General features: G+C 31.8%; 49 protein-coding genes and 2 pseudogenes (1 of these 51 running past the window's edge). 11 read left to right on the forward strand and 40 right to left on the reverse strand.

Annotated features, from left to right (window positions below; genetic code table 11):
- Positions 1 to 72: 72 nt before the first annotated feature.
- The 7 genes from KPL51_RS15845 to KPL51_RS15875 all read right to left on the reverse strand — a co-directional run bounded on the left by KPL51_RS15845 (position 73) and on the right by KPL51_RS15875 (position 7,748).
- A complete protein-coding gene (locus KPL51_RS15845) occupies positions 73 to 240 on the reverse strand; it encodes a hypothetical protein (RefSeq protein ID WP_216163502.1) in 168 nt (55 codons plus the stop codon).
- A 28-nt stretch (positions 241 to 268) separates the two neighbouring features.
- The gene (locus KPL51_RS15850; RefSeq protein ID WP_216163504.1) at positions 269 to 460 is read right to left on the reverse strand and encodes a hypothetical protein; all 192 of its coding nucleotides are present in this window, start codon (positions 458 to 460) and stop codon (positions 269 to 271) included.
- Positions 461 to 568: 108 nt separating this feature from the next.
- Positions 569 to 1,828: an MFS transporter gene (locus KPL51_RS15855; RefSeq protein WP_216163506.1), complete on the reverse strand. Its 1,260-nt coding sequence runs from the start codon at positions 1,826 to 1,828 to the stop codon at positions 569 to 571.
- A gap of 214 nt (positions 1,829 to 2,042) precedes the next feature.
- Positions 2,043 to 3,788 carry an FAD-dependent oxidoreductase gene (locus tag KPL51_RS15860; RefSeq protein ID WP_224854335.1) on the reverse strand — a complete coding sequence of 582 codons (1,746 nt, stop codon included), beginning with the start codon at positions 3,786 to 3,788 and terminating at the stop codon, positions 2,043 to 2,045.
- Positions 3,755 to 4,510, reverse strand: a complete 756-nt coding sequence (locus KPL51_RS15865; protein WP_216163509.1) for a hypothetical protein — start codon at positions 4,508 to 4,510, stop codon at positions 3,755 to 3,757. Before KPL51_RS15865 ends, KPL51_RS15860 begins: the two co-directional genes overlap by 34 nt.
- Positions 4,511 to 4,672: 162 nt before the next feature.
- Positions 4,673 to 6,535, reverse strand: a complete 1,863-nt coding sequence (locus KPL51_RS15870) for a DUF2264 domain-containing protein (protein WP_216163510.1) — start codon at positions 6,533 to 6,535, stop codon at positions 4,673 to 4,675.
- A 25-nt stretch (positions 6,536 to 6,560) separates the two neighbouring features.
- Positions 6,561 to 7,748, reverse strand: coding sequence for a glycoside hydrolase family 88 protein (locus KPL51_RS15875; RefSeq protein WP_216163511.1), 1,188 nt, complete (start codon positions 7,746 to 7,748; stop codon positions 6,561 to 6,563).
- Between the two features lie 142 nt (positions 7,749 to 7,890).
- Between KPL51_RS15875 and KPL51_RS15880 the strand changes: the two genes are divergently transcribed.
- Positions 7,891 to 8,772 carry a helix-turn-helix transcriptional regulator gene (locus tag KPL51_RS15880; protein ID WP_216163512.1) on the forward strand — a complete coding sequence of 294 codons (882 nt, stop codon included), beginning with the start codon at positions 7,891 to 7,893 and terminating at the stop codon, positions 8,770 to 8,772.
- A 15-nt stretch (positions 8,773 to 8,787) separates the two neighbouring features.
- Here the strand turns inward: KPL51_RS15880 and KPL51_RS15885 are convergent, their stop codons facing one another.
- Entirely contained in the window at positions 8,788 to 9,498 is a 711-nt protein-coding gene (locus KPL51_RS15885) for a sialate O-acetylesterase (protein ID WP_216163515.1), read from the reverse strand.
- 247 nt (positions 9,499 to 9,745) lie between these two features.
- Between KPL51_RS15885 and KPL51_RS15890 the strand changes: the two genes are divergently transcribed.
- A complete protein-coding gene (locus KPL51_RS15890; RefSeq protein WP_216163518.1) occupies positions 9,746 to 10,054 on the forward strand; it encodes a hypothetical protein in 309 nt (102 codons plus the stop codon).
- Positions 10,055 to 10,366: 312 nt separating this feature from the next.
- On the opposite strand, the gene KPL51_RS15895 is transcribed toward KPL51_RS15890, so the two are convergent.
- Positions 10,367 to 10,738 carry a hypothetical protein gene (locus KPL51_RS15895; protein WP_216163519.1) on the reverse strand — a complete coding sequence of 124 codons (372 nt, stop codon included), beginning with the start codon at positions 10,736 to 10,738 and terminating at the stop codon, positions 10,367 to 10,369.
- Positions 10,739 to 10,992: 254 nt separating this feature from the next.
- On the reverse strand, positions 10,993 to 11,280 hold the full coding sequence (locus KPL51_RS15900) for a hypothetical protein (RefSeq protein WP_216163520.1): 288 nt from the start codon (positions 11,278 to 11,280) through the stop codon (positions 10,993 to 10,995).
- A 616-nt stretch (positions 11,281 to 11,896) separates the two neighbouring features.
- Between KPL51_RS15900 and KPL51_RS15905 the strand changes: the two genes are divergently transcribed.
- Positions 11,897 to 12,406, forward strand: coding sequence for a helix-turn-helix domain-containing protein (locus KPL51_RS15905; RefSeq protein ID WP_216163521.1), 510 nt, complete (start codon positions 11,897 to 11,899; stop codon positions 12,404 to 12,406).
- Positions 12,407 to 12,559: 153 nt separating this feature from the next.
- Here the strand turns inward: KPL51_RS15905 and KPL51_RS15910 are convergent, their stop codons facing one another.
- The 5 genes from KPL51_RS15910 to KPL51_RS15930 form a co-directional block, all read right to left on the reverse strand.
- Positions 12,560 to 14,530: a right-handed parallel beta-helix repeat-containing protein gene (locus KPL51_RS15910; RefSeq protein ID WP_216163522.1), complete on the reverse strand. Its 1,971-nt coding sequence runs from the start codon at positions 14,528 to 14,530 to the stop codon at positions 12,560 to 12,562.
- Between the two features lie 59 nt (positions 14,531 to 14,589).
- Positions 14,590 to 16,692, reverse strand: coding sequence for a glycoside hydrolase family 52 protein (locus tag KPL51_RS15915; protein ID WP_216163523.1), 2,103 nt, complete (start codon positions 16,690 to 16,692; stop codon positions 14,590 to 14,592).
- 196 nt (positions 16,693 to 16,888) lie between these two features.
- Positions 16,889 to 18,436, reverse strand: a complete 1,548-nt coding sequence (locus KPL51_RS15920; RefSeq protein ID WP_216163525.1) for an extracellular solute-binding protein — start codon at positions 18,434 to 18,436, stop codon at positions 16,889 to 16,891.
- Positions 18,437 to 18,508: 72 nt separating this feature from the next.
- Complete coding sequence (locus KPL51_RS24350) at positions 18,509 to 19,390, reverse strand: carbohydrate ABC transporter permease (protein ID WP_216163528.1); 882 nt, start codon at positions 19,388 to 19,390, stop codon at positions 18,509 to 18,511.
- Between the two features lie 3 nt (positions 19,391 to 19,393).
- The gene (locus tag KPL51_RS15930) at positions 19,394 to 20,371 is read right to left on the reverse strand and encodes an ABC transporter permease (RefSeq protein WP_216163530.1); all 978 of its coding nucleotides are present in this window, start codon (positions 20,369 to 20,371) and stop codon (positions 19,394 to 19,396) included.
- 329 nt (positions 20,372 to 20,700) lie between these two features.
- Here KPL51_RS15930 and KPL51_RS15935 point away from each other — a divergent pair, with 329 nt between their 5' ends.
- Positions 20,701 to 23,031, forward strand: a complete 2,331-nt coding sequence (locus KPL51_RS15935) for an AraC family transcriptional regulator (protein ID WP_216163532.1) — start codon at positions 20,701 to 20,703, stop codon at positions 23,029 to 23,031.
- A 78-nt stretch (positions 23,032 to 23,109) separates the two neighbouring features.
- Here the strand turns inward: KPL51_RS15935 and KPL51_RS24355 are convergent, their stop codons facing one another.
- The 6 genes from KPL51_RS24355 to KPL51_RS15965 form a co-directional block, all read right to left on the reverse strand.
- Positions 23,110 to 25,164, reverse strand: coding sequence for a heparinase II/III domain-containing protein (locus KPL51_RS24355; protein ID WP_216163534.1), 2,055 nt, complete (start codon positions 25,162 to 25,164; stop codon positions 23,110 to 23,112).
- Positions 25,165 to 25,210: 46 nt separating this feature from the next.
- The gene (locus KPL51_RS15945; protein ID WP_216163535.1) at positions 25,211 to 26,065 is read right to left on the reverse strand and encodes a carbohydrate-binding protein; all 855 of its coding nucleotides are present in this window, start codon (positions 26,063 to 26,065) and stop codon (positions 25,211 to 25,213) included.
- Between the two features lie 268 nt (positions 26,066 to 26,333).
- Positions 26,334 to 27,041 (reverse strand): RraA family protein, encoded by a 708-nt coding sequence (locus KPL51_RS15950; RefSeq protein ID WP_216163537.1) that lies wholly within the window; start codon positions 27,039 to 27,041, stop codon positions 26,334 to 26,336.
- A 133-nt stretch (positions 27,042 to 27,174) separates the two neighbouring features.
- A complete protein-coding gene (locus KPL51_RS15955; RefSeq protein WP_216163539.1) occupies positions 27,175 to 28,158 on the reverse strand; it encodes an NAD(P)-dependent oxidoreductase in 984 nt (327 codons plus the stop codon).
- A 58-nt stretch (positions 28,159 to 28,216) separates the two neighbouring features.
- A complete protein-coding gene (locus tag KPL51_RS15960; RefSeq protein WP_216163541.1) occupies positions 28,217 to 29,269 on the reverse strand; it encodes a glycoside hydrolase family 88 protein in 1,053 nt (350 codons plus the stop codon).
- 269 nt (positions 29,270 to 29,538) lie between these two features.
- Positions 29,539 to 31,638, reverse strand: coding sequence for a glycoside hydrolase family 3 N-terminal domain-containing protein (locus tag KPL51_RS15965; protein WP_216163543.1), 2,100 nt, complete (start codon positions 31,636 to 31,638; stop codon positions 29,539 to 29,541).
- Between the two features lie 99 nt (positions 31,639 to 31,737).
- Here KPL51_RS15965 and KPL51_RS15970 point away from each other — a divergent pair, with 99 nt between their 5' ends.
- Positions 31,738 to 32,511: an AraC family transcriptional regulator gene (locus KPL51_RS15970; protein ID WP_216163545.1), complete on the forward strand. Its 774-nt coding sequence runs from the start codon at positions 31,738 to 31,740 to the stop codon at positions 32,509 to 32,511.
- A gap of 131 nt (positions 32,512 to 32,642) precedes the next feature.
- On the opposite strand, the gene KPL51_RS15975 is transcribed toward KPL51_RS15970, so the two are convergent.
- Together KPL51_RS15975 and KPL51_RS15980 are read right to left on the reverse strand one after the other, a co-directional pair.
- Positions 32,643 to 33,014 carry a dihydrodipicolinate synthase family protein gene (locus KPL51_RS15975; RefSeq protein WP_216163546.1) on the reverse strand — a complete coding sequence of 124 codons (372 nt, stop codon included), beginning with the start codon at positions 33,012 to 33,014 and terminating at the stop codon, positions 32,643 to 32,645.
- A gap of 184 nt (positions 33,015 to 33,198) precedes the next feature.
- Positions 33,199 to 33,648: a NanQ anomerase/TabA/YiaL family protein gene (locus KPL51_RS15980; RefSeq protein ID WP_216163548.1), complete on the reverse strand. Its 450-nt coding sequence runs from the start codon at positions 33,646 to 33,648 to the stop codon at positions 33,199 to 33,201.
- Between the two features lie 425 nt (positions 33,649 to 34,073).
- Here KPL51_RS15980 and KPL51_RS15985 point away from each other — a divergent pair, with 425 nt between their 5' ends.
- Positions 34,074 to 34,874 carry an AraC family transcriptional regulator gene (locus KPL51_RS15985; protein WP_216163550.1) on the forward strand — a complete coding sequence of 267 codons (801 nt, stop codon included), beginning with the start codon at positions 34,074 to 34,076 and terminating at the stop codon, positions 34,872 to 34,874.
- Positions 34,875 to 34,959: 85 nt separating this feature from the next.
- Positions 34,960 to 35,142: pseudogene (locus KPL51_RS24515) on the forward strand (helix-turn-helix domain-containing protein); the annotation flags it as partial.
- A 7-nt stretch (positions 35,143 to 35,149) separates the two neighbouring features.
- Here KPL51_RS24515 and KPL51_RS15995 read toward each other — a convergent pair.
- On the reverse strand, positions 35,150 to 36,586 hold the full coding sequence (locus KPL51_RS15995; RefSeq protein WP_216163552.1) for a glycoside hydrolase family 88 protein: 1,437 nt from the start codon (positions 36,584 to 36,586) through the stop codon (positions 35,150 to 35,152).
- A 316-nt stretch (positions 36,587 to 36,902) separates the two neighbouring features.
- Here KPL51_RS15995 and KPL51_RS16000 point away from each other — a divergent pair, with 316 nt between their 5' ends.
- The gene (locus KPL51_RS16000) at positions 36,903 to 37,943 is read left to right on the forward strand and encodes an SIS domain-containing protein (RefSeq protein ID WP_216163553.1); all 1,041 of its coding nucleotides are present in this window, start codon (positions 36,903 to 36,905) and stop codon (positions 37,941 to 37,943) included.
- A 56-nt stretch (positions 37,944 to 37,999) separates the two neighbouring features.
- Here KPL51_RS16000 and KPL51_RS16005 read toward each other — a convergent pair whose 3' ends face one another.
- From KPL51_RS16005 to KPL51_RS16030, 6 genes are all read right to left on the reverse strand, one after another.
- A complete protein-coding gene (locus tag KPL51_RS16005) occupies positions 38,000 to 40,420 on the reverse strand; it encodes a glycoside hydrolase family 38 N-terminal domain-containing protein (RefSeq protein ID WP_216163555.1) in 2,421 nt (806 codons plus the stop codon).
- Between the two features lie 23 nt (positions 40,421 to 40,443).
- Positions 40,444 to 41,553, reverse strand: coding sequence for a PfkB family carbohydrate kinase (locus KPL51_RS16010; RefSeq protein WP_216163557.1), 1,110 nt, complete (start codon positions 41,551 to 41,553; stop codon positions 40,444 to 40,446).
- A 245-nt stretch (positions 41,554 to 41,798) separates the two neighbouring features.
- The gene (locus KPL51_RS16015; RefSeq protein WP_216163559.1) at positions 41,799 to 42,770 is read right to left on the reverse strand and encodes a Gfo/Idh/MocA family protein; all 972 of its coding nucleotides are present in this window, start codon (positions 42,768 to 42,770) and stop codon (positions 41,799 to 41,801) included.
- A gap of 20 nt (positions 42,771 to 42,790) precedes the next feature.
- Positions 42,791 to 43,846: a Gfo/Idh/MocA family protein gene (locus KPL51_RS16020; RefSeq protein ID WP_216163561.1), complete on the reverse strand. Its 1,056-nt coding sequence runs from the start codon at positions 43,844 to 43,846 to the stop codon at positions 42,791 to 42,793.
- An 11-nt stretch (positions 43,847 to 43,857) separates the two neighbouring features.
- Positions 43,858 to 44,586 (reverse strand): sugar phosphate isomerase/epimerase family protein, encoded by a 729-nt coding sequence (locus KPL51_RS16025; RefSeq protein WP_216163563.1) that lies wholly within the window; start codon positions 44,584 to 44,586, stop codon positions 43,858 to 43,860.
- A gap of 12 nt (positions 44,587 to 44,598) precedes the next feature.
- Positions 44,599 to 45,690: a Gfo/Idh/MocA family protein gene (locus KPL51_RS16030; protein ID WP_216163566.1), complete on the reverse strand. Its 1,092-nt coding sequence runs from the start codon at positions 45,688 to 45,690 to the stop codon at positions 44,599 to 44,601.
- Between the two features lie 124 nt (positions 45,691 to 45,814).
- On the opposite strand from KPL51_RS16030, the gene KPL51_RS24360 reads away from it, so the two are divergent.
- Entirely contained in the window at positions 45,815 to 46,720 is a 906-nt protein-coding gene (locus KPL51_RS24360; RefSeq protein WP_216163567.1) for an AraC family transcriptional regulator, read from the forward strand.
- A 170-nt stretch (positions 46,721 to 46,890) separates the two neighbouring features.
- On the opposite strand, the gene KPL51_RS23610 is transcribed toward KPL51_RS24360, so the two are convergent.
- From KPL51_RS23610 to KPL51_RS16080, 9 genes are all read right to left on the reverse strand, one after another.
- Positions 46,891 to 47,094: a cell wall-binding repeat-containing protein gene (locus tag KPL51_RS23610; RefSeq protein WP_216163570.1), complete on the reverse strand. Its 204-nt coding sequence runs from the start codon at positions 47,092 to 47,094 to the stop codon at positions 46,891 to 46,893.
- A gap of 40 nt (positions 47,095 to 47,134) precedes the next feature.
- Positions 47,135 to 47,365, reverse strand: a complete 231-nt coding sequence (locus KPL51_RS23615; RefSeq protein ID WP_224854320.1) for a polysaccharide deacetylase family protein — start codon at positions 47,363 to 47,365, stop codon at positions 47,135 to 47,137.
- A 159-nt stretch (positions 47,366 to 47,524) separates the two neighbouring features.
- Positions 47,525 to 47,761, reverse strand: a complete 237-nt coding sequence (locus tag KPL51_RS16050; protein ID WP_216163571.1) for a hypothetical protein — start codon at positions 47,759 to 47,761, stop codon at positions 47,525 to 47,527.
- A 373-nt stretch (positions 47,762 to 48,134) separates the two neighbouring features.
- Entirely contained in the window at positions 48,135 to 49,313 is a 1,179-nt protein-coding gene (locus KPL51_RS16055) for an ROK family transcriptional regulator (protein WP_216163572.1), read from the reverse strand.
- Positions 49,314 to 49,419: 106 nt separating this feature from the next.
- The gene (locus tag KPL51_RS16060; protein ID WP_216163573.1) at positions 49,420 to 50,214 is read right to left on the reverse strand and encodes a tetratricopeptide repeat protein; all 795 of its coding nucleotides are present in this window, start codon (positions 50,212 to 50,214) and stop codon (positions 49,420 to 49,422) included.
- 120 nt (positions 50,215 to 50,334) lie between these two features.
- Positions 50,335 to 51,729 carry a DUF4340 domain-containing protein gene (locus KPL51_RS16065; protein ID WP_216163574.1) on the reverse strand — a complete coding sequence of 465 codons (1,395 nt, stop codon included), beginning with the start codon at positions 51,727 to 51,729 and terminating at the stop codon, positions 50,335 to 50,337.
- A complete protein-coding gene (locus KPL51_RS16070) occupies positions 51,726 to 53,138 on the reverse strand; it encodes a Gldg family protein (RefSeq protein ID WP_216163575.1) in 1,413 nt (470 codons plus the stop codon). Before KPL51_RS16070 ends, KPL51_RS16065 begins: the two co-directional genes overlap by 4 nt.
- A gap of 13 nt (positions 53,139 to 53,151) precedes the next feature.
- Positions 53,152 to 54,015 (reverse strand): ABC transporter permease, encoded by an 864-nt coding sequence (locus KPL51_RS16075; protein WP_216163577.1) that lies wholly within the window; start codon positions 54,013 to 54,015, stop codon positions 53,152 to 53,154.
- Positions 54,015 to 54,965: an ABC transporter ATP-binding protein gene (locus KPL51_RS16080; protein WP_216163579.1), complete on the reverse strand. Its 951-nt coding sequence runs from the start codon at positions 54,963 to 54,965 to the stop codon at positions 54,015 to 54,017. The genes KPL51_RS16075 and KPL51_RS16080 overlap by 1 nt, the downstream gene beginning before the upstream one ends.
- A 318-nt stretch (positions 54,966 to 55,283) precedes the next feature.
- On the opposite strand from KPL51_RS16080, the gene KPL51_RS16085 reads away from it, so the two are divergent.
- Positions 55,284 to 55,985, forward strand: coding sequence for a DUF624 domain-containing protein (locus KPL51_RS16085; protein WP_216163581.1), 702 nt, complete (start codon positions 55,284 to 55,286; stop codon positions 55,983 to 55,985).
- A gap of 270 nt (positions 55,986 to 56,255) precedes the next feature.
- A pseudogene (locus KPL51_RS24520) lies at positions 56,256 to 56,627 on the forward strand (AraC family ligand binding domain-containing protein); the annotation flags it as partial.
- A 32-nt stretch (positions 56,628 to 56,659) separates the two neighbouring features.
- Here the strand turns inward: KPL51_RS24520 and KPL51_RS16090 are convergent.
- Positions 56,660 to 57,671: the 3' portion of an ADP-ribosylglycohydrolase family protein gene (locus tag KPL51_RS16090; RefSeq protein ID WP_216163599.1), read on the reverse strand. Its footprint extends 311 nt past the window's final position; 1,012 of the gene's 1,323 nt are visible here — the last part of the coding sequence; its start codon lies off the right edge, out of view — the gene reads right to left on this strand; it ends in the stop codon at positions 56,660 to 56,662.

Here is a 57,671-nt window from a genome sequence, read left to right on the forward strand (position 1 = left end):
ATAAAACTAAAAATTCCTTTTTGTAAATAATTGTAAATAAATATCTTTTAAGTAAATAATTAGTTTCTAAATTCATTCAGCGGAATATAAGATATATAGTAATTTTGCAAGATACCGAACCCCTTCAGGCTCTACAACAGGAACATTTTCAACATATTTTTGTAATGTTTCCCTACTATCCATATTAAAATCATATATTTTAACTCTATCTTCTACCATGAAATCATCAGAGGTGTTCATCCTTATAGGACCACCTATTAGCGCTCACTTAAACTTCCCGCCAATAACAATGGCAGTTGCAAAATGAACTAATCCACTTGGACACACAAGTTTGTCTCTCAGAATAAATTGTTTCACTAAATTCATCAATCTTAAAACATAATACACCGGTAACCTTATTATAAGTTTTAAGATTATCTTTTAAATTTTCTTCATCTAAACTGCACTTTTGTAGATACATTAAATTATCCCCCTGTTTAAGATATAATAAAATCCATAAACTTGAATTTCTGTTAACGCCGCAAATTCAGTACTGTTGTGTTTTATCTTAGAATTAGTGTATTGTTTTTTATTCATAAGTCACAAAGTTTCTTCCTATATATAACGCACAACATAATAATATAACACCAGAAAAAATCATTTGAACCTGTTGTCCTTTTACTATCATTCCTAAAAAATTAACATTAAGTATATTAGTAACTTCTATAATCCAAGCACCTAAAAATGCACTACAAAATCCAACTAAACCTCCGCATAAGGCATTTACACCAAGATATATTGTTTTTGATTTTTCAGGTGCACAATTATACTGAAAATTCATTAATGACATACCAATTGCAGCCCATCCTATATTTCCAATCAATGTTGCAATTGGTGTATACCATAGTGCATTTTTCTCCACTGTAAAAACCAACATTATTTGACCAACTGCAATAAATACAATAGCTAGCTGCGTAACTTTTTCCCAGGTAACTTTCATAGCTTTTTTACTCCACCATTTTATTACAATTATTTTTAGAATTGCAACTACGACGGCAAGGGTCATTACATACATATAGCTTAACTTTAATGTTGTTAACTGATATATCCCCAAAAATGGAATTGATATTTGTATAGCGATATTCCAAGTACACCATACAACCATAAATTTTTTAAATGTTTTGTCTTTAAATGGTAAAAGTAAATCTTTTAAATCAAATGATGAACTTATATATTCTTTCTTTGTTTCTTTTACATTAATTAATGAGATAAAATCTATTATAGTTGCAACAAACATTGTTATTGATAAAATAATATATCCTGTTATCATTTTATCCTTACCAGCAAAATAGCTTATAATATATCCCATTATTAAAGCTGCACTTGAACTAGTTAAAATTAACCACTTTTCACGTATTGCAAAATATCTTCCTCTTATTTTTAAAGGAGCTATTGCCATTAACCACACAGTAGTAGCTGGTGACATAAATGCTCCAATAACATGTGCACTAATTAAAATAATTATTACGGCTATTGGTCTCAGATTATTAGGTAGTATTAATGGTATTAAATACATTAGACTAAACAATAACCTATGTATTAATGCAAAAGTACATACAAACCACTTTTCACTCTTTAATCGTTCAACAGCCAAAGCCCCAAATGGTTGCGCCATTGCTGCCATAACTGGAATAGAACTTATTATCCCATTAACAGATTCCTTTATACCTAAATATTCAAGATAGCCTGATAGCAATATACCACTAGCAAGTACTGCAATTATAGTTGTACAACTAGAATCAACAGTAAAAAACTGTCTACTTGCTTTAAATTCATTAGTTCTTCTCATTGATGTAATTTCCTTCGAAGCCTCATCCCCCTTTGTAATAGTCCATCTTACCTCAATACTGCTTATTTAAAATCCATATTTAATTATATAAATTTCCTGTTAATTATACCCATCTTGAATTTGAAGGTATATCTCCTTTTATACATGCTAAATATTAACCCTTCTGCTTTATCAAAGTTTTTTAAAAAGTATAATGGTAACAGTAATATTCAAATCATTTTATTTTCCATTCCATTAATTTACTATTTACAATCTTTCTTATTTTATTCGCATGAGAATATGGCTCACCCTTTCCACCTTTAAATGTAATGATTACATTAAAATCTCCTGCAAATACTCTCTGTTTAAGTATCCTTGATATTTCTTCTCTTAAGTCCACATGTTCATCACCTATTTTTATAAGTGCCATCATTGATTGCGAAAAATATTGAAAGTAGTATTCTTCATCATTATATATAAATTCATTGTATATTTTATTTTTATTGGGCCAGCTTTCGGGGTGCATAAATATATCAGTCAGTAAGGTTACACTATCTCTATCTTTTAATTTACCTATAAGATAAATTGCAGAATGTGCTCGTAATTGGTTGAATTTCCTACTTGTCTCTGGAAGAAAGTCATCCCTCTCCTGAGCAATGTGCCTAAGCATAGGAAGAGCATCCACATCACCAATAAGCCCAAGTGCAAGTGCACTATTTCTTGATATATGCTCATCATTATCTGAAATCCATAACTTTAAATCTGCTTTAATCTTTTCACCAAGACGTTTAGCTGACCAAATAGCTATTCCAGGCTTACTTGTACTTAGTCCATTCTTTATTTCTTCTTCGCTTGTCATCCATTTGAATATGCGTATCTTATGAGGGTGCGATATTACTTCCTCGGTACCAACATTATTTTCCTCATTAAGGCATTTTGTTTCTTTAAGCAATGTGGCAAGTTCTACGTAGGGTACCTCTTTAAGTGAAATCCCTTTCTCAATTGCAAGTAGCGCTACTAATGCTGCTGCTTCACCACATTTTTGCATACTTCTTCTCATTCTTATACATGGTGCAATGTCATGGTTCATTGCAATGCAGCGACCTGCAGTTATAATACCCTCGAATCCTTTTGGCAAAAGTGCTCCCATTGGAATCGGCAATGAAAAATTTATACCCCAAAGACTTGCTGCCACCGTCCAGTCTTGTTGCATCTCACTTTCAAAAGCAACATCTTTTCCATGATTATCAATATTTGAGTAAGCATAAAACAATGGTTTATCAGAAATCTTATCATTTTGATAATCCTCAAGTGTAATATTTTCTTCCCCTTCAATGAATCTCCCTTCTCTAAGTCCTAAAAGAGGAGCAAAACCTAACATTCTTCTGTTTTCTTCATATTTGTCCCACAAATAATTAGGTAATGAGGCCGAATGAACATGAGCATCTGAATATTGTTTTCCATCTAGATGATTAATATATCCACAATCAGTAAAATGATAAAATTCTATCTGATTATTGAGGAGTTCAATTTGCACATTAGAATAGGGCTGTCCTTGTCCGTCAATCTCTCTACCACTATGTAGCTTACAATTTGCTAGGCTACATACCTGTGCATCTGCTGTGCAATCAATGATAACTTTTCCTGCTGCTCGTTTCATCCCATCTATTCCAAACCATTGAATTCCAGTTACTTTGTTTTCTTCATAATAAACACCTGTCAGTATAGATTCATAACAAATTTCCACTCCATTTTTTACAGCTTCCTGCTCACATAAATACTTTTTTAATTCTGGATTAATGCCTACAGCATTAAGATATCCACTGCCTTGCATTTCATTAGCCATTTTATCTATTCTTTCATAATCGCCACCACTAGAGCCATAATAATAACCATGTACACCACCAGCAGTTCCTGTACCTCCAAAACAATTTTGTCTTTCAATGCCTAGTACCTTAAGACCTTTTTTTGCCGCTGTAATAGCGGCGAAGGTTCCCGTTCAATATCAAAAGTTGAAGCAATAGTTGCTAGGCTCCATTTTTTAAGAAAAGCCGGTCTGTTTTGCCAGTAGGAATGCAGTTTATGTCTTGCCTCTATCCAGTCCTCATCATTACTTACGCTATATTTTAATATGATTTCCTTATCAAATCTTCCTTGCTCAAAACAAACATTTTCATTTTCAATAATTTCGCTATTACTAAAAGGAAATAAATTTTCCTCTATAGAGTGGAGCATGGCATTTATACTCTTTGAATAAGTGTATTGTTTAAACTTTGGATGTATTGTTGATGTAGTATCTATAATCTTATCTGCTGTTATTTTTTGAAATCCAGAGTTGTTATGTAGAGTAATTTCATAAACTTCTTCTATTTTTTTCACCTCAATTACTTCTGTTATAAACAATGTATTTATACCTAAATTTTTAATGGCCTTGAAAAGTACTGGTGCCACTGCTGGGATATGCACCATCCCAGCTTCACTTAAGATATTCCTTTGTATCAACTCTTTTTTAAGGTTTTTCCCAAGATGTGAAACTGAATTCCAATTCTTACTACCTATATGATAGCAATCTATAAATTCGTTAGCAACCAGTCCCGTTCTCTCCACTATCAATGTATCATTAATATTTTCACTTGCAATTCCTATTGCCGTGGCCGTAGCTCCACATATAAAAGTAGAATAATGCGATATATTACTTTGCATTTAAGTCATCCCCTTATTAATATTTATAACTATCTTCTTAAGATAATTCCTCCACTTTTCAAACCAATTTATCAACTTTTGTGACTCTTTTTCCTCTGCTACTATAACTTATAGAAAAAGGGCAATACATATAATATGTACTGCTCCTTTTGATAAAGAATCTTACTCCATTTTAAGTTCTATAAGTTTCTTTCCATTCTCACCGTCTATTATAATAATTATGTTATCATGTATTTCCAAGATAGGTGGTTTTTCATAAGCTTTTATGCTATCTAGTGCTTCTGTCTTAACGAAAACTGCACTCGCAATCCAATTTATACCCTTTCCAATTGCTCCTGTAAGTGTAGGAATAATAGTTAATGGATGAACTAAATTAGTGTTAGGTTCAGTATGAATAATTTCTCCTTTTAAATCACCAAGTAAACATTTTATCCCAGCACAGCCCCAATTTAGCAGTGCAGCAGCCGCACCTTGTGAATATATAACTTGATTATCCTTATACGGAACTCTATTTAGTTCATTTGGGATGGCAAACCCACCTTCTGCAATATCAAGTTCCCTATTCGTAGTAATTTTATGAATTCTTACATGCCAAGGAAGGCCAGGTATTATCCAAGAACATATCTCTACGTCATTCCATGGTTTCCATAAGGAGTAGATTACATTCTCCTCTATGGTAAATTCCTCACATCTTCGTCTTGTTCGGTATAAATTATCCTTCTCCGCAAGTGCTAAATTATTATCATAGGCACCCTGTTCAAGGCCATAGTTACCCTTAGAAACACTAAAACCAAATGTATTGGAATATACAAACTTACCGTATTTTGCAGCGCAATGTGCTGGTTCAAATGCTGCGTGCTGCCCAGAAGTAAATGCAAAAACATTTTTACCTGTGAATTCTCTACATAAGATCATTCTTGCCTCTTTTTGAACTGATTTTCTCTTAAGTAAAGGCATTGGAAGTTCTTCTGCTTTCCAGAAAGGATGATCTTCCGAAAGTGCTAAAGGCAAAAATGATTTCATAGCCCAATAAGGAGACCCCGGTGCATTATAACCTTCTGCCATAATTAAATTAGGATAGGCATAACCGATAGTAAGTAATCCATCTGGAGTAAAAATATATTGATTAAACCACCAACGTAAATTTCTAAGAAGTAGTCCTTTGATTACTCCAAAGGGTAACGCCTCAACGCCTGCAAAAGCAAGTCCACCCCAAAAACAACTCTGCGCAAACCTGTAAGTTAAGCTCCTTCCAAAAGCCAAAGCTGATCCATTCTCTGCAAACCAATAAATAAAGTCCTTAGCAAATAATGTTGCTCTTTCCTTGAAAATTTTGCTACGCTCGAGGTCATCATTCTCCATGACCTTTGCATAAATAAGACTATAAAAATGAAAAGCAAAGGGTATATAATAATCCATCTGCTCCGTATCCCCATCTTTATACCAACCACTAGAAAGATAGAATTCATCCAGACGATTCAAATCATGCTCCAACATATCTACGTCCCATTCTACACCAACTTTAAGCAATGCTATATTAACAAGAACACGGAAAAATAGCCAATTGGTATCTACTGTTTCACGTTTATTTGTTTGTCCAATCCAACTAGCTAAGTTTTCTTTTTCCTTTTGGCTTAACCGTTCCCAAGACTTATCTGGTGCAATAAGAAGTGTTAATGCAATAGTTGCGAGTTCCACCATTTTTTGATCACAATCACCAATATCTCCCCAATATTCATCATTCTCTGGGTCAGTACCACTTCTAATGCCTTTTAAATAGACGTCCCAGTTATCCCAATCTCCTCCGCCTGCCAGTAATGGTGCTAGCCCCCATAATGGTCTAGCAAAAGCCTCCATCATAGCCGTTTTTTCATTACATCTTGAAAAAGTATTCCCTAAATCTAAAAACGCTCCATTTTCACTGAAAAATGGTTTCAATGGATCACAAAGCTGTTTTACTGCAAGTGCCAAGTCACTTTTACTTTTCAAAGGGTTATTTGTAATTATAGGATAAACATTTCGCATAATTTCTCTCCTGCCTTTATATATTTTACCAGAATGATTTCCAATCTTTTACGAGTCTAACTAATGCTTCAAAGTAGTAATAATCGCCCCAAATATTGCATTCATCTATACCCTTATTGTGTGGTTTTGCATATACCGCATGTAGCAACACACCGTTTGATTCTGGGCAGTTTTTACTAGTGTAATTTTCCGCAAGAGATTTTACAATATGCATAGCAGCATTCTCATAACTTCTTTTACCAATATCTGTTAAAGGAAGGTTTTTTGATAATTCAAGTAACCCACAAGCAGCGATTGCTGCTGCTGAACTGTCCCTCTCTTCTTCTCCATTTGTAAATATAATGTCCCAATAAGCTACATAATCCTCAGGAAGACGATTAATGAAATAGTTCGTAACTTTTTTTGCAAGAAGGATTAAATCGTAGTCTCCAGTATATTTATAGCTTAGAGGAAATCCATATATTCCCCAAGCTTGACCTCTTGCCCAACAGGAATTATCAGAGTAACCCTGCACGGTTTGTCCGTATTTGGGCTTACCAGTATTGATATCCATAAAGTAAGTATGGTAGCTAGAAGCATCCTCTCGAATTATATATTTCTCCGCTTGTTTTATATGACTTGCCGCTGCATCATGATATTTTTTATCTCCCGTGATCTCACTAGCCCAGTACAAAAGTGGCAAATTCATGCAACAATCTATAATCATTCTTCCTCCATTTTCAGGATCATCTGGGTTTCCCCAAGCTTGAATTATACCGGCTTTTTCAAAATACCTTTCCATCAGCAAATCTGCCGCTTTTATGGCTATGTTCTTTGCTTTTTCACTTCCAGTTAATTTAAAAGCCGCAACACTAGACAATGTATATAAAAACCCTAAATCATGTGTACCAGTTCCAATCCTTTCATCTACTCGCTTTTCATAGCTTTCTAATTGAATTTCTGCTACTTTGCGATATTTCTCATCTTTAGTAACTTCATATGCAAGCCATAGCATACCTGTCCAGAAAGATGAGGTCCATTCTATGTTATCAATAGCTGGATATACATTATGTTCGCTAGCTGGAGCAGGATATTTATAAGTAAAGGTTTCCATATTTTGATCAATTTTATCAATTATAAAACGGATTGCTTCATTGCAGTATTCCTTTGTTAAAGCTGGTGGCTCTGAAAACTTTTCTTTATTTTTTATTCCTTCATTAAATATATTTTTCATGTAGGTATACCTCCTTAAATTAAAAAGCACAAAATATTTAACGCTATTATGCTCTTATTTAAGTATACATTAAATATAAGCTTCTTTTTTATTCTTAGTTGTGATAAAATACCGTTAGCTTGTCATTTTGGGAGGGTTATTAATGAAAGAAATTTTAAATATTGGTTTTAATTATAATTCTCTAAATACTTCTTATGACTTTGCATATCTAATAACAACAAAGCAACAAAATTGGAATATATTTCATATACATGAAGGTATGGAATTTCTATACGTACATGAAGGCAGTGGTTTTGCAATTATTGATCAAAAAATATACGAAATGAGTCCTAGAACCTTAGTTTATTTTAAGCCTTTTCAACTTCATGGTACAAAAGTATATATGGAGGATTCCTCTGTATACACTAGATCCATTTTATCCTTCGAACCTTCTCAATTAGATGTATATTTACAAAGTTTCCCAGACTTAAAGCGCTTTTTTCATATGATTTGGAAGGAACAATTATGTACTCAAATTATATCCTCATTACCTAAAAATAATCCTATTGAGAGTATGTTCAAGTATTTTAATATTAATTTGAAAACATACTCTAAAACTAAAAACTCAGAAGAATTCACGTTATTTATTATATCTTTTCTACAATTTGTAAAAACTATGTGGCCTAAACAAGAGCAAGCAATAGAAGCCATTTCCTCAAGTAATCCCACTTATATTGAAAAAATCATGGAATGGATTGAAGAAAATTACACAAAAGAATTTCATTTAAATCTCCTAAGCACAGAACTTCATTTATCTCAGTATTACATTGCTCATTTATTTCACAATGCAACAGGAGCCAATATTACAGAATACTTAATTGCTCGGAGAATGAGGCAATCTTGCTTGCTCCTTAAAAACAGTAGTTTATCAGTGCAGCAAATCTGCCATGAAGTCGGACTTACTAATGTATCTTATTTCTGCAAGAAATTTAAAGAACATACTGGAAAGACTCCTTTAAAATATAGGACTAGTAGATCAGTATAATATCCATTAGTAATTTTATTTTTCATGTGTCATTTCAATATACTTAATTGCATACCTTTTTCCTAATTCTTTTGCAGCATAAGCATTAAAATGAAGAAAATCTCCAATATGATTAAAACCAGCAGTTTCAACATAGTCATAGTTGTTAATTTTGTCTTTTAAATCTATTATGGCTGAGTTAATAGTATTTACATAAGGATATTGATTTGTATTAAGAAAATCACCAATTTTCCCAGCAATAAAAGGTATATTTTCATCTTTTAAATCTATCCTTAGATCTATAATTGTTTGCAAAAGTCGATCCTTATAATTTAATGCATCTTCTTCAAGTGCAGAATCACTTTCACCCAATAACCATAATATAGCTTTAATTTCTCCATTTTCCATAGCATCTAAGGCTCTTTTTATAGCATTTTCGTACAAATCTCCACCCTTAATCCACCTTTCAAGTTTAGTACCTCCAACAGCACATGGAATTAATCCTATGATGCTGGAACTATCATCTTTTAAAATTTCATTGGCAAAAGTTAAACTAGGACCAACTCCAACTATATCAGGTTTATCAAAATGAACTGGTTCAACAGCTTCTACCCATGAATTGTTTTCATCTAATTTTAATATACGAGAATTAGGTGTTTTATCTTCATTGTTAAGTTCACCTCTGCCCGCCATATTTGATTGTCCAATTAATAAATATAAGTCCAAAAGGACTTTTTCTTTACCCATTTTATGTATTCTCCTTTACATATCCAGTGTACCTGCTTGTACACTGACTGATTTTACTCTTTTAAAAATAATTATAACATATGTGGTCAAAATCATAGGATATTTTGACATGAATATCTAAAGAAAGTTGAAGAATTTAGAGTTATAATTACTTATAATTAATTTGATATATAAAATTAACCCCATAACAAGAGGAGGACGAAAATGAATTCTATGAATGATTCTGATATACATAACATAGCAAATAATGAAAACCTTGAAACAACTAATAATTCAACTTCAAAATCCGTTTCACCTATACCTTTTGCCAGTTGGACAAAGTTTTACCTCAATATTTTTGGATGCACCCGAAATAATCACAGGTCTTACCCATAAAAATGCAACTTTTCCTTTTCGCACGTGGATTAAGGCTAATGAATCCTTTGAAACACCACAAGTTTTCACTATTGTTTATAATAAGCATCCAGAATGGTTTGTAGAAGATATAAATGGAAACCCTATTTCACTTATAATTGATGAGTCTGACAAATATACGTCATGTTTCTGCACTGGCTGATATGGTCATATCAAAGATGTACTTAAAAGACTAATTGTGGACTACAGCCTAGAATATTTAAAACTCGATTTCTCGGTTGTGAGCAGTCCATACCGTTTCGACAATAGTGAATCGGGTTGTTATTCAACAAATCATAAGGGTCATAAGGATCATGCCGAATCTCTATACTCTAACTATGAACCTATGTGGACATTATTTGACGAACTTCACGTTTTAACTTCTGAGCTTTTTATAGATTGCACCTTCGAGACCATGGGTGGCTTACAATTAATTGATTATGCTATGTTAAAGCACGCTGAAGGTAATTGGCTTTCAAATTTCGATGATTTCTGGTCGAACTGCCTCTGGGCACACATACGTTCCAAATTGATTAATGTAGGTGGAACCATCTTTTTTTCGTGACGTAATTTCATCAAATAAACCAGGGTAAACATTTCGTTTAAGAGGGATATCCTCAAGTGTATTACTTGATGTATGCGCATCTGGGTAGATATCTGTGAATAGCTCATACCATCCAGTTGCATAACCTAGTTGTTTCAACTTGCTATCATAATCTTTTTCTGGATAAGGTTTGTGGTTTGCATTCCATATAATTAAAGCTTTATCTATTCCCGCTTTTTTCAGATCCTTAGCAAAATTAACTTCACGAGCCTTGTCCCATACATAGATGTGAACTGCTCCCAAAATCTTCTCTATTGCAGGAAATTTTATATTTTATATTTTTAAATACTATATCATTTTCGACTTATGGAATATGTAAATACAACTCAGCCTGTTTATCCATCTAATAAAATATTTATAAAAATAATTGGTATTACTATTTAATTCTACAAATTTTCATATAAACATACTATAATAAAACTATCAATAAATATAACAAATCTATTATATAAACGCAGTAAAAAATGGATACAATTATTGAATGAAATAAAGTTAAGTTAATTAATTGCTTTTGTTAAATCAGCTATATATACCCTTCTAGTATCATCTGCATAACCATTAAATGCTATATATCTAAAGCTCGAGTCCCATGCTGGATGGGCATCTACTCTTAAACTAAACCCGTATGTTTGCTCCGTTTTAATTCTTATTAAGCACTCATCCTTTCCACTTTTTATGTCTATTAACCGAATAAGAATTGTACCATCTCCAAACGCAACTTCATCTTCAACATTATCTGAACAATGCCAAATATCTTCCTGAAGGGCTAAACGGTGATGTATCAAAAAAAACGGTGTATAATTCTACCCTCATTTGGCGTTACACACCATACGGTTACTTTAGGATTAAATAAGTTATATTCAGGAAATCCTTCTGAAATATTCATATATAAAAGCCTCCTTAATATGCTTAATTCACATACTTATCTTATTATTTTATCAATTTTACTAACTTATTTAAATGAATAATATATATATTTTTTTTACTATTTCATTATTAGTATCACTTAATTACTTGCCACTCTGCAGCTCATCATTGTATAATACAAGGAATATTAAAAAATGCTTTATATGCTATTATTATTTGATGAATGAGGGTGTTATTATGGATTTAGATTATATATCTCCCACAATTTTTTATGTAGTTGAAAAGAAGTGTTCTCCTTCTTAGTCGTTAAAAGAAGAAATAACAGCCTCCCACAATTTGATGTTAGTATTTTCTGGTGAAGTATCAATTTGCATTGGAAGTAATAACCTATGGCAAACAGTTTACGAAGGCAATCTGATATACTTTCCAAAAGGTTGTGTTCGTAAAGCATATACTAATCCAAATAACCTTCTGCATTGTTATTCAATTAAATCCGGCTTTGTTTTGTGCAATCGGGATGAAAAAGGATTTTTTATGGATGAATCAAGTAATACACTATCTCTAAATAATATAACTAGTATTAAACATTTGCATGGATTAACAAACAAATTCATTGAAATTAGCAATGAATGGACAAACAAAAAGAGTGGCTATATTTTAAAATGTAGATCCATTTTTATGGACATTATTTATCTTCTTCATAAGCAATCAAGTTATGGTAATCTTGGCCAATCAGCTATAATTAAAGTGGAAAAAGCTATTGATTATATAAGTGCTCATCATGCTGAAGATATAAGACTCAAGAATATTTCGGATTATGTTGGTCTCAGCGAGGTTTACCTTTGTCAAATCTTAAAGAAAGCAATTAACTTTACTCCTATAGAATATTTACATTTTATTCGTACTAATAAAGCTAAAGATTTACTTTTAAGTGGAGGTTATACTGTAGGTGAAGTATCTGAAATTGTAGGCTATAAAGATGTTTACTATTTTAGTCGCGTGTTTAAAAAAATTATTGGGTGTTCACCCTCAAAATATAAATAGATGTATTTATATATGTTTGAATATTATGTAATGAATTAGGAAGGTGAATCAGATGATCATTAAATATAAATAGAGAAAGAAGCTAAACTAAATAATTATTTTATTTAGCTCCTTTCTCTATTTCTTTACTATATTAATTATTTTACGTGTTACTTAATACCTGTATAACCATACTTCATCAATATGAACAAAATCCTCTGGCCCCCCCTCTGCATTAAAACCGATTGAACACTGCCCATTTGTAATCACGATATCAGACACATTTAATTGAAACCATTTTTTATCACAATCTACATGATTGGTGTTTAAGGATGCAACCACAGGTATATTACATTTAATTGCTTCTCCACCAAAATCCTTTGCTTCCATGTAAAATGTTCCTTTATTTCCTATGCGTTTTACTCTAGCATGAAAACCATACCTACCATTAGTCAAATTACTTGCTACCTGATAAGTATAAACATGAAATGGTGCATCCAATGACTGCTTCATACAAAACTTTCCGTCACCTATAGGGTTCATTGGATCGCGAAGAGGTCCATTTCCCACAATAAACCTAAAGTGTAAATCATCATATATCCCCTTAAAGCTATCTTCTGCTACAAATGACGCATTAAGTTCTCCTAAGCTCTTCCATCCTTTAGGCGCTACTTTTGTCTCCTTATCATCTTCTTCAAAGCTACCATTGGTCAGTACATTTATACCTATTGGGAAATTTGGCAATGCTTGTGGTATTACGTCCTCCACGTATGATTTTACGTCTTTCTTAGTTCCAGAATAATTTGCACCAGCTTCGTATGCCCCTAAGCAAGGGGGATTATGCCTTTTATTTTTCTCTATATCCTGAGATATTCCTGCAATATCCTCACCTTTTCCAATACAAAAAGATGTCTCATTCAACTTATAACCCTCTACCGCTCCTCCCATTTCAGCATTAATAAAACCAGCATCACCTTCAAAACTATTTTTATGAATTCCTTCCTTAGGTATTCCATTTACCCATAAGTTATTTTCAAAAGATATACTAACGTTATCCATACCAATTGAAGTAATCCCTTTAAAAATGTTATTTTTACATTCATTCTCTTTAGGTGTAATTGGAAGATTAATTGCAACTTCAAAGATTTCTCCACGTATACCAAAAGTATCCACAGTGTTATTAAATATTTTAACTTTTTCATAGGTGTTTTGGTAATCTGTATTAACAAAATCATACCATTGCATAAATCCTGACCCTACTCCGGAAATTACATTATTATAAATTTGAATATTTTCATTATGTGCTATAGGCGCATTGTTACTCCAGCATCCAAAATACTCACATCCCATACCAATTCCTGACATTCTCCTTCCACGCTCTTTTCTGTTACGAGTGTCATCAGTACAAGCAATATAATTATTTCTTATGATAATATTCATTGTGCTATCAAGGTATACTCCTACTGAAAGAACATCCTTTATAACGTTGTCTTCTATAAGTATCCCATCACCAAAAATAGGATCTATCCCCTCGCCCCAGCACTCATGTATGTAATTACCTCTAAACACGTTATTATAAGCATATGAACCTACTACAGCAGGCTTTATTGGTGGCTTAAAATAAGTATTAAAAATTTGTGGATGACTTCCTATATCAAAGCAATCTTTCCAAGCTTTAGCAATTAAATATACTTCATTGTTCTCAATTAAACAATTATCTGAGCGTACACTAATACCAAATTGTGCAATATCATGGATAATACAATTTTTTATAGTAATTCCAAAACAATTAAGCATAATGATGCCTGATGCAGGAGAATTACAAAACTCTAATCCATCAAATATGACATACCGCGTCCCGGGTGTAATATTTATAACAAATTCTTTTGGGTGTATATCCGTTACTTTTGAAAAATCAAATATAGGAGTTTTTTCACTATAAGCCTTAAACGTAATTGGATTTTCCTCTGTTCCACTACAGCTAATGTTCATGGGCGAATTAACCTCATATGTTCCGCTCAATACATTTACATTATCACCAGGTTTTACCATCATAGAAGCTTTCAAAATAGTAGCAAAAGCACTAGACTTTGAAATACCGGAATTATCATCACTACCAGAAGTTGAAACGTAATAATTTATCAATTTTATTCCTCCTTGTTGTTAATATATTTGTTCAATATAAATTAAAGTTTAAACAAAAACTACTCTTCAAGCCACAAGATACTTGTAACTCCCCTTGGATAATACTTACTACCAGTAGGAAATCCTGAAACAATTTGATCACTCCAGCACCAATAGCTTTGCTCATTATGAAGCAACCATTTTACATGTGCAGTATCTGCTACATCTGAATTGTCTTTTAAGTTCAATCCAAGTATTTTTCTAGATATAAACTGGCACAAATAGACTTTACTAAGCCATGTGTTATTACTTGTTGAAGATAATTTCCATCCCCCATCTTCAGTTAAACATACTCCAGGAACTAAAATATTGATAAGATGCTGCTTTAACGCCTTTATATAGTTACTATATCTTCCATCCTCATCAAGCGCATCTTTGCATCCTGAAAAATAAGGAAATATTAACCCCTCTATTGCAGGTATTATCTTAGAATTGTTATCACCTTCTAGTACTGCTGGTATATATCCTTCTGGTGTCATATTACTCGCGAGTGTATCTGCACATTTTATAGCTTGCGTTAAAGCTTGCTGCGACAACTCAACCATATTATGCTCCCTAAATATCTTTTCAAGTGCAACGTATGCAGCCCAGCATTTTCCTGCAAGATATATATTGTTTCGCGCTTGTCCTAGAGATGCATCTAAGCTATCGTAAGTAGTGATTTCTGACCCTCCCATTACCCTACTACTATCCAGCTTCATAATTCCGGTTCTCTTCTCATATTCTGGATGATCTCTATTTATCATACTTTGAAAACAATCAACAAAAACACGTAATTTATCTTTTAGCCATTTTTCATCTTTTGTAGCCTCTGAGTAAACAGAGGCACAACATACCCAGTTAACTAACTGTTCTTGCGTCATGTGTGAAAAACATCCCTCTATTCCACATTTCTCATAAGCAGAGTGTCCTTTTCTTGCAAATGCATTAGCTCGTCCCATATCATGTGTAAAGCTTATTCCCCCTGGATATTCACTTTCCTTACCTGGAAATCTTACAGTATCGTAATAGCTGTAAGATTTAACAAACATATCAAGCTCATTTTTTACTGTCCATGGATTCATCTTTATCTCATAAAAGAGTTGATCTACTGTTAAATCAAAGGTATTCATCATTCTGTACTCGCCTTCGTTAACTATCCAAAAAGGTTTTCCCTCATGCTCTAATAATTCTGTACTTCCATAATAGCTTCTAATAGAATGAATCATCATAAACTTTTGATTCTTTGATAAATCTGAGGTATCTACCATATCATTAGACATCATGCATTTTTCAGTAATTTCATCAAAATTAGCAAGTGAATAATCTGCCACATCAATTATATCTTTAAAATACTTCGTGTAATAGTATTTAGTATTCATTCCAGTTGTTACTTTTCCCTGGCGGTAGAAACATACTGCGAACTTATATGTATGCTTAATGCCTGCTGGTACATCCATAATTAAAGCACCTGTTGGTCCTAAAGCAAAATTCCAATTTTCTTCTACTTTTTCAGTTAAAATTGACTCCATACTAAAACCCAATGCTGATTTTATGCCACAATCCTTAGATGCTATTGCAGTCATTGTTCCGCGCCCTACCCCTGCTATTTTACCTTCTGTAACATGATCTAACTGATACATTGATGTATAAATATCATTAGGTTCAAAGCCAAAAAAAGCTCTTCTACTTCTTTTACATTTTGTATTATCAACTGTTATTTGGACAAATACAGCTGGCACTATAGCTTTTTTAATTGAATCACTACTTGCATTTTCAGGATTTGGCACAGAGCAAGCAAGTGAGTAAATTGTGAAGGTTAAATCCCCTGCTTTCCAAGTATCATCACCCAAATTGAATTTTCTAGTTATCTCTTTATCCTCATATGGAACTATGGCTGGTCTGCTTTCTAAGTTCTCATCTTTTTCTAAATCGTAAAGTTTTGACTCATCATCGCCGCCTTTAAAAAATGGTAATGCTTTATAATAACCTTTCTCTTTATCTTCAAGCCCAATAAATATATTTTGATCTGCTGATTGTCTTAGTTCTAACCCAACTCCGCCTTTAGCACCTTTAAATCCCAATGTAAAGCTAGAAAATGCGCCAATTGGTGAATGGTGTGCATTAAAAAAAATATTATCCATTTAATACCTGCCTCCTTGTTTGTTATGTAATTCTTTAATGGACTCTTTAGACTTTACCTTCAATTAGTTATCCATAAATTAATTAGACTAAATTGCCATAATAAAGTACACAAACGTCGAACATGCCAATTCAACGTTTTTGTACTTTATTATATAAAATTTCATTTAACTTACACTAAAATAATTATTATAAGTATTATTTAGATACTGACATCTTCTTATCATAAGAATCTGATATCTCTTTGATCCATTTCAAATAATCTGCATCCGTCTTTAAATTAGCAACATACTTATCCCAACTTTCAATAGGTTCCGCCCCAAGCATTACTTTCATGAATGTCTCAACATATTTTTTGTTGTAATCCGCTCCAATTTTTGACTCAGTGTCTGAATATAAACCAACATTAGGACTTGGTATACTAATCTTAGCTTTTTCGTCTATAATTTTCTTGTTTCTATCTAGCTCTAGCTGAGTTGTTCCTGCCATTGATGCAGTCTGATATTTATCATATTTTTGAGCTATATTTACCATAGTTCCAACAAGATCTGTCTTCGCCTGAGGCAAAACAGTATATTTATCACCTGTCTTATTAAAATGTACACCTTCTATACCGTATTTACCTAATTCCCATCCCTCGTTACTTACACAGAAGTCATAAAATGCCATTATTTTCTTCATTTTATCCTCTTTAACAGTTTTAGGAATAACAAATCCTCCAAAAGAACCTCCATTTTTACCTATATATTTACCATTATTAGCAGATAAAGCAACTAATGGAAGAGTTTCAGCATTAGGAACGGTTTTCTTTATTGTTGCATCATATACCGCGGTTTTTTGCATTGGACTAAAGTTTATACCAACTTTGCTTGCCATTATAAGTTCGCCTTCTTGCTCTGGTTTTAAAACAGCAATATCTTTATGAATTAATCCTTCTGAATATGCTTTTTTTAACCAAACAAGAGCATCTCTAGTGCTAGTATCTGTCCACATCTGAACCATCTTTCCATCTTTGTCAAGTTTAAATCCATCATTACCTGCACCATTAAATATAGATACAATTTCTTTTATTGGACCTAGATCGCCATCAGTTACATAACCAGCGAATCCAACAGTATCTTTTTTACCATTTTTGTCTGGGTCATCATTAGTAAATGCCTTCATTACTGCATACAGGTCATCCACTGTTTGAGGAACTTTTAACCCAAGATTGTCTAACCAATCTTTACGTATACTTACTTGCCCTGCGGATTGACCATCAAGTGGTCTAGGTCTTGGCATCATGTAATTTTTGCCATCAGGCAATTTTGTATTTTCCCATATCTCTGCTGGAAGTGCCGCCAAGTTTTTATAATCCTTATAGTACTTACCTACTTCCCAGAATGCACCTTGAGATGTCATACTTCTCCATTGAGCATTATATGTTTCTATATCCAAAGCCATATCTGGAATATCCCCAGATGCAAGCGTAACACTAAGTTTTTCATTATAACTATTACCTGCAACCCAAGTTATATCTAACTTAGTATTAGTCTTCTTTTCAAATTCCTTTACAACGGCATTATCATTAGCAATAGGCCCTACACTATAAAATACACTCATAATGGAAATTGGGGTTGGTTCTTCTTTTCCGCCATCAGCCACTGCTGCTTTCTTGGTTCCACATCCTGCTAAAAGTGATAATGTAATGGTTGTCATAACCATCATTGCAATTGTTTTTTTAAAAAATTTAGTATTTCTATTCATTTTAGTAATCCCCCTTATTATTTTATTAATATCTATTTTAACGGTTAAACCGATAAAAACTATTTTCATCTTTTATCCCTTTACAGATCCAAGCATTACTCCTTTTGTGAAGTGCTTTTGCAAGAACGGATAAACACACATTATTGGTACAGTAGCGATTATAATTGCTGCCATTTTTAGTGATTGTGGGTTTACAATCTGTGCTGCCGCATCAGGATTTCCAGACCCTTGTGATGAAGTATCAAGTAAAAGCACATTTAATACAATTTGCAATGGCCATTTTTTAAAGTCATTAATATATAAAATAGCATTAAAAAATGTGTTCCAGTAAGTTACCGCGAAGAATAGTCCAAAAGTAGCCATTGCAGGCAATGATAATGGTAATATTATTCTAGAAAAAACTTGAACATCATTACACCCATCAATAATAGCTGCCTCTTCTAAACTTTCTGGAATACTGTCAAAGAAACTTTTAAGTAAAAGCAAGTTCCATCCACTGCTTAATGCTGGAATAATCAAAGACCAAACAGAATTCATTAAGCCAAATTGCCTAACCACCATATAATTAGGAATCATTCCTGCATTAAAAATAGTAGTAAAGACTACAGCAATTAATAATACTTTTCTTCCCATTAAACGTTTTCTAGATAACGCGTAAGCCAAGGCAGAAGTCACTAATAGACTAAGTGCTGTTCCAACGGTAGCAAGAAAAGTTGATACTCCTATAGCTCTTGAAAATAGTGGAGTTGCTAATAGATATTTATAATTTTCAAAGGTAATCCCTTTAGGGTACAGTAACAAATTGGTTTTTAAGTACTGCACAGGATCGGTAATTGATACTATAAATACATAATATATTGGGAAAAAGGTAAGTAATGCCAATATAAGCAAAAACAAATGATTTGAAAAGTCAAATGCTTTAGACATAGTACTTCTTTTAATTTTATTTTTCACCTGTTAATACACCCCTTCCTCACCTAATATTTTAGCAACTTTGTTGGCGATAACCACCAATAAAAAACCTATTGCAGATTTAAATAGTCCTACTGCCGTGGCATAACTGAACTGTGCGTTTCTTACACCATTCCTGTAAACATAGGTGTCAAAAACATCCGCAACCCCTGCTACAGTTGCATTTGTCATAAGATATACCTGTTCAAAACCGGTATCCATAGCATGCCCAATCCTTAAAATAAGCAGAATAACAATTACAGTTTTTATTGCAGGTAATGTGATATGCCAAATTTGTTGTAAGCGATTTGCGCCGTCCATCATAGCCGCTTCATAAAGACTAGGGTCAATGGCGGTTATTGAAGCAAGAAATAGAATAGTTCCCCACCCACATTCCTTCCATATGTTTTGCCCTGTTAGCATTAGCCAAAATAATTTTGGATTTGATAAGAATGATATCTTTTCTCCGCCAAACATAGTTATAATTTGATTTACGACTCCATCGGTTTGTCCAAGCATAATATAACTAATACCTGCTATTATAACCCATGATAAAAAGTGAGGAAAATAAATTGCAGTCTGTATTATAGACTTATACTTTTTACCCTTAATTTCATTTAATAATATAGCTATTACAATAGGAACTGGAAAAAATAGCGCTATATTTAGAAAACTAATAGCCAAAGTATTGCGTAGTAACAAACCGAACTCTGCATGAGTAAACAGCCTTATAAAATGCTCAAATCCTACCCATGGGCTGTTTAGAATTCCCAAAAATGGTGAGTAATCTTGAAAAGCAATTACTAATCCATACATAGGATAATATTTAAATACTATAAAGAATAGAATTCCTGGTAAAGCTAAAAGGTATAAAAATCTATCTCTTCTAATAGCAGATAATACTTTTTCCATTTTCACTTTGCTCTTTTTGTGCTGTATACTATTATTAATGTTATTTGATTTAGTGAGTTGTTCAGTCTTCATACTTATCCCCCTCTTACTTGAATTCTTTTAACACCCTTATTATACTTTTTAAATAGAGCTCTTGTATATAACACTCTTTTGCTCAAGAAACCCACTAGTAGTAATGGTTTACATCTACTTTTAATATTGATGCAAAATAGTTTTATCTTATAACAAGATAAAAATTACATATCTAGTATCACAAAATCGTCTTAATATTAAGGACTTTTAATTTTTCCCTATATATATGTAATCGAATAACAGATATGTATTGAAGCAATTTCTAAACTGATGTATACTAAAAATATAAAACACACAATTAAATCCATTTATTTTGGGGGGATCTCCTGGTGAAACATAATATTTCTAAATTTAAAAATACAATTATGAGCAAATTTTTTCGTAATAATCTAATATTATTTATAGTGGTTTCAATATTGCCTCTATTTATAGTATCTACTAGCACATATTATATAGGAATTAGTCAAATTGAAAAAGAGGTAAACAAAACCCACAAACTTCAGCTCGATCATGTTTTTCAAAACATGGATAAGCAGCTCAATCTGTTACAAAGTACTTTCAACCGTTGGTCCTTTTATCCTGCTTTTAATGATGAATTTAAAAAAACAAACTTAAGTTTGAATTTTTCTGTTACACAATCACTCTACAATGTGTTTGATCTTTTAAAAAGTTTTTCACCTCTAATAGAGAATGTGACACTATATTTAGATAATCAACAAGTATTATTAAGTAACAAAGGAATCTATTATCTTAATGAAAATTCAAACCAAAGTTATTATAATGATCTTCTTAAGAATACCCCTACTATTTTCTGGACTAATAACCTCTCAGCCGTTAAAAATAATAATGAGATTGCTATGTCACTTGTTCAAAAGATACCAGGTGGTACATCACAGCCATATGGTTTTTTTTATGTGACATTAAACCAAGCGCATATAAAAACCATGGTTGAAGAATTAAATCCTGATAATCAAGGTGCAGCTTTTATTTTAAATTCAACTGGTAAATGGCTAACTTATGAAAACGATATTAATAATAGTACCAATAGTTTGGATGGAGCCCTCAGATCAGAAGTTATAAAAATCGATGGTGCCTCTGGTTCTTTTGCATTTAGCTTTAAAAATAAGAGATATGCCGTAACTTATGGAACTTTTGATAGAACTGGGTGGAAATATGTTGTTGCCACTCCTCTGTCTAAACTTACAGAGCCTGCTACACTATTGTCTCGAACTATTATTTATATAAGTTTATTTGTATTAACATTGGCTCTTTTATTATCCTGGTTTGCTTCTAACCGCTTGTACAAACCTATTAAAAGACTTGTATCAATGTTCGCTGGAAAAAATGAAATAGATACTTTTAATGCAAATCAGAATGAAATGAACTTTTTAGAAAACAGTTGGATAAATTTAAGTGATGAAAGGCTAGCCTTGGTAGATAAAGTAGAGAAAAATAGCGATTCCTTAAGGGAAGGTTTTATGTTACAACTTGTGCAAGGACACCTTTGTTTTATCTCAGAAAAAGAATTGAAAGACCAAATGTCACAGTACTTCTGGAATCCAGAGGGTAAATATTTTTCTCTTCTTCTCGTTAGTGTGGAAATTAATAAGCAACCTAAAAGTAAATTTGCGTTAGGCGATGAAAACCTACTAACCTTTTCAGTAGCTAATATCTTGAAAGATTTGTGCCATGACAAGTGGGGACAATCAGTGATTATTAATTTTCACAATCTTACAGTTGCTGTAATTTTGACCTCTACTTCAACTGATGATGTCTCTGTTGTAAAAAGTAAATCTATAAATTTATCTAACATTATAGTGACTACACTCACTAAAGTACTACAAGTTAATGTATTTGTAGTACTTGGTAAAACAGTAGCTAACCTAAAACAGATTAGCACATCATTAGATGAAGCATTGCAAGGACTACGTTATCCTAATTTTGATAAACAAGACCAAGTAATAATTATGGATAATTTGATACCACAGGGTAATTATAAGTCCAACTATCCATTCTCTATTGAAAATAGCATAATAAACTCCATTGGAATTGGTATGAAGAATGAAACTCTTGAATTTATTAAGGATTTCATGAAAAAACTAAAATCCAATATGGATGAGGAATTTTTGTTTCGTCAAGGAATGTTACAACTTCTAGGAAGGATACTAGAGACCTTTTTAAAATCAGGGTTAAATATGAAATCTATATACAAAGGCTCCAACCTATATGAGCAACTATCTAATTTAAATAATTCAGATGAAATACTAAACTGGTTTGATAAAACACTTATATCCCCCTATGCTCAGGAAATTGACAAAACTAAAGAAAAACATATTGAACATTTAATTGAAAATGTGTTAGAGATAATAAATTGTGAATATAGCCAGCCTATTTCTTTGGATTTCTGTGCAAATTCACAAGGCATAACATCATACACTTTAAGCAAGATGTTTAAGAAATTGATAGGTGTTAATTTCATTGATTATCTTACACAAGTACGAATAAAACATGCAAAGGACCTTCTTTCAAGAAACAATCTTAAAGTTAGCGATATAGCTGAGAAGGTTGGCTATCAACCTGGATATTTTGTAAGAACATTTAAGAAACTTGAAGGAATGACACCTGGACAATATCAAGAGTTACATAATAAGGAAAAGTAAGATGCAAAAAACAAGATAATCATTACAAATTAATGCTTATCTTGTTTTTTTATGAGTTACAAAATATTTATTCTTGTTTTAATCAGTTATTCTAGAGAAATTATTATTTTCCAACTTATAATTAATATTATTAATTATGTCCTTAACTATAATATTATCGCCTTGAGTAATCTGTATTGAATATCCACATTTTTTTTCTGGTGATTCTAAAGCGATGGTACTATTATCTGAATTTTTCATGATAAAGCCTTCAATATTATTAATATCATCCATAGCTATAGCATAGACCAATAGATGATTAGTCTTATACTCAGAACTTGTATAATTATAAATCAGCGCACTTCCCTCTGCTCCTTGTCCAAGTTGATGAGGTTGTGGATGATAACAATCGTGTACATATCCCCAATCAAAGGATAATCCACATTCATTTGTTGCTCCATCACTTTGAGCCATAACCTGAAATAATTTCATTGCTACATCGTTTCTTGTAAATTCATATTTATCATTAGAAATTCTAGTTGACTTTAACTTACCGTCTCTATTATTTAAAACAAAGTGTGTTTTAACTTTTACTGGCTGCCTTGCTTCAATTCTATCAATTATAAACAGTATATTAGGAAAAGCAGTAATCCATGTTCTTTCTGCTCTATTAATTGATTCACCATAGACCTCTGCTGCATCTGATATTATAACTGAGATTCCATCTAATTCTTTAACCAGCAATTTTTTATTTAGGGGCTCTGCTAGTTTGAAAATATTACTTTTTACAGGCTTTTGATTTAAGGTTATATTTTTGTCATTATTAGTCGTCTCAAAGCTCCAAGTATTGTGACACTGCGTTGAAGCAGCAAAGCTTTGACTCTTAAGTCTATAGCAACAGTGGCCAGGATCTACAAAAAAGCGTTCCTTTAAATGTGATAACATAAAGCTGTTTTGATCATTGTGCCTATGGCCAGCTACATTATTTGTGATATATCCTCCTTGTACTCCTAGTACAGTTTTAGGATTTTCCCATCTATCCTTTGAAACAATAGTTCCTGTCTCAAATGAACTAGTTAATGGAAGTTTTGCACTTTCAGGGGATATACTATTAGCAGCATCTTCATATAATAATATACTTAAAAATAAGAAGTCATTAAAGAATCCAAATGTACTACGGTCATTAGGTCCAAGATTGGCATCATTATAGGTTACATCAAACAGCCATTTTGAAAGGCCAGCTTCTTTAGGGTACCTATTTTTCATCCGAGCTGCTATATGTAAAAGTACATCGCCCGATGGTCTATATATAGCTGCACTGTCTCCAAAGTTTATTGTTCTTGGATAGCTTTTTTCTCCCCATCCGGATAGTGGCTTCATATACATAAAACTTGTTGCCTGCCATGGTATACACTTTGTGTAGCAGCTTAAATTTAATTTTCCCTCAAGCTTTGGATTATATCTTATTATCATTTCATTTAAAAAGCTTAAATTTAAGCTAGCATAATTTGAATACTGCATTGATTCACCATAACTGTCTTCATTATAGAGTGAAGCCGCAATATGACTGTACTCAATTGCTTTATCTATTGCCTGCGTATCATTAAGATAAAGTGAGGCCACTCCAAATCCATTTAATAAAACTACAAACCAGTTATTTATTTCATCTTTATTTTCTACTACGCTGTCAACAAATCTACGGCATGGCTCTTGACATTTTACCTTTAAAATATTTTTGAAATTAATGTGCTCTTCATCTGAGAATAAATGAGGACATAAGTCAATTGCCATTATCACTCCTACCCCAACATGAGTAGTTTCAAGCATTCCTACTGGAGGATTGGATTCACCTCGAAACCATGGGCCTCTCCACTCTGCAACTGGCTTATCGCATATTTCAAGAACAGCACTTCTAATCCATTTCCCTAAAGATTCTGATGGATTTATAAGCTGAACAAATGCTGCGTCACTAAGTCTCTCCCAAACTATATGCCACCATTCGTTGGTATCTTCTGGTTGTACAATTCCAGGATATTTAGTGTTACTCATAGTACGACTTTGCATTGCCTCCCATAAATCAGATACCTTATTATTCCCCTGTGATATAGATTTTTTAACCCTTTTAATCTCTTCATCTTTAATTATAAAACTCACTTTAAACCTCCTACAAACATATTATGATTTATTTTATTGTTTATATTTATTTAATATCAGTGCCATAAACTTGAAGTTCTATTAAAGCTGCAAATATCCCTGGTTCAATTGCTATCTTAAAATCCATTAATTTAATCCAGGTGATTTTTCTCTTATCAAACTCAATATATTGAGCATCTCCAGATTTTATTGTTTGTGCATTTTTTCTAGTTCCGTCAGAAAATACTATTGTTAGAGCCTTCCAATAAGTATCGTGTGGATAATCTGCCCTTAAATATAAAGCTATTTTATCCACTTCTACTTCTCTTCCAAAATCTATCATAATCTCTGCATCTTCTTTTTTCCCAATTCCCCAAGATTCATATGGAAAGTAACCATGACCATTAGTAGCTGTTTGACCATCAATAGTATTTCTAGCTGCAAAAACCCCCCTATTATGGGTCTCAATATTTGCTGTTGCATGAGGGTAATATGTGGTTTCTCCACGTTGATCCATTACATTGTTTGCAAGGTTTCTATAACCATAAATTTCTTCTTCACTAGCAATACGCATTTTAATTGTATGCCTTTTTCCCTTAAAAGTTTCTGGAGAATATGGTACAGCATCATCATCAAAAAGTATCTTGTATTCTAATGTATTCCCAGGCATATATATTAAGGATTCAGACATCTCATCATCTACATTAATTACTAAGTACTTATTTGCGGAGAAATTAGTAAAACAAATCTTATCGCCTAATTTATATTCCTCTAAGTGCACCAATGAAATTTCTTTAATACCGGAAATTTTACTTATCGTGGTATTAAACTCATCTTTTACTTCTATTGTTATTTTATTATTATCATTTAAAGCTGATAGCTTGCTTTCAGCTATTATTTCCATACCTAATTCGTTTTCCATTTTTTTACCTCCATTTTATAAATTAGGGCTTACATCCATTATCCCTTAAGGTAGTGAATGTAAGCCCATTTTTTCATGTAAGAGAAGGGGTTAAATCATCTCCTGCGGAGCTGCATATTAACGACTTCAGAAGGATATTTATACTCCCACTAAAATTTTATCTTTGTTAGGGTATGTAACTCCCACTTATAGAATTGGGATACTTTCCTTCCGAAATGTCGTTAAACTCTCAAATCATCCCTTTTAAATATTTATATCTATTTGTATCTTAGAAATATCCACCTTTTTCAACTACTTGAGTTGGAGTTAAACCTTCAAGAATCATATCCCTAATTTCTTTTTCATTTTCCTTAATATATTCTGCTTTTAATAAAACATCATAAGCAATTTTTCTTGGTACAACTATAACTCCATCCATATCTCCAAAAAGAACATCTCCAGGATATATAAATACATTTCCTATCATTATTGGCATCTGATAACCTATCATTCTAAATCTTCCAAGCATACCATTAGATGATTTATATTTGCAGAATACTGGGAAGTTTTGATCTAAAATTTCTTTAATATCACGAGCTCCGCCATCAACTACAGCTCCTCTACATCCTCTTCTCTTTGATGCTAAGGTCATAATGCCGCCCCATTGAGTAGATTCATCATCTCCACTAGTATCCCAAACACAGATTGAATCTTCTTTAATTGCTTCTAGCATTTTTGCTCTTTGTTGCATTTCACTTTCTAAAGTAAGATTTTTAGAACCTTTTATTGTAAACGCAATGCCTGCTACTTTCATATCATCCCTTAAAGGCATAATACTAGGTGGTAATGCTTGATGTAAATAACAAAATTCTCTTAAGACATCGTTTACTGCAGCAGTAAATACCTTCTCATATCTATCACACAATTCTTTTTCTGGTATTGGTAGTTCACATATAGTTAGCTTATCTCTTTGCTCTATTAATTTATCTAAATTCATTTTTATATACCTCCGTTTATTTATTTTAGCTTGTATGTCTAATATAATATAATTTTACCTCACCCCGTGTATTAGTACCATTAACAATTTGACGATTATTTGTGCAATATGATTATCTTTTGTATTGTATTAACTATGATTCACTCATTGCCCTTGCTCTTTCAATAGTCATATGAGATTTTGGAGTCTTTCCTGTATAAAAAAGTTCAATCTCATCTGCAAGACAATCCCACCTTTGCTCAAATTCTATAGAATTATTCGCTCTATGTGGAGTAAGCAAAACCCTATCATTATTACGTAATGGACTATCCTCTTCAAGTGGTTCTTCTTCAAACACATCAAGAGCAAGATAAATTTCTTTTTCATTTACCGCAGTAATCATTTCTTTTTGATTAACCATCTGCCCTCTTGCTATATTTACGAAAATAGCATCTTTATTCATACAATCAAATTGTTCTTTCCCAATCATATGATAAGTTTTTGAATTAGAACCTCCAGATAGAATTATTATTTCGCATTCTTTAAAAATCTGATTTAAGCTAATATTTTTAACCTCTAAATTTTCTTCTTCTTCTTTTGAAAGATGATTTGAATTTACAAAAATATTACTAGTAAAAGATTTAAATAAATTTACGATTTCTTTTCCTATAAGTCCTAAACCAATAACACCAACTCTGCGATTACTTAAGTTTCTGCTTCTTCCATATTTAAACCTAGGCCAAGCTTCTCCACTTTTCATGTCATGATTGTAATTGTGAATATACATAAGTGAACTTAATACAAGTCCAAGTGCATACTCCGCCATAGGTCTTGGTCTTGAGGCTCCCGTATGTATAACCGTTAATCCTTTTCCTATTGCATATTCATCATCTATATTCTGCCTTGTTCCTCCATATGTTGTACCAACAATTTTTAATTCTGTGCAACTATCAATAACCTCTTTTGTAATTAACTTATGTTGTGTATATGGAACTATAATACCTTCTTTTTTAGTTGCACTCGCAATAAGTGAATTTACATCTGTTTTTTCAATTTCCACAATATTAATATACTTTTGCATTCTCTCTTTAGCTTTTTCATCTGTAATTTTACACATAAATAGAAATTCTGGTTTCATATATACCTCCGATTTATAATATTATACTTACATTTATTATCAATTAATATTTAGTTCTTTAATTTTTCTCCAAATTTACAATACCGTTTTTATAAGCCTCAACCATTGCTAGCATTATCGGTCCAAAGCTATGATGTTCATCTCTACACGGAAGTGGTAATGTTACATATGATTTTACAGTACCTCTTTCCTCACCTTCACCTGGACATAGACAACCTGGGCAACTAAGTTCTGTACTAAAATCCTCATTAATACTTATATTATTAAGACCATTAAGTCCCTTAATAAAGTATGGCATATAAGTTTCCTTATCTAAAATACCAGTGCGAATACCTACCCCATAACCATAAATAATAATTGCACTGCCAGAGGTTTCTTCATAAGAGTATTCAAAAGGTATCTCTTGTCGCCAAAGCCCCCTTTTGGATTGATATGGTAAAAAGGCTTTAGATAAAGCTTTAAAATATCTTTCTGCTTTTCCCCTATGAACAGAATCCTTTGGGAGATACTGTACCAGTTCAATTAGGGCTATATAACCCCACCCATTTCCTCGAGACCAATGATCCTGTGAGTATTTACCAGGACCCATAAAGTTTTTGCACTGATGTAATAAACCATTAGATTGATCTAAAAATTCTTCATACATTAGAAATGCTTGTTTTGCTGCTTCATCAATATATGTTTGCTCCTTTAATGCAATACCCGCAAATAGTAAGTATGGAGTTATGGCTGCCGCTACATCAATCCATATAAGTTCTGCTTTTGGATTAGATGGAAGACACATTATACCTTTGCTATCCCTAGGTGCTTTCATTATTTCGTCTGCATATTCCCTAATCTCTTCCTTTACCTCTGGCATAAAACCTAGCATGAACGCATATGCTTTTGCTATTCCACCAATCTTATAACTAGGAAAATTATATTGTGGGTGGTCTATTCTCCCTGGAAAATTGGATAAAATATTCTTAAATTTTTCAATTAATTCAACATTTTCGGATGTTTCTGCTGTTTTCACGAGTCCGTATATTGCTAGCAGTCCATAATAATGTTTAACTATTTCCTTTGATTCGTAATGTTCATAAAGTTTTCGAGAAATCTTTAAAGAATTCATTCATATACCCTCCATTTTTATTTTTAAAAACATCTATATAATTTAACTATTTCAGATAAGCAATCTCTTTCATTACTTAAATTTTACTAAAAGAATCAACGTTAGACCATATATAAAGTGTCTTTTTTTTGCACATTATGCTTATAATCTAATAGATATAAACTAAAAAAACTGAATAATTACTCTGTGAATTGAAATACAACTCATATAATAAAGAAACACAATATGGGTATTAAAATTAATACTCATATTGTGTTTCTTTATTAGGTTTAAACTAAGTTAAATTCTGCTTCAATAGTATTTTCACAATCGGTACCAATAAAGACCTTGAACTTCCCTGGTTCAACAATCCAATCTATTTTTTGATTGTAGAAACCTAATTCAGCCCTGCCTAATAAAAATTCTACCGTAACTGATTCTCCAAAAGGTATTTTCACTCTTTTGAATCCTTTTAATTCAATAGCAGGCCTTAAAAGAGATGCTACGCAATCCTGAATATAACATTGAAGCACCGCTTCACCAGATTTTTCGCCTGTATTTGTTACAAGAATTGAAGCTTTAGCTGATTCCCCAATTTTAATAGGATCACTTTGTATTCTTATATTGGAAAGTTTAAAACTAGTGTATGTAAGTCCATATCCAAAATTAAATAAAGGTTTTTCTGTAATATCAATATATTTTAATTGACAAGCTCTAGCTTTTCTTTGCTGTATGCTATTATAGTAAAGTGGTATTTGGCCTTCTGAGCGAGGAAAAGTCACTGGAAGTCGGCCTCCAGGCTCAACCTCTCCTGTTAAAATTCTAGCTATAGCTTCTCCTCCTCCAGTTCCTGGGTGGAATACATAAAGGATTGCGGATACATATGGCAAAACTCTTGTAAGATTTAAAGGTCTACCTGCTACAATTACAAGAATTACTTTCTTGCCAAGGTTACTAAAGGAAATTATTTGTTCTTCCTGTCCATCAGGTAGGTTTAAGTGAGCAATACTATTTCTCTCTCCAGATCTTAATGGACTCTCTCCACCAAGGAAAAGCACATAATCTGAGTGCTCTGAATTATTTAATACTTCATCTGTAAACCTACTTGTATTAAATTTTATATCCGTATTAGGTAACTTCTTTTTCAAAGCTTGTGATATAGAATCTACACCATCTACTATACCATCTATTACCCATGTTCCATAAAGTTCTTTAACAGCATCCGTAAAAGGTCCTGTAACGTAAAGCTTTTTTATGTCCTTTGAAAGTGGAAGTATGGAATCTTTATTTACCAAAAGTACAGCCGCTTGTCTTGCAGCATCTACAGCTAATTCGTACACCTCTGGTGATATTTTATAAGATGCACTAGTTAATGATGAAATAGGTCTATTCCAAAGGTTAAGACGTAATTTAATGGCTAATATACGAATTACTGCATCATCAATTCTTTCCTCACTTACTTTGCCTTCTTTAACTAGAACTTCCAAGTTTTCAATAAAACAACTAGACATCATATCCATATCTATTCCTGAATTTGCCGCAATGCCAGAGGCATCTTTTCTATCTTCCGCAAACCTATAATTGGTCAAGTGGTTTGTAGTCCCAGCATCACTTACAATGAAACCATCAAGATCACATACTTTTTTAATTAGTGTTTCTAATAGGTATTTGCTGGCAGATACCGGTTCTCCATTTAAATCATGATATCCTGACATAATGCTTCCTGCTCCAGCTTTTATTGCAGCAACAAAAGGAGGGAAGTAAATATTAAGTAAAGTATTAAGAGATATTTCTACTGTATTTGCATCCCGTCCACCTTCACAAGCTCCATAACCAATAAAGTGTTTTGGACATGACAAAATACGGTCAGAGTTTCCAAGATCTTCACGATTTCTGCCCTGTAGTCCCCAAACAGATGCTTCAGCTAGCCTTGATGAAAGATAAGTATCCTCACCAAAACCTTCAGCAATACGTCCCCATCTTGGATCTCTTGAAATATCCATCATAGGAGTAAATGTCCAATATATACCGTTATCACTTGCTTCCTTAGCAACTATTTTGTAAGCCTTTTCAACCATTTCAGCATTAAAGCTTGCTGCCATTCCTAGTCCTATAGGAAACATAGTCCAGTGTCCGTGAATAACATCCCGTCCAAAAAGAATAGGGACACCTACACCACTGTTTAGACTGGCTTCTATAAGCTTTTTATGTGCCTGTGTGGAACTTGTATCACGTTCATATGTTAAATAGGCTCCAATCTTTCCTTCTGATGCCAGTTTAAGCAATTCCTCTTCTTTTTCAATTGATGAATCAACTAGGTTCATTTGGCCTATTTTTTCAGTCAGAGTCATTTTTGCTAGTATTTTTTTTGCCTCGTTAATATAATTCAAAATATCTCCCCCTCTTGTTTAAAAGTACTAATATATATATAATAATAGTTATAATAAGAAAAGTAAATTGTTGAAAAATATGATTAGTTAGGTGATTATATGATTAATATTCCTGAGTTACTTTATATCTGGTATTACAAAGCGCCAAAAATCAAAAACCATACGCCAAGAATAATTCCTCAGGGACAACAAGAGGTCGAAATTTTTTTTTCCGGTAGAGGATTTTTTGAATATGAAGATAGTTTACTTCAAGTAGTTTCTGGCACTATTTTATGGCACACTCCTGGGGATAAAACAATATATATGAATGATTTGGAACATCCCTACGAATGCATAGTTGTAGCCTTTAAGTATGAGAACATTCGTAATATGCCCCGTGTTAGTCATTGGACAGATAAATCACTATTGCAACAATTTATTAGTGATATTCTAAATGAATACCATAAGGATTGCCCTGATATGACAAAACTTGCATGCTATGTCTATGGTCAATTATACTGGCAGAGTAAAGCACCTGGTAAAAAGCTACCTCTTCATGAAAAAAGAAGTATAGAAATTCAAAGAGTTATAGACTTTATAGAAAAGCATTTTGCTGAGAATATTAATATAGATAATTTATCGCAGGTTGCAGATATAAGTGTACCCCACTTCCATGCACTTTTTAAAAAGTTTACAGGAAATACCCCTTATCAATTTATCCAGGCAAGGCGGCTGCAGGAATCAAAAATACTTTTAGCTTCTACAAGGCTATCCGTTAAGGAAATAACGTTAAAATCAGGTTTTCATGATATTGGAAATTTTTGTAGGGTTTTTAAACATAATAACGGAGTTACTGCTCAGGAGTATAGGTTACGATATACTGACAAAAGATAATTTTCAAAAACAAAATAGACAAGATTAGCATTATATTTTAATGCTAATCTTGTCTATTTTATGAATTTCATATTAAATTTTTAGAGCAAGAGGTTTATTGTTGAAATCTGTAATTTTTTTAATTACATAGCCTAAACGAGGTTAAGATGAAGTGTTTCTTCGACATATTTCTTTTGAGCTATATCAAGCTCAGAAAATGGCCTTCTTGAAATACCAGCATCAATCCCTTGTAAAGTAAGAATATATTTCACTGCAGGTATAAGACCTACACTGCATATCGCCTCCATTATGTTATTTGCTTTGATTTGAAGAATTCTAGCTTGTTCATACTTTAAAGATTCAAAAGCTTCCTGCATCTTTCTATAATGTGGATACATAAAGTTAAACGTACTTCCTATAGCTCCATCTGCCCCAACAGCAAGTCCCGCAATCAAAATCTCATCAAAACCATTATACATACAAAGAGAATTTTTCAAGTTCTTTATTCTCTCAAGTTGGTACAAATTGAGAGAAGTATGTTTAACTCCAGCTATTTTTTTCCATTAAAGCTAGTAGTACCTTATCATTTATCTTGTTTCCCTTATCAAAGGGAGTTATTGATGCAGCGATATTCCTTTCATGTCTGAAGATAAAACACACATATAAACATCTCCTATTCTTTTTTTACTTTGCATTTAATAAATCTTATTATAATAAAATTTTCACAACTGCCTTCTTAACAAATTGTTGTTCACAGGCTTTAATTCCAGGCATATGAGCATCCTCTGGAGCAAATAAAATAAATGTGCCTTCATTAGCTACTAAATAATTTCCATCCCCTTCTAAAAACAAAATATCTTTTTCTTGGTTGTATTCATTTTTCATTTTCATTTCATTAATAGGCGCATATCCCATCTTCTCTTTCCCAAAAATTATGAATTGTATATCTAAATATTTTCTGTGTGCTTCCCATTTACCTTGTTCAATATTTTTTGTTTCATATTCTGCAATGCTTACATAAATATTTTTTCCATCAATTTCATATTTACCTACTTCAAGTTTTGATAAATCTGTATTCTCAAGATACTTCAAAGCTTTTTCTATCCTTTTCGATAGACCATAATATTGTTTAGCATTACTTAATTTATCAATTATCATTCATTATTCCTCCATTTTTTTAATCTTTAATATCAGTGACATAAATTTTAACTTCTTTACTTACAATTTATAAGACTTTGCTCACATTCTTTACTAATAAATTTACCTCAACAGACATATTAAAACCATTAACTAATTGACGATTATTTGTGTAATATGATTATCTTTTATCCAAATAAATAATGATATCAACTTTCCCAAGAATTTCTCTAGTTAATTCCTGAATTTTTTCATTACCACCATGAAATCTTATCTCCACTCTTTAAACTATTTACTTTTGGGAAGCAAGCTTGCTTTCATGATATTATATTAAACAATACACATAAAGCAATTTAATTTGCACAATATGCTTATAAACTACTAGACATAATCTTAAATAAACTGTAAAATTAAATTTAAATAATACTATATTAATGGAGGTTTTTATGAAGACTCAAATTGATTATGATTTTTTAGTCACTACAATTGGACATGTAGCTGAAAGGTTACCAAATCCTGAATGGAAAGTTAGCAATTTAATACATACAGACCTTTATATTCTTGCCTATGCAATAGATGGAGAAGCAACATATTTCTTTAATAACAATAGTTATAAAGTTAAAAAAGGTGATATCATATTTTTTAAAAAAGGGTTTTTACATTCTGCTTTTAGCAATCCACAAAATCCTTGGCACTTCTATACAATTTCATTTAATGTTGAATTTGCAGATGAATGGAGTAAATCAAATTTCGAATCCTTTAGCCACATACTTTCATCCCCAAACTCATATCGAATGAATTCTTTGATGTCTGGACTTAACAATATCTGGACAGGAAAAAGACCTGGATATTTAATTAAATCCAGATCCTTTATAATGGACATGTTATACTACCTTATAAAAGATAATAACTCTGCTTCCTGGGATACAACTCACTATCAAACAATAGAAAAAATAGCAAACATGATTCAATCAAATCATACTAATAATTACTCAGTAGAGGAACTTGCAAAACTATCAGGCCTCAGCCCTTCACACTTTCGTTTGCTGTTCAAAAAAATAACAGGATTTACTACAGTACAATATCAAAATCATATACGTATAAATAAAGCCCGAGACCTTCTCATAAGTGGAAACTGTAATGTAAGTGAGGCATCTTTAACAGTTGGCTACCACGATATTTATTACTTTAGCAGATTGTTTAAAAAAAAGACAGGTATGAACCCATCAGAGTATATTAAAAGGTGATTAGAATAATATTATTAAGTTTTAATGCTGTTAAATCTAACAGGTAACTTCAGAAAAATATAAAAGCTGATTCTACTTTTCTACATTCTTCAGCAATACTTTAGGTTTATCTTTTAAAGAGTATATAATAATATTAAGTATAAATGATGCAGTAGAGCTTATAGGTACTACCCATAAGTCTATTACAGAAATTGCAATAGAAAGTGGTTTTAACAATTTATCCAATTATTATAAAGCATATAAAAAATACTATATATTATCAAAATAAGTATAAATTATTTATTCTTATTCCCAATTAATTGAGCCATTAAACCCATAGCCATTTGTGATATTACCCTATAATCACCTCTTTGTAGTTCTTCTCCACCTTTATTACTCTGAGCCACTCCAGTTAGGAGTCCATCTGGAGTAAGGCAACTAAGCAATGCTTTAAGTGCCTTGTCCTCAAAGATTAAGAATCTACCTGAAAGTATATTGTTTTTTACTCCAAGTGCAATAGCTGCAGCAATTCCAGCTGAGCAAGAATTATCTGCTACTTTTGATACATCATCTACAAAGCAGTTCCATAATCCATTCTTTTGCTGGAATGATATTGCAAGGTCTGCTACCCGCTCAAACTCCCTCTTTAACTCATAAACATCATAACTACCATCTAGTTCAATTATTGTACGCACCAGCCCTAACATATACCATGAATATGCTCTTCCCCAATTAGTAAAACTATGAGTATTATCCGAAAAAGTTCTTAGATAAAGCTTGTCACCATCCACGAGTTTCTCTTTAGCAATCATAAGCTGTCTTATTGCAAGCTTTGCTAAGTCATCTCTATTTCTCTGTTTGGCTAAAACTGCAAGGGGATAAGCTACAGTATAGGATCCTTCTGCTGATAGCATATCTCCATCTTGAATTGAACCTTCATTATTTATATGTGAACATAAATACTCTATAACAACATCTAAAGATGGATGCTGAGGATAAACTTTTGCAATAACTGCATAAGTAAGACAATTTTCAATACCGTATACGGTACCATCTACTGGTTCACTACGAGGATTTTCATATTTAAGATTATTATTTTTATCAAAAAATAAACTAATATGTTTTTTAATTGTATCGTATGCTTTTTCCTTTAATACCTCATCCCCCAAATCCATTAATCCGTCCAAAACGCATCCTTCCATCCATCCAAAAGGTTGAACAGAGGCTAGTGAAAACATACGCTTGTAAAATTCTTGTAATTTATCGGTTTCTTTAGTTATTAGTATATGTGGTAAAAACAACTTATCAGCCTTTGGATTACTATTCGAAAATATCCATAAGGGTTGGCTTCCCTTTGTCATCCTTAGACCTATACCTTCTTTCAATGCTTTTAAAGCATATTCTACTTCAATTTCTATTTCAAAAATTTCAAAAACATGCGCATATCTAATATCGAATTCACCTATAACTTGTCCTGAATTAATAAGAAATACTTCTATTAACTTTTCCTCTCTTACATCCAATGCTATAGTTATTCTAAACCTAACAGTATCATCAATACGTGGATTTTCTGACCATAAAAGTTTCAAAGGATGATCAAATTCTGTGTCCAATATAGGAACTGCTTTCCAGCCAAAAGGAATACGTTTTGAATTTGGTACTTGTAACTTAAAACCATCTTTTACTGCACCAATATAATATTGCAATTGATTATTAGTAAGTTTTATATCCATTTTATCCTCCTAAATTAACCCCTTTTTTCTTATTGTATTTTTATAATTATTAACTAATTTATATAAATGTTTTATGGAATAAGAGTATAATTCATACTGGAATAATGTCTTATATACACATTGTTTCTTTATGGTAATTCTACTATAATTATATATATATATCAAGATTTTTTATGTGTACAAGTATATAAATTTGACAACATATGAGTTTTAATCTATACTTATTATTATAGTTAAAATAAGTATAATAATATTAATTTGTTATAATCTTATTTTATATAATACATAAAATTCTTAAAAATTATGGGGGTTAGTTATGAATATTTTTTTAAAGGATGTTTTAGATCAACCAAACAGCTTAAGAAAATCATTAGAAACTTTAATTTCAAGTAGTTGTATTAAAATAATGAACGAAATTAATGTGCAAGAATATGAAAAGATAATTTTTTCTGGAATGGGAAGTTCTCATTTCTGCAACTGTGCAGCAAGTACTTTTTTAAATCAAAATGGTTATATATCAACTGTGATTTCCACAAGTCAGTTGCTTCATTATGAAATAAATTCCATTAATAGGAAAACTCTTTTGGTGCTTGTATCACAGTCAGGTGAAAGCGCAGAGATTGTAAAACTTATTGAGAAAATTCCTAATAATATCACTGTAATTGCTATAACTAATAATGTTAATAGTTCTTTAGGTAAACGAGGAAATTTTGTATTCCTATTGAATGTTCCTGATGAAGAAGCAGTAAGTACTAGGACCTACCTATCATCCTTAATTATATCAAATTTATTGGCAAAAGCATTAGTTGGGCAATTAAACGATGACTTCATAAATGATGTAAATACATCATTAGATAATCTTGAAAACTTTTTAACTTCATATACTGAAACTGGCTATTTAATAAAAAACTTCATTCAAGCTCCCACCTACTGCTGTATTATTGGAAGAGGATATTCTTTACCCTCAGTTCATGCTGGTGCTCTATTTATAAGAGAGCTTGCTAAATATCCTAGCATAGATTTTGAAAGCGCTGAGTTTAGACATGGTCCCTTTGAAATGGTTAATAATGGCTTTTTAGCCATGATATTTGCACCTGATGGAGAGACATATAATTTAAATATAGGTTTAGCTGAAAATATTGCTAAACATCACGGAAAAGCAATATTAGTAACAAATCGTAAACCCCAAACAACTAATGAAAATATTCTAGTTATTGAGCAGAAACCTTGCTCAGAATTTTTGGCACCTATTAATGAAATTGCACCTTTGCAGCTTTTAGCTAACTGCTTAGCTGAGGCTAAAAATTTAGAAGTAGGAACGTTCCTCCACTCTTCAAAAATAACAAAAGTAGAATGAAAAAGTAAAATGCTTAGTGTATTGCACTAAGCGTTTTACTTTTTTAGTTAGTATACTTAATTTCTCTTAATTCTTATAGTCTTTATTTCAAATGCTTTAACCGGATACTCTATGTTCCCATCTATACATAATAGCTCTTCTAATTTTTCTTCTCTTAAATTAGAGTTCCATGCTTGTTTACAACCTTTAACAAACAGTTTTGCTATGGTAGCTTGCCCTGCTGTTTCATAAATACGTATAGCAAGTTCATCTATATCATCATCCGTTGCTTTAACTGCTGAAAGCACTAAATTTTCTGGAGTTAGTTTAATGAATGAATCCTCCTTTGCATCAGCCTCAGCAGTCCCTTCTCTTAGAACTGTATGTACTGGATTATTTATCTCTTGGGCCGCAGCTACAACAGGTGCATCCTTCCAGGATCCTGCATATGGTACAATTGCAAAATCAAACTCATGATCACCATGTTGTGATGAAGTATCATCAGAAACCATACCTGCATATTCTGATTTTGGCGCCCTTATCAAGGTATTTAAAATTGTACCGCCATTTACTTCTACTCCTACTGTTCCTCTATTTATAAGTGCAATGCCGTGAATTTTGTCTTCAATTGCTACGAACCTGTGAGCAGGCCACTCTCCTCTAGCGGTTTCTGTTACTCCATAAGGCTTTCTGCGTACTGTTCCAAAAGGTATTTCATAAATTCCTGAAGATGTATCAATTTCAGTAGAAAGTTTTAGCCTAATACGGCTTGCCTCACCTTTCCAGTGTAGTCTCAGTTTCAAGTCAACTCTTTGTTTTCCTTTTAAAAGTGTAAATTCAGCTTCCCATGTAAGTCTATTATTTTCCTCAGCCCAATGCAATTGTGGGAATTCACCAGATAATATAACACTCTGACCCAGCTCTGATGGATCAAGTGTAAACACTTTTATATTCCCTGATTCTGCTGCAACTTCAGCAGAAGCTGGCTCCTCAATTTGGAAATTACCATTGTCCTGTTGAACAACCAAAAAATCTCCTGCATTTTGCATAAGAGTTTCATTTGTATCTTTCCACACCAATCTCTTTATCCCATACTTGTTATCAAATTCAATGAGGATAGTCTCATTTTCTATTGTTGTTGTTTCAACCTCATGTTTTTCGATATCTTTTTTATTTCCCTTTTCTATTATAAAATTCTTTATGCCCATTGGAGGAAGATCTGCATATATTCTAAGATTTCCGTCCTTAATTTCGAAGGTCAGATCTTCATTATTCGCAGTAACCTTTGAAACACCTTCCATTGCTAGAGTCATAGGAACTGTTATTATATCGCTACGAAGCCATGGTAATCCATTGAAAGTCGTTAATGTAAACTTATCCTTATCCACCCAGAGTTTTGGTAATACTGCACTAAATGAATCCCTTAATATTTCTTGTGCTGCTTTTTCTACATTTTCATATATGCTCATAAGTTTTAAGAATACTTCTGTAGGATGTGAACCTGTAAACACATCGTGAAACTGATTGTATGCCATATCCCACCATGAATTTTCAAGTTTCTCTTTCCAACCGCTAAAGCTTAAAATCGATGCCCACTTTTCAGCCTCAAGTAATAAGTTTTCTACTTTTCTATTTTCTATTCTTATTATAGATCTCAAGGAAAAAGTCCCAGTGAATTCGGGATTTAAATCACCATCTTCAATTGGCCAATCTTTGTTAGCTTTTCTAATTGCATTAAAATATTCGTATGGCATTGCCAATTTCCATTCTTCATTTTCTCTTTCCTTATTCCGGGAGTCAATGCATTTAAGGGAATGCTTGCTTATAAGCATCTCATTTTCTGTGCACAAGGACACAAAGAACGGACCATCGCCCTCTAATTTATCAGCATTTGAAAAAGTCTTATCAATATATCCCCAGTCTTTATAACATATGGACGAGGTTTCCTCAGGCCTTAAATATCCAGAATATACATCACCACCTACTATATATACTTGGCTACCATCTAACCCTTTTGATATAAACCTTTGGTGGTACTTCCTACCGCCAAATCTACATGCCATAAGATTTTCTATACCAAATTGGTTTAATATTTGCGGAATCTGTGCATTAATACCAAAAGTATCCATGAGCCATCCTGTCTTGATGTCAACTCCAAAGTTTTCCTTAACCCATTTTAAGCCAATGACCTGGTTCTTAACATAGGATTCGCCGTTTGGAATATTCGTTTCTAGTGTTGACGCCATTCCCCCAACCATTTCAACTCTTCCTTGTCTTACATATACCTTTAGTCTTTCTATTAAGTCTGGGCGACATTTTTCTAAATTACGAAAATGAGCAGCTTGCTCTATAACATATTTATATTCAGGATTATGATCCAAACCATCTAATAAACTAACGATAAAGACCTCAAGCATTTCAGCCATTTCAGCTCCATCTCTTTTCCATGCTAAATCTACATGAGTAAATTCCATTACATAATACTTTTTAATAGACATTAAACACACTCCTTCTTAAATAATTATAATTTATTTTTAATAAAACTTTGCAGTTCCATATAGCTGGGACTGTACCCATTACTTACATAAAATGATGCGGTAGCATTACCTAATGTTAATGATTGTTCATTAGGTAATTCTAGCAACAAGCCAAAGCAAAAACCAGCATTAAAATTGTCCCCTCCACCAGTTGAGCATTTTGGGTTATCCACATAAAATCCTTTAACACTTATTATTTCATTTTTCATAATGGAAATAGCATAATTAAGTCCATGAACCACTACCATAGAAATATTTACATTTTTAATTATACTTTTAGCTATTTGCTTTATATCAGTTTCATATTGGTTTAAGCCAAGAATTTTATGTACAATAAATGCTTCCTTTTCATTAAGTCCCAAAACCACTTTAACATTATTGTTCATTTCTTCTAGCTGTTTTAAAAACAAAAGTAAATCCTCCTTAGACCTTGTTGAAGGGTCTGCTATATCAAAAAAGAAGAATTTCTGTTGTAATATCTCACTAGCTATGCTTGGAAAAATTTCACTTATTATCCCCTGAATTATTGTATCCATTTTTCCAAGGTAACTCCAATTTACTATACCTATTAGGTTACTTTCAGATATAACTTTAATTAACTCAATAAGCCCAACTTTAGTCTTCAAAAATTCCCAATCAAGTTTATGAAGTTCTACAGAATCACCAAACATTAATTTCCCATCTCCAAATTCAAAAGCTAGAGTTTTGGCAGGCTGGCATATACTCACAGGAATAAACTTCTCATTGTGAACTTGAAAGGCAGCATGGATTTCTGGAAATCCCATAGCTCCAATACATTGACAGTTAATTCCTTGCGAAGCAATAGCGTTAGCCATAATTGGCGCATTCCCTCCGAGTTTCACTTCTTGCACAACAATTTCCATATCTCCACTCTTACCAGCCATTAATCCTATATGCTCTGAGAATTCAGTAATTGTTTTAAAAGGAGAATATTCATTAGCATTTTTCCTTTTTTGTACAACACGAATTATACTATCTACAAACCCATCAAACCCAATACAGCATTTAAGGTCAGAAATTTTTTTCTTCTTGTTCGCTAAGTTCTTATTTAGCTTAATAATATTATCGTCCATTTTTAACCTCTTTCTGTTTCCTTTATTTTAGTATTATTTATATTTTGAAATTAGCACTCTAAAAATCATTTAAACCACACTAATTTTATGTGTTATAATAAGTATATTTTAAAGTATTGGAAACGTCAAGTAGTAAGAAAATTTATATAATACAATTTATAAGGGAAGCCTAAAATGGGCTTCCCTTATAAATTGTATTATTATTATCATGTAAGAAACTTGACCGTAATTTAGTAAAATAGGACTTAATAATTAATGTCAATTTTTTGCCCAGTTTCCTCTGATTCATATGCTGCACTCAATAACCTAGTTAAAGAAATTGCTTCATCAATTCCTATATGTATTTTTTTATTTTCTGTAACTCCTTCAATCCATTGAATTAATGGATTGTGAAGTGATTGTGGTAAATTTCCCTCAACAATCCATTTCCCATCTGTATCTCCATTTGCATAACTAACACCATCTCTTACAATTAAGGATCCTGTAGTTCCACTAATTTCAAGGGTTAGTGGTGTATAAACAGAAACAAAACTTGTTTCTGCTACACCAATAGCACCATTTTGAAATTCAAATAATGAGACTGCATTGTCTTCAACTTGTCTATTAGTTATTCTTGTAAAAGTTGCACTTACATTTTTTGCTTTACCTAAGAGCCATTCTAATAAATATACAGTGTGAGTACCTAAATCAATCATCGCTCCTCCACCACAATTTTCTTTATTATAAAAACTTTCAGGTAACCAATTTGCTGTGCTTCCATTATGTGCATTGCGTACCCTAGCATATGTTATATCTCCTAATGCTCCGCTCTCAACCATTTGCTTTGCAAAAATCATTTCTGCACTGCATTTATGAACAAATGCAATTGAAAATTTAACATTGTTTCTTTCAATTGCTTCTTTTATTTTTATACAATCATCAACTGTAAATGCAAGAACCTTTTCTGTGAAAATATGCTTTTTAGCATATGCGGCTTTAATAATTAATTCTGTATGCATAACTGTTGGAGAATTGATAACAACACCTTCAATAGAATCATCTTTTAGAAGCGCATCATAATCTTCAATAAATTTGCAACCTAATTCATTTGCCCATTTAAGTCCTGCTTTTTTATTTTCATCCCACACTGCTACAATTTCACATTGTGGTAACTGCATAATTTGTTTTGCATAGTCTTTAGCATGCACATGCCACGAACTTATCATTGCAATCTTCATTATATTATACTCCCATCTTTTTATATTTCAACATGAACTGCAGATGATGTTTCACTAGAAACAAATGCCGCTTCCATTACTTTCATAACACGCATCGCCTCTGCAGGTGTTATTTTAAGCGGTGCTTTTCCTTCAATAGCGTCTATTAATCCATCATATACAACTGTTAAATTATCCACAACATCCATAGGTTCAGATAAAATTATTTCTTCTATCGAGTTTTCGTTTCTAGGTGCCATAGTTTTAGTGGGTCCAGCTTTAGTATAAACAATTTCATCCACCCAAATGCTTTCTTTATCTATGCACCTTACTATTTTTCCATCACAATCCCAATTATCTATTTGAAGTGTTCCTTTTTTCCCTAGAACATACCATCTTGGATGTGTTATATAGTTATTTGTAGATACCTCAATATGAGCTGTTAACCCACTTTCAAATGTCATTGTAAGACGGAAGTTATCTTCCACATCACTGTACTCAATGTTATACATTTTACAAAATACATTAGTAACTTTCTGATCAATCATATACAGCATTTGATCAATTAAATGTACTCCCCAATCTACCATCATGCCTCCACCAAGCCTTTTGATAGTTCTCCAGCCAGTTGGCATTCCTCTCGAACCCTCAACTCTAGATTCTATAGCATACACGTCTCCAAGGAGTCCCTCTTCAACACTTCTTTTCATCAAAACAAAGTCCTTATTTGTTCTTCTATTTTGATCAATAGTAAATATTTTTTTATATTTGATAGATGCTGCAATTACGTCTTCAAGTTCTATTGACGTTAAAGTTACAGGTTTTTCACTAATAACATGTTTTCCAGCTTTCATTGCCTCAATTAATAGTTCTTTATGCACCTCATTAGTTGTAGCAACAAGAATTATATCAATTTCAGGATCAGAGAATAACTCATCTTTTGAACCGTATGCCTTAAGACCTTGCTCCTTTGCATACTCGCATCTTTCTGGATTTATATCAAATACACCTTTTATATTAAGCCTCTCGTATCCTTTAAGAGATTTGAAATGATACTCAGCCATACCTCCAAAACCAATAATTCCTAAATTTAACATTTTTAATACACCTACCTATTCATTATATCTTTGAACGATTTTTTCATATTATCTAAGCTAGTACCTACAAACTCTTCTTGTTCATATACATAATCTGCATTTGGCGCTAAATCTATAAGATATTTGAAATCAATTATTCCACTACCTGCATCTACATTTTTTTTTGTTTCATTATTTTCTAATTGTTTCAAATGCACTACTGGACAACGAGATATATTTTTTTTCATATATTCATTAACGTCAAGTCCTGCATATGCAACCCAAAATACATCTGGTTGTTGTTTTACATATCTTAAATTTGTATTATTAAACATAACCTCTAGTGGATACTGACCATTATCCAACTTAAATTCATGTGCATGATTATGATAAGCAAATATTAGTCCTGCTTTTGCACTTTGTTCACCTATCCTATTAAATAATTCTGCATGCTTCATTGCACTTTCTACTGTATTTATTTCTGCATGTGGACAAACAATATATTTTGCACCTAAAGTATTAAGATACTCAAGTTCTGCATCTAAATTTTCCTTAAGATTATCAAGTCCAACATGAGCAGACAATGCAATTAAGTTAAGCTCTTTTAGTTTTTTATTCATATCTTTTGCCAAGATATCTTTGTATCCTGCAAATTCAACCCCTGTATACCCCATTCTTGATATTTCCTCAAGTGTTCCAAAAAAATCTTTACTTGTGTAATCTTGAACAGACCAAAGCTGTGCTGATAATTTATTTAACATATTTTTATCCTCCTAGTTATTAAAATATATAGCTTTACCTGTATTTGCTGATTCATATATTGCTTCAAGAATTTTAGAAACAACATATGCTTCATATGGTTTAACAACAACCTCAGTATCATTAATAATAGAATCAATCCAACGTTTAGCTTCAACTATTGGCGGTGTTTCAGCTACTCCATCATAAAAAGCAACTCCACCAGCACTTAAATCAGGTTTAATTTCAATAAGCTTACCAAACTCATCTTTATTTATGCTGAGACCATTTTTAATTTGTGCTCCTGCTTTTGACCCACAAAGAACAGTACTTCCCTCTTCAATAGGTTCTATTGTATTAAGTGCCCAACTTGATTCAAGTATAATTGTAGCACCATTTTCCATTACAATAAAACCAAAAGCAGAATCTTCTACAGTATTCTGTTTTATATCCCATGGTCCCCAAGGATTACCACAATCAGGATCTAGTAACTTTTTATATTTTGTACCAACAACCATTTTAGGTTTGTAATTATTCATCATCCAAAGTGTAAGATCAAGTGAGTGAGTACCGATATCTATAAGAGGACCCCCGCCTTGTTCTTCTTCATTTAAAAATACTCCCCAGGTAGGTGTACCACGACGTCTTATTGCAGTTGCCTTAGCAAAATATATTTCTCCTAAATCTCCACGATCAATAGCCTTTTTTAAATATGTACTTTCTGCTTTATATCTGTGTTGATATCCTATAGTTAGTTTTTTACCTGTTTCTTTCGCTACATTAACCATTTCTAATGCATCAGCTGCAGATTTTGCCATCGGCTTTTCACACATAACATGTTTACCCGCTTTCATAGAAGCAATTGATAATTTTGCATGTGATTTATTTGGAGTAAGAACATGAATAACATCAATAGTTTTATCTTGCAATAGTTCATTGTAATCAGTATAAACGTTTGCATCAGGGCAACCGTATTCTTTTGCTGCCTTTTCTGCTTTTTCTAATACTAAATCACAAAATGCAACCATCTCTACATTTGATAATGCTTTCAATGATGGCATATGTTTCCCATTTGCAATGCCACCGCAACCTATAATCCCTATTCTTATTTTCTTCTCGTTTATCATAATATTATCCTCCTAAAACTCATTCCATTATTACTTTCTTATAATAATAAATTAACACAATAGGATATTTTATGATATAATAAATTTGCAATAAAAGTATCAAATATTTGTCATTATAAAAGAGGTGCTTACTATAGAAACGTCTTATGAAGAAAAAATCAATTTAAAAGAAGGTATATTATACCCTTTCGAATGCCACATTCAAAAGGGTTTAGGTAAGGGCATTCTTGCTAATGCTCATTATCATTATTATATAGAACTACTCTATTGTATATCTGGTAAAGCACAAGTATTTATATCAGGTAAAAGTTATGACTTTTATGTCGGTGACATGGTTTTAATTAATTCAAGAGAAGTACATTCCGTTTATAAAACATCAGAGGATGAAGTTGAATATATAGTAGTAAAATTCGACCCAAATGTTTTATATTCAACATCAATAACTGTATTTGAAACTAAATATGTTTTCCCTTTTACTTTAAACAAATCTACACACCAAAAAGTTTTTACTAATAATGAAATAAAAGATACCTATATACCTGGGCTTCTTCATGGAATTTTTATAGAATACAATAATAAAAATTATGGTTTTGAATTAGCCATAAGAAATAATATTGGTGGTGTATTTTTATTAATACTTCGTAATTGGTATGATAAGGGTCTTGATTTAAACATAAATACTAATATAAAGGAAAACACTTTAAAGAAATTACAAGGAATTTTTGATTACGTTGATAAAAATTACATGTCTGATATATCCGCAGAGTCTGTTGCATCCAATTGCAATATGAGTTACAGCTACTTTTCAAGATTTTTTAAAGCTTCCGTTGGAAAAGCTTTCAGTCAATATCTAAACTACGTAAGAATAACTGAAGCAGAAAAATTATTACTTTGCACTAACTTGAATATTACTGAGATTGGTATGGAAATTGGTTATACTTCTTCTAGCTACTTTATCCAACAATTTAAGCATTATAAAAATATATCCCCTAAACAGTTTAAAATAAAATTTAATTTGTATGATAACTAAAAATATAGATCCTAATAAAATTAATGACATCATATCAATAGCTGAACCTGTTTGTTGTTTGTGTAGCAAGTGTCGCAACCAACCCATAGACTTCTGCTGCGGTGGCTGCTTCATTTTAAAAAACCTTCGAACTGCAACATCCAGTCCGAAGGTTTTCTAAATTGTGTGTTTTATTTTTGTACCAATGAATCCGCGATATCATTTGATACAACTGCTTCTCCACCAAATACAATTACATCAATTATTTTTTTCTTAATTAACAACTCTTTTTGCTTACTTACATCATTATTATCTACAAGGAATACAACACAATTTTTTCTTGTAGCGAATACCGATCCACCTAAAGCATATAATAAATTTTTCCATGTAACCACTTATTACTATTTTCAGTAGCATAATACTCACCTGGCATTATTAAATATAAAGTTCTACAATTTCACTTTGGTTAATACGTTTAATTAGTTTACCTTTATTTATCCAAGTATTAGATTCACATTGAAGCCCTGAGTTAATATTAAATGTGCCTTTCAACCCATACTTATTAAAAATTTCTACGAGTCTTATATCTTGACAAACTCCATCATCGTAGCTAAAAGTAAGAACTTTTTTTCTGCCTTTTGGAAAAAGATGTTTAACAATATTCATAAAAATACACCGTCCTTTTATTTATTTCATTTTTATAAATATTTCTTAAACCACTGTATAATATTATCAATCATTATATCAGGAACTTCATGACCTATCTTAGGGTATTCAATTAAACTATATTTTTGATTACTTTCTAAATACTCCTTATTTATTGTTTCAACCAGCTGTTACTTTAGCATTGGTAACAATATCATGTTCCAAAAGCAATTTGACATCACTTTTATTATTCTCTAAATATTGCCTTAAAAACTCTGCTCCAAGTTTTAACTCATATGGATTCGTGTCACGAGACATAGTAATATCCAAAATTTCATTTAAATCCTCGTATCCTTTACAGCAAAAGCTACTTTTAATATTTGAATTACATTCTAATCTAAAATTCTTGCTCCCCATGTATAACAACCATTATACTAAACTATAATGGTTTTCACCTTCCTTTCAATTTAAAATAGATATTAAACAATACTTGTTTTATATCTATTAATAAGAATATTATATATATATATACGTCAATCTCTTATACATGTTTATTCAAAAATACTTATACTTATTTCTAAATTCCCCAGGTGCCAGATATACTTGTTTTTTATATAAATAGCTAAAATATGTTGTGCACTTGAAAAATTGATGCTATGCTACATACTGTTAGTTGTTGAAAGCTTTAGTAAAATCTTTGTAAAAATTTTTCGCTTTACATTTCAAAAAACATAAAAGGGGTAACTGCATAGTTACTCCTTTTATGTGCTTAAATTATTAATACCAATACTTACGGAACCCATTGATTAATACTTAGTTCAACACAACCCTGAAAGATTAAATTCTTGTACCCCTTACTATTACAAATTGAAAAGTTATGAGGCTTATTCACTATACTTCTTCTCATTACTTCTTCAATCATGCTAGGATACAGATAGTCAAAAATTCTTTCTGTGCTTCCTCCAAGATATATAATTTTTGGGTCAAAAATGTTAATAAGAATAGAAATAAGTTTTCCAAATAATTTTCCGTTTTCTTTAATTAATTCTGTGGCTTTTTTATCGCCGGATTCCACCTTTAAAATGAAATTCTCCCATAAATCAAAATCATGGTTCTTGCTAAGCATTTCATGTCCATAGTATTTTCTTAGAAACCCATTTTCAGTTAATTCAGTCTCTATGCACCCATTACTACCACAGTAACATTGAAAGCCGTTTTCTCCAATAGGAATATGATTAATTTCTCCCCCAAGCCCACTGTTTCCTGTAACAAGATTTCCCTCGGTGATAATCCCTGTACCAAGACCTTCCCCAATGAAAATATATATTAAATTCTTAGTTTTAAATTCTTCAGGATCATATAGTGAAGCAGCTGTAGCAAGTAGATTTGACTCGTTTTCAATATATGTAGGCAATCCAAAGACATCTTCAAACATATCTTTTAATGGCTTATTCTCGTATAATTCATTAGTAGAATTAATAATGCACCTATTGTCTTTAAAGAATATACCTGGCACTCCTACCCCAAGACCAAATAAAGAACTCCATTGGATTTTAAGTTTCTCTAGCATCTTGCTTGAATGCTTATAAATTTCCTGAATAATAAGTTCTGCTGAAAGAAGCCCAAATATATTTATTTTTTCTTCTAAAATCACTTCATTTTTTAAATTCATTAGAGCTATGTCAACCTCAGTCTTTTGAGATAAATTAATTGCTAACGTAAGCTTTGCCAAAGGCATTATTGAAATTAACCCAGGAATTCTCCCTCCATTTGAGTTTAAAGATGAATTAATACACAATATTCCTTCTTTAATTAATTCATTACATAAATTTGAAACCGTAGCAAAGCTAAGGCCCTGACTATCAGAAATTTCTTTTTTAGTAACAGGTATACTAAAACGTAAATAATCAATAATTTTTTTAGTATTAAAGCTTTTAATTTCCATAGTATTCTGAACTATATTGCTCATTAAGCGCCTCTTTTCAACTTGTTATAAGTCTATTAATAACAAGTTTAAATCAGCTTATCATCTTTGTCAATATATAATCATTATTACTTGCGCCTGCTTTAATTTACTAAAGTATCTCCAATTCTAAGATTTTAGCTTGTATATCTTCTTTGGTAGTTATACTTAGAGACGTAAAATTGCAATCTAATCCTTTTTTTAAAACTTCAATAGCCTTTAGTTTATTATCTTGCTTTATAAGTGTAAGAGCATAATAATAATAGGGGGTAGCAAAAGTAGGCTTTTTAGAAATAACTTGATCATATATTTCAATAGCTTTATTATAGTCCTCTAAGTAATAATAAGTTTGTGCTAAGTTGTCCATTATACCAGCATCAGAGGAATTATAATCAAGTGCTTCAATGTTAAACTCTAAAGCTTTATTATAATCTCCCTTTAATATTAAAAAATAGCCTAGATTCTGATATATAATTGTATTTTTATTATTAGAGTGAATTTTCATTAATATATCTATAGCCTTATCAATGTCATTTCTCCTAAACATAAGTATTGAATAATTCAAGTTTAATTTTATTTCGTCATTTGCATTCATTTCTATCTTTAAAATTGATTTTATTAATCTCTCTGCATTATCCAACTTTCCTTGTAACATTAAAAAATACACGTAGGATATTCTGAATTTCGTAGGTGTATAAAAGCATCCGTTCATCCTCTCAAAATACTTATTTGCTACCTCTATCTTGTTTTGTGAATATCTATTATTAGCTATATAGTATAAAATAGTTGGATAATTTATTGCTACAATATAAAAAACCATAAAACTTATAGCCATTATTGGTTTTCTAGAAAAAATTATTATTGTAATTAATATTGCACCTATGTGAAAATATTTATTATTTTTCATATAAAAACCACCTTAAGGAAATTTTGTATGACACTATTGTAATGCTATATAACTTACTTGTCACTACTTATAAAGCTTAAAAGACTATACACTTTTTAGCAGTATAGTCTTTTAAGCCTTTTATTTTATATTTTTCAAACTAGTTAACATTTTATTGACTTTATCCAATGAAATTACAAAATCTGATTTTCCATCCCTAAACACAGCATAAAACTGATTATTATAAGGTACAAAATTAATAACTTCTTTTTTCTTCTTTGCATTATTAAGTGTATAAGTAATACTTACAGCTGGTTTTTCTTCTTGTTTTTTATCATTTTCAGAATCCACTGTTAATCCTACAATTTCTTGATATACTTTTTTAAATTTTTTGATTTCTATAATTTTATCGTTTACTTTAGAAGTTGTAACTACAACATCCGGATCTCCTGACTTTTCGGCCTTAGTGGAAGTTCTAGATAGCAAAACTGTAGTCTCCATGCCATTTGCTACAACAACTATCTTATCAACTTTATCTATATTTACAATATAAACAAACTTACTTATAATATCAAGAGGTTTTACCCTAAAGGTATCAATTACTGTCTTATCCATTACATATATAGTATCTGCCTCAGAAGTTTTAAAATATACATATTTATCATCTTTGTTTTTACCTATAAATAGTTGTAAAGTACTTTTACTATCTTTTAGTATAAGCTCAAGCGATGGTTTATCTAAGCCATAAATGCTTAAATCCTTTGGATTATCTATTATGACATCACTAGCTGTAAGTTTTGGAATGGCCGCCGCCACTAAACCTATTTTATTGTCATCCACACCAATAGTTTTACTATATGCACCGGATAGTGTCCAAGTATTTAAATTGTAATTAGTTTCTTCAACACTTCTATTCTCATTTTTTTCAATTTCAATAGGAGAACTTCCAGCTTCTATGATTTTTATAGATGTAAGTGTTTCAGGATTTATGGAGGTTATAGTTTTATCTCTATAAGCTGACTGTGCTTTGATAATGTTGTCCACAGTACTAACTGATATAGAATATACATCCTTTTTCTCATTTCCACTAGCATAATAATTAGTACCTTCTGATGTTTTATCTCCAATATTTAATATTTTATCTGATCCATCACCAACTATTATTAAATTTATAATTGGTTTAATAAGTCCATACTTTTCTATATCTTCAGTGTTTTTTTCAACAAGTGTTCCATGTGAATTTATTAACGAACCTATTGCACTAGTAATCATGGGTTGGTCAAGCTTATAATCATAATTGTCAATTGACCAATTCTTGTTCTTCTTAATAAATGTATTTGAACCATCACCGAAAGTAGCAATTACTTTTGACACCTTAGTATCATCTACCTCCCAAAGCTCCACAGTACTTGCTACATCACTTATTGAACTTTTGTCTGCATCCTTTGTTTTGGGATGTTTGGAAACATAAAAATAAGCTCCTGATAATAAGAGTAAAATAACAACTAAAATGATAATACTCTTAGATTTCTTCATAGATGCCTCCTCCTAAGCCAAACTAAAACTCCTGCAATAAGAATTATAGAAGGAATTATTATTACAACCAATGCAGAGTATCCAAGTGCTTGCGACTTTGTAATTTGTAATCCTTCTGTTGTTACATCCTTAGGCGCTATAGATATATTTTCTTTCAGGTCCTGTACCCAATTCATACTATTCATGAAAAGATCTAGATTACCACCACCAGCGACGTTAATGAAACCAGCTGATGAAAAAACAACAATTTTAGCAGGGTTAGATTCTTGGGTATCTGTTATAGCAACTGCTACATCAAAAGGTCCCTCTAAATCTCCAACTTCTTTCTCGGTTTTTGAACTTTCTATATTTTTCTTCCCCCAAGATCTGCTGGAAGTGGTAAGTAGAGGTTCAATTTTTAATGATGCTTTCTTAACTTTTAGTTGCTCAATTGGTTGTGCTAATGGAAAAAGAATAGGTAACTTTGCAGAAACCATAGGGTCTATAATAGCATGACTATTCATCTTAGGGATAAGATACATTGGTTCCTTATAAAACTGCTCTGAATCTCCCTCTAAAACTATGGCTTGATGAATTTGAATTCCAAAAGTACTCATAAGTTCATCAAAATTTGGAAATTTAGACTTTTGTACATCCATTACAAATAACCCATGGCCTCCCTTTGAAAAGAAATCCTTTAACTTAATTAATTCATCCTTTGTTATATCAGCTGATGGTGAACTAACAAGAAGCATATCCCCTGCAGCTGGCTTCCAATCATTTATTAATAAATTCAAAGTTTTTACTACGAAGTTTTGATTGCTTAAGGCATTGGAAATTCCATCAGCTAATGGTTTTTCATTATGCCCCTCTAAATTGTAAACAACGGAATTCTTATCGCTTACTACATACATAATAGCCCCTGTGATTTTTTGCTCTGCTGCAATAGATTGCACAGAGCTCTGACCAGTATTTTCATCGTTAGCCATATTATACAATTCATTTCCATCTATCACTTTAAATTTACTTCCACTTTCAACTACTATACTCCCAGTTCTAATCGCATTTTTAGTGCTACTATATTTTTTTGCAATTTGAGGATTAGTACTTGGATCTATGGTTTCTATAGTTATCTTTTTTGTATTTGAATGATACTTATTTAATATCTCTGCAATTTCTTGATTTTCACTACCTTGCTTATTAAAACTAATAATGTTAATATCCTTACTTAACCCATCCATTACTTTATAAGATTGCTCAGACAATGAAAATAATTTATTTTTTGTCATATCAAATTTTAAATCCATTTTATCAACTACTAAGTTAGCAATTAATAATATTAAGAGTACCATAGTTGTGATTAGAGTTGCATACCCACCATATTTAAATTTATTACTTTTAAAAGATTTTCTTATTTCTAATTTTTTCATAATCATTCACCCCTTAGCTCCATCTTCTCTTGTCAACCATTCTTATAGTTAAAAATACAAATGCCACAATAAATGATAAGTAATATACCACAGAATTCAGGCTTAAAATTCCTTGTGAAAATAGATTATATCGTTTCGTTAAAGAAAACCAATCAAAAACCTTTTGAATTAACCCATCAAAAGCTTCCTTCTTAGTTAAATATATAATTACAGTTATCATAAGTCCCATTACTCCAATAGCTGCAGCTGCATAGATGTTTTTTGTTGAAAAATATACAAACAAAGTAGTTATAGCTATAATTATGATAATAAAAATTATGCTAGAGTTTCTAGTGCTTGGAAGAGCCTCTTGTATACTGTCAATCATAAATATGAAAAGCAATACTGAAAACGATATTACCGCGCAGGTGACTTGATTATCTGTCAAACTTGATACAAATAAACCTATTGATATTAAAGTTGCTCCTAGTAAAAACAAACCAATATATCCAGTAAAAATTTCAGATATGGAAATAGTTCCAAACTTACTTAAAATTATTGGATATAAAATTGTTATTAAAAGTGAAATAGTAAAAATAGCTAAGGCTGCAAAGTACTTACCTAAAATAATATCTGTTATTTTTAATGGCGAGGTAAGTAATAATTGGTCTGTCTTTGTTTTGGTTTCTTCAGATATGATTTTCATTGTTAATATAGGTATTATAAACAAAAAAACAATAATTAAGCTTTGAAGTGTATTGTTAAATGCAGGACTTAATGATAGTAAATTATACATTACAAAGAAAATTCCTGAAATTGCTAGAAATGTTCCTATAAAAATATAACCAACAGCTGACGTAAAATATGATTTAAGTTCTTTTAAAAACACAGCTAACATTACTGGACCCCTCCTTTATTTTCTGTTGTAACCTCTAAGAATATTTCTTCAAGGTCGGCGTCCTTACTCTTCATCATTAAGATAACAAATCCAGCACCACTGAGTGTACGAAATAATGTTTCTCTTATGTCCGTATCCTTATTTGCCTCAACTAGCATATCCACTGTACCAGGTTCATGAACACCTTGTTCTTTAACTAATTTAACATCTTCCATTTCTTTAATACTTTCGTAAATGTCCTGTTTTGCACCTTTAATTCGCAATAGTACCTTATTGCTATTATTGATTTTTCGGGATAATTCTTCAGGAGTTCCAGACGCGACAATTATACCTTTATTTATTATTATAACTCTGTGACAAATAGCACTAACTTCTGATAAGATGTGTGAGCTTAATATAATAGTACAAGTTTTACCTATTGTTTGAATTAAATTTCTTATCTCTATAATCTGCTTTGGATCAAGTCCTACTGTAGGTTCATCAAGCACTAGTACCTCTGGCTCTCCAACTAGTGCTTGAGCTAAGCCAACCCTTTGTTTATAACCCTTAGAAAGATTTTTTATGAGCCTCTTTCTTACATCTAATATTTTTACCAGTGACATTATTCTTGTCATACTTGTCTCAATAGCAGCAGATTTTACTTTTTTTATTCTATGTACAAATTTAAGGTATTCCTCAACTGTCATGTCCAAATATAAGGGAGGAATCTCAGGAAGATAACCTATTTTTTTCTTTGCCTCTTCAGGATTTTTAAGTATATCTATGCCATCAATTTTCACATTTCCTTCAGTTGCGGAAATGTACCCTGTAAGTATATTCATAGCAGTAGATTTACCTGCACCATTAGGTCCAAGTAATCCCAATATTTCGCCTTTTTCAATGGTAAGATTAATTCCATCTAATGCTACCTGATCCCCATATCGTTTTGTTACATTTTCAATTTCTATCAATTTTCTTCACCCCTATAATATTTTTTTATCTAAATATTTTCTCTCAAATAATTCATAGTATTGTATCACAATTGTGATAATATCAATGAAATGTGTCAGTTTAGCGTTAAATATATGAGCATTTTGTAAACAGCCTAATTATAGCATAAGTCTGTAAAAAATGCTAAAATTCATTGTGTTTTTTATAAGTTCTACCTATTTTCATTTTACACAATTTATGTTACATTTAAATAGCTTGTAAAATTATCTTAATTGTTAGATTTATCTACTAAAAACTGCTTACATAGTATCATTTCATAATTTCATTTGGAGGAAAAAATGGCTAAATCAAAAAGAGAATTTGGAGAAGGACCTATTTACACAATAACTAATTATATATTCTGGTTTTTTTTGGGCAATACATACTTTCTACTTCTTAATATTCCACTAGTTTTCATTTTACTTGTGCTTTTTTCTAATGGCACAAAAGCACTTCCACCTGGATTTGTTTCTATTATTGTTATTTGTTGTATCCCAATAGCACCTGCTGCAACTGCTCTGCTTAGTGTCATGGGAAAACTTATTAGGGAAAAAGACATAAAACTTACACATGATTTTTTTAAAGCTTATAAAGCTAACTTTTTTCAATCAATATTTTTTGGTTGCCTAGAAATAATAATATTTTGTATACTAATTATTGATATTAGATATCTTATTTCAAATAGTTACCCACGAATTTTAATTATTTCTGTTCTTATTATTATTGCTTTTACTTTTTCAGTTAGCCTCTTTGTATTCCCAATAATTTCAAGATTTTATTTAAGTACAAAAGATATTCTTAAAACTGCTGCATACTACACCATTCGGAAATTTAATATTACAATTTTGAATCTTAGTAGTTTTATCATTATAGGCTTTATATTTTTTAAAGTTCATACCTTTGTATTGGTATTTATGTCAAGTATTATCTGTTATTTACTAATGTATTATCAACAGAAAATACTATTAGAAATAGAAGAAAATTTAAAAGAGAATTCTTAGATAGATACTTATAAAATACTTTTAGAATTCCCATTTTAATTTGTACAAAAGGATAAGAGGCAGATTTACTACCTCTTATCTTTTAATTTTATTATACATCAATTATAATAGAACCATAGATGCTATTTTACTTAAAAAGGAGCAATTTGTATGCGAAACCTTACAAATAATTTAGAAGTACTCTACATTCCATACATCCCGCCAGTTGAATTTCCTATAACTTTCCCTGACACCTTAACCCATAGTCCAAGTGCTGAGCCAATATCTGCTATGCACTTTCATAATTCAATGGAAATAGGCTATTGTTACGAAGGATGCGGTGTATTCTTTGTAGACGGAAAAATATTTCACTTTTCTGCTGGTGATATCACAATTATTTTTAAAAATCAATTACATATTGCTCAAAGCGATTTAAATAATGTAAGTAAATGGAAATTTATATTTCTTAATCAAGAAATTCTTTTATCAGATTTGCCTTTGGGAGAAGTAAATAATTTAGCTACTATACTTTCTAATGTAAGTAATTTTAATAATATATTTACCCCTTCACTAGACCCAAAAATTTGCCAATTGATTCTATCTTTATTTTTAGAATTAGATAATAAGCACTTGGATTATAAATCTTATGTGAAATCTTTAGTGTGGCAACTATTAATTGAAATAAACAGGAGTTGTTATATTAGGTGGAAACCCGGTATCGCTGAATATAAAGTGTCATTTAATGGTTGGCTCCATTTTAAAGGAATGTTTTTTGCTCCTACAAGCGCACCCATAATAGATCCAACAGTGGCCCCATTACAGTCCGTATCCCATCCCAACACAGCCGTAGTTATAGCTTTTTCAAAATCTCCTTTGGAAAACACTAATGAAGCTACACATAAAGCAGCATTATTATTTGTATGAACTGCATCATAGTGTTTGAAGGCTTCATATATATTCTCAGCTAATTCAAGTTGGTCTTTCGCTTCTTTCCCAATAATGCTGGCCTTCTTTAAATCGTGATACAGTCTAGAGTTATTCGGAATTTCACTTAGTCCTATTTTAATAAGATTATCTATATCCTTCTCCACAAAGGCTGCCGATATCACTGCACTAAAAAACATAGCTCCATAAACTCCATTCTTTATATGGGAGAAAGATGCATCTCTATAAGCTAGTTCTGCCGCAAGTTCTGGATTTCCTGCAGCTCCGTAAGCATAACCATCTACTCTAATCTGAGCACCAATCCATTCCCTGTATGGGTTTAGATGAGTTCTTACCCACTCTATATCTTTCTTCCAATTGTGTGGTTTAACTTGATTATAATTCATTGTGACAGAAGTAAAATTTAAGTAAGCTTGAGTTTCAGCTGTACAAACCAATTGATAAGGAAGGTTTTCATGCCAAAATTTTCCTAAATCCCAGCTATCCCAATTAAGTCCTTTCTCTTCAAGAAGTTTCAGTCCAAGAACGGTATATCTTATATCATCGTCTGTTTCCATAAATTTGATATTTTCTAAAAGACTTTTATTTGACCAACCAATGGTTTCTAAACCAAATTCCTCTTTAGCTGTAGAATTTGTTGGGACATAATTAGAAATAGGCCAAGCATTTGCCCCTTTAAACCAAAGTTCAACATTTTTCCACCCCGGTCTTCCATTGCTCCCCCCCATAAAAGCAGGTCCTTCTATTGGTTTACCTAAAGCA

This window comes from Clostridium bowmanii (genome assembly GCF_018861315.1).
Lineage (GTDB): Bacteria > Bacillota > Clostridia > Clostridiales > Clostridiaceae > Clostridium_AD > Clostridium_AD bowmanii.

What these genes read in the sequence shown, in the direction of transcription:
- KPL51_RS15845 (WP_216163502.1), bottom strand. Translation starts at nt 240, where the DNA reads ATGAACACCTCTGATGATTTCATGGTAGAAGATAGAGTTAAAATATAT.
- KPL51_RS15850 (WP_216163504.1), bottom strand. Translation starts at nt 460, where the DNA reads ATGTATCTACAAAAGTGCAGTTTAGATGAAGAAAATTTAAAAGATAAT.
- KPL51_RS15855 (WP_216163506.1), bottom strand. Translation starts at nt 1,828, where the DNA reads ATGAGAAGAACTAATGAATTTAAAGCAAGTAGACAGTTTTTTACTGTT.
- KPL51_RS15865 (WP_216163509.1), bottom strand. Translation starts at nt 4,510, where the DNA reads ATGCAAAGTAATATATCGCATTATTCTACTTTTATATGTGGAGCTACG.
- KPL51_RS15870 (WP_216163510.1), bottom strand. Translation starts at nt 6,535, where the DNA reads ATGCGAAATGTTTATCCTATAATTACAAATAACCCTTTGAAAAGTAAA.
- KPL51_RS15875 (WP_216163511.1), bottom strand. Translation starts at nt 7,748, where the DNA reads ATGAAAAATATATTTAATGAAGGAATAAAAAATAAAGAAAAGTTTTCA.
- KPL51_RS15880 (WP_216163512.1), top strand. Translation starts at nt 7,891, where the DNA reads ATGAAAGAAATTTTAAATATTGGTTTTAATTATAATTCTCTAAATACT.
- KPL51_RS15885 (WP_216163515.1), bottom strand. Translation starts at nt 9,498, where the DNA reads ATGGGTAAAGAAAAAGTCCTTTTGGACTTATATTTATTAATTGGACAA.
- KPL51_RS15890 (WP_216163518.1), top strand. Translation starts at nt 9,746, where the DNA reads ATGAAAACCTTGAAACAACTAATAATTCAACTTCAAAATCCGTTTCAC.
- KPL51_RS15905 (WP_216163521.1), top strand. Translation starts at nt 11,897, where the DNA reads ATGGATGAATCAAGTAATACACTATCTCTAAATAATATAACTAGTATT.
- KPL51_RS15915 (WP_216163523.1), bottom strand. Translation starts at nt 16,692, where the DNA reads ATGGATAATATTTTTTTTAATGCACACCATTCACCAATTGGCGCATTT.
- KPL51_RS15920 (WP_216163525.1), bottom strand. Translation starts at nt 18,436, where the DNA reads ATGAATAGAAATACTAAATTTTTTAAAAAAACAATTGCAATGATGGTT.
- KPL51_RS15930 (WP_216163530.1), bottom strand. Translation starts at nt 20,371, where the DNA reads ATGAAGACTGAACAACTCACTAAATCAAATAACATTAATAATAGTATA.
- KPL51_RS15945 (WP_216163535.1), bottom strand. Translation starts at nt 26,065, where the DNA reads ATGGAAAACGAATTAGGTATGGAAATAATAGCTGAAAGCAAGCTATCA.
- KPL51_RS15950 (WP_216163537.1), bottom strand. Translation starts at nt 27,041, where the DNA reads ATGAATTTAGATAAATTAATAGAGCAAAGAGATAAGCTAACTATATGT.
- KPL51_RS15955 (WP_216163539.1), bottom strand. Translation starts at nt 28,158, where the DNA reads ATGAAACCAGAATTTCTATTTATGTGTAAAATTACAGATGAAAAAGCT.
- KPL51_RS15960 (WP_216163541.1), bottom strand. Translation starts at nt 29,269, where the DNA reads ATGAATTCTTTAAAGATTTCTCGAAAACTTTATGAACATTACGAATCA.
- KPL51_RS15970 (WP_216163545.1), top strand. Translation starts at nt 31,738, where the DNA reads ATGATTAATATTCCTGAGTTACTTTATATCTGGTATTACAAAGCGCCA.
- KPL51_RS15980 (WP_216163548.1), bottom strand. Translation starts at nt 33,648, where the DNA reads ATGATAATTGATAAATTAAGTAATGCTAAACAATATTATGGTCTATCG.
- KPL51_RS15985 (WP_216163550.1), top strand. Translation starts at nt 34,074, where the DNA reads ATGAAGACTCAAATTGATTATGATTTTTTAGTCACTACAATTGGACAT.
- KPL51_RS15995 (WP_216163552.1), bottom strand. Translation starts at nt 36,586, where the DNA reads ATGGATATAAAACTTACTAATAATCAATTGCAATATTATATTGGTGCA.
- KPL51_RS16000 (WP_216163553.1), top strand. Translation starts at nt 36,903, where the DNA reads ATGAATATTTTTTTAAAGGATGTTTTAGATCAACCAAACAGCTTAAGA.
- KPL51_RS16005 (WP_216163555.1), bottom strand. Translation starts at nt 40,420, where the DNA reads ATGTCTATTAAAAAGTATTATGTAATGGAATTTACTCATGTAGATTTA.
- KPL51_RS16010 (WP_216163557.1), bottom strand. Translation starts at nt 41,553, where the DNA reads ATGGACGATAATATTATTAAGCTAAATAAGAACTTAGCGAACAAGAAG.
- KPL51_RS16015 (WP_216163559.1), bottom strand. Translation starts at nt 42,770, where the DNA reads ATGAAGATTGCAATGATAAGTTCGTGGCATGTGCATGCTAAAGACTAT.
- KPL51_RS16020 (WP_216163561.1), bottom strand. Translation starts at nt 43,846, where the DNA reads ATGTTAAATTTAGGAATTATTGGTTTTGGAGGTATGGCTGAGTATCAT.
- KPL51_RS16025 (WP_216163563.1), bottom strand. Translation starts at nt 44,586, where the DNA reads ATGTTAAATAAATTATCAGCACAGCTTTGGTCTGTTCAAGATTACACA.
- KPL51_RS16030 (WP_216163566.1), bottom strand. Translation starts at nt 45,690, where the DNA reads ATGATAAACGAGAAGAAAATAAGAATAGGGATTATAGGTTGCGGTGGC.
- KPL51_RS23615 (WP_224854320.1), bottom strand. Translation starts at nt 47,365, where the DNA reads ATGAATATTGTTAAACATCTTTTTCCAAAAGGCAGAAAAAAAGTTCTT.
- KPL51_RS16050 (WP_216163571.1), bottom strand. Translation starts at nt 47,761, where the DNA reads ATGGGGAGCAAGAATTTTAGATTAGAATGTAATTCAAATATTAAAAGT.
- KPL51_RS16055 (WP_216163572.1), bottom strand. Translation starts at nt 49,313, where the DNA reads ATGAGCAATATAGTTCAGAATACTATGGAAATTAAAAGCTTTAATACT.
- KPL51_RS16060 (WP_216163573.1), bottom strand. Translation starts at nt 50,214, where the DNA reads ATGAAAAATAATAAATATTTTCACATAGGTGCAATATTAATTACAATA.
- KPL51_RS16065 (WP_216163574.1), bottom strand. Translation starts at nt 51,729, where the DNA reads ATGAAGAAATCTAAGAGTATTATCATTTTAGTTGTTATTTTACTCTTA.
- KPL51_RS16070 (WP_216163575.1), bottom strand. Translation starts at nt 53,138, where the DNA reads ATGAAAAAATTAGAAATAAGAAAATCTTTTAAAAGTAATAAATTTAAA.
- KPL51_RS16075 (WP_216163577.1), bottom strand. Translation starts at nt 54,015, where the DNA reads ATGTTAGCTGTGTTTTTAAAAGAACTTAAATCATATTTTACGTCAGCT.
- KPL51_RS16085 (WP_216163581.1), top strand. Translation starts at nt 55,284, where the DNA reads ATGGCTAAATCAAAAAGAGAATTTGGAGAAGGACCTATTTACACAATA.